Here is a 57,671-nt window from a genome sequence, read left to right on the forward strand (position 1 = left end):
TCAATCATTAATGTGGTTGTAATACATTCAAAACAAACACCAGCTTTTGTTAATGCATCAGTAACTCCTTTTTTTCTCTTGATTCCAATAGCTACATCATCTTCGTTTGCCCCAAAGTATAAAACTTTTTTATGATTTAAAGCAGCAATATAATTTCCTATTTGTGTTCCAGCTCCGTAGTCATCATGATAAACGCAATGAACATGTTCACTTTTTTGGGATATCATAACAATAGGACATGAAATTTGAGAAAAAGCTTTAATGTGTGAAGAAGTTATAATAGTACCAAATATAATAATTCCTGCAACTTTTTGCTTCTCAAAAGTATATAGTCCTTGAATTTCATTATTTATATCTTGATAAGTATTTGTAATAAGTGTTTGGTATCCACTCTTTTTCAATTCATTGTCAATTCCTTGAAGACTTTGCGTAACAGCATATGAATCTAATTTACTAACAACAATACCGATTAAATTTGTTTGGTGAGCTTTAAGACTTTGGGCAAAAGAGTTGGGTTTATAACCAGTTTCTTTAATTGCTTGCTCAATTCTCTCTTTCGCTAAAGGTTTAATATTTTTACCGTTTAAATAACGAGATACTGTACTTTTTGATACATTTGCCATTTTAGCTATATCATTAATTGTAATCATGTGTTTCCTCCTACATATTTAAAGATATTATAGCATATTATTTATCTTAAATCAATTTAAGACCGATTTCACTATATTATTTTTTGTTATTGACAAGCATGAAATTATGGTATAAAATCAAGTAAAACCGGTTTCAAAAAAGAGGAGGAGCGAGAGATATGTATAAAATATTTTACCAGCCAGAAGGGTATTGGTTTGGAGATTGTATGCCTTATTGTAAGGATGGAACTTTCTATTTGTATCATCAAAGGGATACTAGGAATCCTGGCCCAATGGGTGAACCATTTGGATGGTCTTTGGCAACAACAACAGATTTCTTAAATTACAAAGATTATGGAACAGTTATAGAACACGGAAGAAATGATGAACAAGATCAATATATTTATGCAGGAAGTATATACGAAACTTCTAAAAATAAATATACGGCTTTTTATACTGGTGCAAATAAAATTTTTAAAAGCAAGGGTATTCCATCACAAAAATTAATGAAAGCAACAAGTGATGATCTTGTGAATTGGGAAAAGAAAGGCATTACAGATCAAATTGCACCACAGGAAGGATATGATGTTTATGCTTGGAGAGATCCATATATTTTATGGAATGAAGATAAACAGGAATATCTATTAGTACTAGGCGCAAGAGAACCTGGAGATAACAGAAAAAAGACAGGACGCTTAGTATCGTTTACAAGCAAAGATTTGGAAAAATGGGATTTTAAAGGAGATTTTTGGTATCCGCATTTATTTACAATGTTGGAAATGCCTGATATTTTTAAAATTGGAGACTGGTGGTATTTAATTGTTTCTGAATTTAGTGAGAAAAATAAAATGATTTATCGCATGAGTAAAAGTCTTGATGGTCCTTGGCTTGCACCTGAAGATGATGCATTTGATGGTAGAGCTTATTATGCTGGAAGAACTTCAACTGATGGAAAAAAGAGAATCTTCTTTGGTTGGGTACCAACAAAGGAAAATGATAATGATTTAGGTAATTATGAATGGGGTGGAACTTTTGTTCCGCAAGAAGTTTATCAAAAAGAAGATAAAACACTAGGTTTGAAGCCATTAGAATCTATATGGGAAGTTTTTAACGATGAAGAAAAATTAAATGATATTGATTTAAATAAAGTGGATGGAAATGTAGAAAAGGTTATTGTTCAAAACACTGGGGAATGTTTTCGATTTGAAACTACATTTACCTTTAGTGATGAAACGAGATATATTTCGTTATATCTATATGAAAATGAATTAGAAGAAGCATATGAATATCGTATTTCTCTAGCAGAGAAAAAAATTTATTTTGATAAAACTCCTAATTGGCCATGGTACCAATATATGTCAAAGGGGTTGGAGCGTCCGATAAACTTAAAAGCAGGAATTGAATATGAATTAAAACTAATTGTAGATGATGATATAGCAGTTTTATATATTGATGGGATTGCTCTAACTGCAAGAATGTATAATAAGCCAGGTATGTTGTTAAGTTTAAGTGTTACAAATGGAAGCTTATATACGAAAAATATGAAAATCGGTAGAATTAGAGAGAAGGGTAAATATGGATTATAAATTTATAGCTTCAAAAATTATCGAATCTGTAGGTGGAAAAGAAAATGTTTTGTCAGTTGCACATTGTGCAACTAGACTTAGATTTGTTTTGAATGATTATAATAAAAGAAATGAGACTGAATTAGAAAATATAGAAACTGTAAAAGGAATGTTTATGACGGCAGATCAGTTTCAAATAATTATTGGATCTGGTACTGTTAATCTTGTTTGCCAAGAAATACAAAAACAATTAAATTTGACAACTGAAATATCAGTTGAAGAAAAAAATGAAGGGAATATATTTCAAAAGAGTGTAAAAATATTAAGTGATATATTTGTTCCGATTATTCCTGCTATTACAGCTTGTGGGCTTTTGATGGGATTAGGTAATATACTCGCTGCTAATTTTTTTCAAAATGGAACTCAATCAATTATCAGTTTATATCCACAAATTTCAGGATTAGCAAGTATGATAAATACGTTTTCAGGTGCAGCATTTTCATTTTTACCTGTGTTAATTGGATTTTCTGCTACTAAAAAGTTTGGAGGAAATTCATTCTTAGGAGCAACGATGGGAATGATTATGGTATCTACAGATTTACTTAATGCATATTCTGTTGGAACAGGGGTAAAAATTCCTTTTTGGAATTTATTTGGTTTACATATAGATGCAGTAGGATATCAAGGAACAGTATTGCCTGTATTAGCAATTTCTTGGATTCTTGCAAAATTAGAGATGAAATTGCATAAAGTGACACCATCTTGGTTGGATAATTTAACAACTCCACTTCTATCTATATTGATAACTGGCTTTTTGACATTTATTGGAGTAGGTCCTGTTTTACGAGGAGCAGGTAATATATTGACAACTGGAATAATGTGGATATATAATACTTTAGGTGTTTTAGGTGGAGGAATATTTGGTTTATTATATGCTCCTATTACATTAACTGGTATGCACCATAGTTTTATTGCTGTCGAAACACAGTTACTGGCTGCAAAAGAAATAACCGGTGGAAGTTTTATCTTTGCAACAGCGTCTATGAACAATGTGGCACAAGGGGCGGCTGTTTTAGCGGTTTTATTTATGACAAAAGACGAGAAGATGAAGTCAACATGTTCTGCTTCAGGGATTACTGCTTTATTAGGAATTACTGAACCTGCAATGTTTGGAGTTACTTTAAAGTTAAAATATCCATTCTATGCAGCAATAATTGCTTCTGCTTGTGGTAGCGCATATCTTGCATTAACAAAAACATTGGCACAGTCATTAGGCGCCGCAGGATTGATTGGAATCATATCGATGCGACCTGAATCTTATTTTAATTTTATAATAGGAATTATCATTTCAGTCGTTGTTGCGTTCATACTTACCATTATATTTTGGAAAAAATTCGGATTAGATGAAGAGAGTAAAAAAACAATTAATGAAAATGAAGTTAAAAACGATTTGGCTTTTTCATCATCAGTTACTACTTCATTAACATCTTGTATGGATGGAAAGGTACTTCCAATAGAGAAATCTAAAGATAAGGTATTTGCATCTAAGGCACTAGGATCGGGAATAGTCGTCGAACCCATCGATGGAAATGTATATGCGCCTTGTGATGGCACAATCGAATTCATCTATCCTACTAAACATGCCTTAGGTATTACAACACCTGATGGATTAGAAATTTTAATTCATATTGGTATCGATACAGTTAAATTAGAAGGAAATGGATTTGAAAGCTACATACAAGAAGGCGATATTGTTAAGGCACATGATAAACTTTTAAATGTAAATTTAGACATAATAAAAAACTCCGGATATAGTACTCAAACAATGATGGTATTAGCACAGAATGAAAATTTAAATATAGAAGTTTATCCAAATGAATATGCTAATAAATATAACGAAGTTATAAAAGTTAAAAAAAAATAATCGATATTAATGGAAATGTAAGAAGAGGTAGTAACAAACTTATTTTGTTATTACCTTTTTTGAGTATGAATTTATACACGATAAGTATATATTTTTCGTTTTTTCTAATTACATTTTATAATTTATTTATAAAATCAATTAAAAATTTTGTGCAAAGAAACGTTAAGTGATAGCTATACTCCTGGCTTATATACAGTTCTTTGTATTAAATATGCTTATTTTCTAAGTGATTTATATATTTTATTATAATTATAATGATAATTAATAAAATAAAAGCCTTAGAATCATATATATATTTATAAATATGAAATTTATTGAAATAAAAATAGATATACGTACCCTTTGAACATTCAACGACATTATTTCACAGTTAAATAAATTATATGTCATAAAATACAAAATCAAATCTGATCTTGTACTTTTTTATTTTTAGAGCAATCTGCTTCTAATAGTATCATTCATGTATATGCCATACTTACACATAAATATAGAGTTTTAAAATATACTATATACTGTCTATGTATCATCTATGTTAAATCCATTAGATTTTAAATCTCGAAACATTTCTTCTATAATAAATCTTTTTTTATATTTAATTACAGCATATTTACTATTCATATTAGTGGCTAAATACCATATATCATCTGAATCTTCAGCTGTACATACTGCAAGATCGTAATTGTATTTTTCAGCAGTTAGCAAGATTTAATTAAAGTTCTATACTAACACCAGTTTGTTTTTAGTTGATTATAGTGATAAGTAGTTACATTTTTGAAGTATGTTTATAATATAGGTTAAATGTTTATAATCACTACTTTTGTTTAGATAAAAACTATAAATGTCAATAGAAATGAGTGTGGTATCAGGATAAACTTTCATTAGTTTATCCTGGAATAATAATCTCAAACATTGACAGCAGATATTTTTATGAAATAGTTATTGAATTTTTTATGGATATAACAAACAAAATAACGAGCATTACTATGATACAAGAGAAAAACAACACAACGTAATTATAGCTAGAGAATACTTTTTAACACCTAACATACAGTGACTTTCATTTTTATAAGTTTATTAAGGGGAATTATAAAGTCAACTATTTTAATGATTAAGATTGATATATCTGATATAATAAAAAATAAATGTTTTAATAAGATAAGGTGGTATTTTAGTTATGAAACCAAGTATAAAAGATGTAGCCAAAGTAGCAGGTGTTTCGGCTACCACTGTTTCTAGAGTGCTAAATAATAGAGGATATATTAGTAAAGAAACAAAAAGGAAAGTTTATGCCGCAATAGAAGATGTCGAGTATTATCCAAATGATATAGCAAGAGCATTATTAAGTAATAAAACAAATCTTATAGGCCTTATATTTCCTATGATAAACAATCCATTTCATGTAGAGTTAATATCATACATAGAAACTATATTATCTGAAAAGGGATTCAAAGTATTATTATGTAATAGTATGAATAACCCTAAGAAAGAACAAGATTATCTAACTATGCTACGTAGAAACCAAGTTGATGGAATAATTGTAGGAACACATAATGACAACATACCAGATTATAATATATCTGGATTACCAGTAGTAGCTATAGATAGATATTTAGGTGAAAATGTAGTTACAGTATCTTGCGATAATTATGCAGGAGGAAGGTTGGCAGTAGAAAGCTTATTAGAAAAGGGATGTAAAAATATATTATGTATTAGAGGAAATAGTAAGCTAAAGTTACCTGCTAATAAAAGATCACAAGCATATATAGATATAATGAATGAGAATAATCTGAAAGTAAATATTGCAGAAGTAGAGTTTATAAAGTCTATTGAAGAAAAGTTTGAGTTAGTAAAAGAGATAATTCTTGCAAATAAAGATATTGATGGGGTATTTGCAGGAGATGACTTATTAGCATCTATGGTACTCAATATATGTGAAAATCAGGGTATAGACGTGCCAAATGATTTAAAAGTAATCGGATTTGACGGTGCTAGTCAAACTCTAGTTTACTTGCCAAAATTAACAACAATAAAACAACCAATCAAAAAGATAGCGGAAGTATCTGTAGATAAACTAATTAGGAAAATAAATGGTGAAGAAGTAGATAATGAAATAGGATTACCTGTAGTTCTACATAAAGGCAAAACTATATAAGTGATAAATAAGACAATAGTCTATTGCTTGTGTTAATGGCATAGAAGATTGTCTTATATTATTTATTTTTAAATAAACTCTAATAAGATAATAAATTTTATTTAATAATATATATGTTAACGATTGACATATGTTAACGTTTAGCATATAATCATTACATAAACATGTTAACGATTGACATATAAAAATTTGCAATCATATACATGAAAAAAATTTTATTTACTTGGGAGGAAAACACTATGCATAAACTATATTATCAACCCGAAGGTTATTGGTTTGGAGACTGTATGCCATTTTCTAAAGATGGAGTATTTTATGTTTACCACCAAAGAGACACTAGAAATCCAGCTCCATTTGGAGAGCCATTTGGATGGGCATTAGCCACTACTACAGATTTTGTTAACTACAAAAATTTTGGCGAATCTTTAAAAAGAGGAAGAGATGATGAACCAGATCAATTTATATATGCTGGAAGCGTATTTGAAGATAAAGATGGAAATCTTCATGCATTTTACACAGGATACAATAGAGAATTTTTAAAAGTAGGAAAAGTATCTCAAGTTTTAATGCATGCAACTAGTGATGACTTAGTTGATTGGAATAAATCAGAAGAAAAATTAAAATTAGTTCCACCTAAAGGATATAGTCAATATGACTTTAGAGATCCATACGTAATATGGGATGAAGAAAATCAAGAATATTTCTTAATATTAGGGGCTAGAGCTGAAGGTGATAAAAGAAAACAAACTGGAAGATTAGTTACATTTACATCTAAGAATTTAAAAGATTGGAATTTTCAAGGTGATTTCTGGAGTCCTGGTATATATACAATGTTTGAGATGCCGGAGATATTTAAAATAGGTGAATGGTGGTACTTAGTTTACTCAGAGTACTCTCAACAAAATAAAATATTATATAGAATGAGCAAAAGTTTAAAGGGACCATGGATTAGACCTAAAGATGATGCATTTGATGGAAGTGCATATTATGCAGGAAGAACTGCATTTGATGGAAATAGAAGAATATTATTTGGATGGGTTCCTACAAAATTAAATTGTGAAGATATGAACCAATATGAATGGGGCGGAACTTTAGTACCTCATGAAGTTTATCAAAGAGAAGATGGAACTCTAGGAACTAAGGTACCAGACTCAGTTTGGAATACATTTACAAATAGAGAAGAGTTAGAATCTTTGTCTTTAAAAACAATAGATACTAGAGAAGAAGCAATTATTTGTAAAGATGCTGGAAGATTATTCGCATTTGAAACAACAATAAAATTTGAAGAAGGGACAAGAGAGTTTTCTATACGATTTTATGAAGATGAAGAATTAAGGGAAGCGTATGAATATAAGTTCTCTTTAGTAGATAATAGATTCACTTTTGATAAAAATCCAAATTATAAGTGGTTCCAAATGATGAATAAAGGATTAGAAAGACCAATATATTTGGAAGTAAATAAAGAATACAACTTAAGATTAATAGTAGATGATACAATATCAACTTTATATATGGATGGAGTAGCATTAAATGCTAGAATTTATAAGAAATTTGGAGATGCAATAGCGCTTACGGTTACAGATGGTGCTATAACTACATCGAACACAACTATATCAAAAACTTTGAATAGATAATTTAATCGAATAAAAAATAAAGTATTTCTAGCAAGATAAAACTTGATAGAAATATAATGAATATACGGGAGGATAAAACTTATGGATTTTAAGCAAATAGCCCAAGAAGTCATTGAGAATGTTGGGGGAAAAGAAAATGTTAGTAGTGCTACTCATTGTATAACTAGACTGCGTTTAATATTAAAAGACAATTCTCTATATAATAGACAAGCCATTGAAAATATAAAAGGAGCTAAGGGAGTAATTTTCAACAGTGGTCAGTTACAAATTATATTTGGTTCAGGAACTGTAGAAAAAGTATATGCTGAGTTTGCTAGATTGACAGGTGCTAAAGAAGTGTCTGTTTCAGAGATGAAAAATGAAGGTATTAGTAAACAAGGAAAACTACAACAAGGATTTAAAGTATTTTCGGATATATTCATACCAATAATACCAGCTTTTATAGGAGCTGCGATGATACTTGGTATAAGATCTATTCTTACTACACAAGGTTTATTTGGAATGGAGGGTTCTCTAGCTGATAAGAGCACAACTATTGCCGATCTAGCTAAGTTCTTAAAAATAATAGCAACTACATTTGATTATTTACCAGTACTAGTAATGTACAGTGCAACAAAGCGTTTTGGTGGAAATCCTATATTAGGTCTTTTGGTTGGATTTGTTATGATACATCCAGGACTTGCAGATAGAAATCAATATGTATTAGGTACAGTAAAACCTGAATATTGGCATTTATTTGGACTTGCAATACCAGCTGTAGCATTCCAAGGAGGAGTATTTCCAGCAGTTCTTACAGCATGGTTCTTATCTAAAGTAGAAAAGATTACTGATAAGTACGCACCACAAGTTTTAGCTTATATATTAGTTCCAACCATAACTATACTATTTTCAAACTTAGCATTGTTTACTATATTTGGACCTTTAGGAAATGCGATAGGTACAGGATTAGGAGCAGTTATAGATTTATTATACAATAAAGGTGGAGCATTTGGAGCATTTGTATTTGCAGCATCACTTCAGCCACTTGTTGTCACAGGAACTCAACATGCTATACAAGGTATAGAGGCAAACTTAGTTGCTGTTACAGGATTTAACTATATACAACCAATATGGTCAGTATCTATAATAGCACAAGGTGGAGGTGCTATAGGTATGTATCTTCTATATAAGAAAAAGTCTAAGGATAGAGAGATAGCTATGTCAAGCTTTATTCCATCATTAGTTGGCATAACAGAGCCAGCAATTTTTGCAGTTAATTTAAAGTATTCAATAATACCTTTCATTTGTTCTTTTATAGGTGCAGGATTTGGTGGGGTAATAATGAAAATATTTGATGTTAAAGCAATAGGTCAAGGGTTAACTGTACTTCCAGGTCTTACAATAGTAACACCACAAACTCTTATACCTTATATTGTAGGAAACTTAGTTGCATTTACTTTACCAATTGTATTTTTATTTATATACGATAAGGTGAAGGGTGTACCTAAAGGTTATGAGGATGTAAGCAAAAAAAATAGTAAAGCTATTTAGATTAAGATTATATAGAATTGATGAAAGCTATTATCTAAGTTAATACTTAAATCATAGCTTTTGATATAAATACACTAACAGGAAGGCGAGAGGGAAAAATATATGAATTTAAATGAAAATATAACAGGGCTTCAACACATAGGGATACCAACATTAGTGATAGATAAAACTATAGAGTTTTATGAGAGCTTAGGATTTAAGGTGATTCAAAGAGAAAGCCTTGAAGATGGATCAAAAGTTGCGTTTCTTGAATTGAATAAGTTAATAATAGAAACATGGGAGAATAAATCTAATTTCAATGAAATTGGAGTTATAGATCATATAGCCTTAGATGTATGTGATATTGAAGCTGCTTTTAAGGATTGTAAAGAAAATAAATTAACTATATTAAATAAAAATATTGAATTTCTACCATTTTGGAGCAATGGAATAAAGCACTTTGAAATTCAAGGAGTAAATAATGAAAAAATAGAATTTTGTCAGAAGTTATAGAGTTATAAGTCAATTTATATATACTCAATTTATTCAGAATAAAGCAAATTAAAATATCTTAGCACAAATATAAAATGTTTGAATTTGCTTTCCATTAGGCCATGTTTCACTAACATGTTTTTTAAAACAATAAAATGTTTAATAAAGAGATATTGAAATTATTCTATAATGATGATAATATTCTAATGTATGTAAAATTAAATAGGCAAATTTAGAGAAATCTAGAGACGCAAAGCTATAGGGACTAAGGTTTATAACTATGTCAGCCAGTTGCCAAAGAGTACATTATACTTTTTGTTTTTTAGATTAATTTAGTAATATTACATTCTTTGAATATGTAAAATACTAAATTTATAAAGATAATATGAGGCTACTCTTTTTTTGAGTAGCCTTTTTTTAATGTACATCTTAGGGGGAATAATAATTATGGGGGTAAAAAATGAATAAAAGAAAAATAGCAGCCATAGTGGCAGCCGCAGTAACTATTAATTTCTCAGTATCATCAATAGAGGCATTAGCAAGTAGAATGTCAAAAGCTAAGGAAGAATTGGCCTCAACAGCAGAACCTATATTGGATAAAGAAGATATAGAAAATGCTAGTGAATTAGTAAGTGAGCAAGGAGTACAAGCTACAACTGAAGCTGCAGCAACTATAACAGAAATTGAGACAGAGCCTATAATGGAAACTACAGGTGCTGCTGTAACAGCAACTATAAGTAAATTTGATTTATTAAATAGCAGTAATATAGGTGCTTATAATGAAGTATTCAAAATGGATAATTCAAATATTGAATCTATAACTAGCAATGGAGGTAACTATAATAAGGATTCATCTATTGAGAATGCTATAGATGGCAATTTTAAGACACATTGGGAAACAGGAAAGAAAAATCAACCTGAATTTACAAATGAAGTAGTAATTAAATTAAATGAAGAAACAACTTTAAATAGAATAGTATATGCAGCTAGACAATCATCAGCTAAGGGAAAAGGTTTTGCTAAAGAATTTGAAATCTATGGATCTCTTACTGATGGAGAAGATGATTTTACATTAGTAAGTAGCGGGGAATATAAAGGTTCTACTGGTGATGTGGTAGAAATTAAATTTAATCCAACAAAGTTTAAAAGAATAAAGTTTGTATTTAAAAAAGCTGATAATTACTGGGCTTCAGCATCAGAATTTATGTTTTATAAAGAAGATAAATTAAGTGATAAAATGGATAGACTATTTACTGATGATACAATGAGTGAAATTAGTGATGAGTTTAATAGTATAGAAGATATAAATGCTTTAGAGGAAGAAGTAAAGAATCATCCACTATACAGCGATTTTAAAGAATATATAGAAAATGCTAGAGAATTATTAAATGATCAAAATGTAGAAGCTACAACAGCAACTACAAAGCAATTTGAACATTATTCTAATGAAGAATATTCAAATTTATTTAAAATGGATAATAATAATATAAAGAGTATTAGCAATAATGGAGGTTATTATTCTGGACAAGTAATAACAAATGCTATCGATGGTAATGTGGATACATATTGGGAAACTAATACATCAAATAAAGGTGATTTTACAAATGAAGTAGAGGTAGAATTTAAAGACGCTGTAGAATTAAATAGAATAGTATATGGAGCAAGAAAATCTGATAGAAAAGGATTTGCACAGGAATTTGAGATATATGGTTCTACAACATCTAAAGGAGATACATATAAACTTGTAGCAACTGGTAGTCATAATAAAGTATCTGGATTAGTTGAGGCAAAATTTAATCCTACTAAATTTAAACGAGTTAAATTTAGATTTAAAAATTCAGATCAAAACTGGGCTACATTATCAGAAATAGCATTTTATAAACAAGATGTTGTAAGCGATAAAATTGATAATTTATTTACAAATGGACTAAGAAATGAGTTATCAGAAGACTTTAATACTAAAGAAAAATTACAGGCTTTAGAAAATGAAACTAAAGGACATCCTTTAGAAAGTTCATTTAAGGAACCATTAGAGTTAGCAAAAGAAATACTTAATGGTGAATTGTCTACTGTAAAAGTTATTACAGCAGAACAACATGGAAATATGGTAGAGCATGCTAATAAAAATTTAAAGTTTGGATTTGGTAATAACAATCAACCAACAGGTATATCTGCAAAGCCAGGTGATGTAATAACGGTTTATGTTGATGCAGATCCAAGCAAGCCTCTACCAAGCTTAGCATTTTCTCAACAAGAGGGAAGCTTTGGTAATTGGATGAGAACAGTGAGTTTGAAGGTAGGTAAGAATGTAATAACTGTTCCTGAGATACCACAAGATGGTTGGTATAAGCATGAGGTAACTAAAGGTGGCCCAATATATATAGTAAATCCATACACTAAAGAAGAGCAACCTAAAACTCCAGTTATAAGATTTGCTTCGGGAGATAAATTCCCATTCCTTACAAAAGATACAAATGAAGAAGAATTCAAAAAATTCTTAATAGAATATAAAAAAGCAATGGATGAAGATATAGCTAAAAATCCTAATGTTTTAGACAGAAAGGTATTAGATATTTTCGAGTTTGTAAGTGATCATCTAGTATGGACAGGTACTGCAACTGGAGCATATAAGACTTATATTGAACAAGGAGTAAATCCTTTAGATACAATAAAATCTTACAATACTCATATGGAAGAAATTTTTAAATACTACGGTTTAGATGGAAGTAGTGAGCAAAATGACCCTAAATATATAAGGGAAAATGTTAGATTAGCACAACCATTTGCATATATGTATTCATATACTAATCATATAGGAGTATTAAGTGACGTAATGGCAAATCACTTAATTCCATTTGAAGACAGAGGACCATCTTGGGGATTAACTCATGAAATAGGTCACAGAATGGATGTAAATGCAAGATTATATGGTGAAATTACAAATAATATGTTACCTATGCATATGTCTGTATATTACAATAAAATAGATAATAGAATACCATATGAATCTAAAATTTATAAAAATGTAATAAGTGAAAATTCTAATAAATATGCAGATGGTGAAGCATTTGAGAGATTAGCTGTATATTGGCAATTAGAAATGTATAAGCCAGGTTATTGGGCTAGTTTAAATAAGTTATATAGAGAGAGAAATGTTAGCTTAGGAGATGAAAATCCTAATAACGTAAAAATGCAATATTTAATTAAATTTTCATCAGAAGTAATAGGGGAAGATTTAAGTGAATACTTTGCTAGACATGGATTTGAGGTTAATGACGAAACTAGAGATGAAACTAGTAAATATCCAAAACCAGATAAGAAGATATGGTATTTAAATAATAGTAAGGCTAAGTATGAAGGAACTGGATTCACTCAAGATACAAATTTAGAAGTTTCTTTAAACAGAGTAGAAAATGGAATTAAGTTAACATTTGATGTAGATGATAAAGTTAAACCAGATTTATTAGGATATGAAATATTAAGAGATGGTGAGGTAATAGGATTTACTGGAACTAATACTTTCACAGATACTAATGCAGATAAAGCTAAGAATTCTAAGTATGAAGTAGTACCTTATGATCTTAACTTAGGGACAGGTAAGTCTGTTTCAATATATCAATTTACACCAAATATAAATATTCAACAAAATAAGATAACTTTAAAATTAAAAGAAGAGTTTAATCCTATGGATTATATAAAAGTATTAGACTATGAAGGAAATGACATAACTTCTAAGGTTGAAGCTGTCCACAATGTAGATACGAGTAAGAAAGGTGTATATCAAGTTAAGTATACAGTAAATGATGAAGACGTAGTGGCAGAAAAGATTGTAGAAGTTGAAGTAGTAAGTGATTATGATTATTTATCAGATGAAGAGTGGACATCTGTAAAAACGGATTGGGGGACTCCAAGAAGAAACTCTAGTATAAAAGGTAGAGTAAATGGAGAGTTAAAAGAATTTGAAAAAGGTTTTGGAATACATGCAAATGGTACAATAACTTATGATTTATCAGATAAAGATTATGATAACTTCGAAGCTTTACTTGGAGTTGATTTAGGAATAGAAGCACAAAATAACTCTAGTATAAAATTTGAAATAATAGGTGATGATAAAGTTCTAGCTACAACTGATGTTTTAAAGCATGCAGATAATATGGTATATATAAATGTACCAGTTAAGGGAGTAAAAGAATTAGTAATAAAAGTTACTGATGCTGGAAATAAAAATACTTCAGACCATTCAGTAATAGCTAATCCTAAATTAACTACCAATAATGCAAAACCAAAATTAACTATACCAAAATCAGTATCTACTAAAGTTGGAGAAGTAATAGATTTAAACGAAAAATATAGTGCAATAGATGCTGAAGATGGAGATATAACTGACAAGGTTCAAGTAACTGGTAAAGTAAACTTTAATAAAACAGGAAAGTATCCAATAACTTATACAGTAATTGATAATGATGGTAATGAGGTAGTTAAAACTAGAACTATAGCAGTAGTTAATATGAATGATTATAGATACTTAACAGATTATGATTGGACATCTACTAAAAATAGCTATGCTACCCCTAAAAAAGATATATCAAATGGTAATAATACTTTAAGATTAACTAATGAAAATGGTAAGGAAGTATCATTTGAAAGAGGTATAGGAGCTCATTCAAATTCAACTATAACATATGATTTAACAGGTAAAGATTATGCATACTTCAGCTCATATGTTGGTGTGGATAGGGAAATGTTTGGTACAGTAGGATCAGTTACATTTGAAGTATATGTAGATGGAGAAAAGAAATTTGATAGTAAATTAATGAAGTCAAAAGATCCTATGAAGTATTTAGAAGTTGATATAAATGGAGCTAAAGAATTAAAACTTGTAGTAACTGACGGTGGAAATGGAAATGGATCAGATCACGCTACATGGGGAGATGCTAAACTTCATTTTGCAAATGAGATACAAGTAAATTATGAAGAATTAGAGGCACTAGTTGAGACAGCAAAGACTTACGAGAAAGATAAATATATTGAAGAATCATTTGGAGTATTAGAAGAAGCTTTAAATAAAGCTGAAGCTATGCTATTAGATAAGGTGAGTACTCAAGATGAGATAAATTCTATGATTGCAGAATTAAATGGAGCAATATCTAATTTAGAGGAAAATGTAGACTTAAATGAGGTTATAACTATAAAAGATGAAGCTCTTAAAGGCAGTATAAAAGAGGCACTTAATTTATCAGGTGATGATATAACTATAGGTGATATGCATAAATTAACAGAGTTATCATGTTCAGATAAATGGATTTCAAGCTTAGAAGGTTTAGAATATGCTAAAAACTTAGAGTTATTAGATGTATCACATAATGAAATAAAAGATTTATCACCACTTAAGAATCTTAAAAAATTAACTAAATTAAATGCAAATCCTCAAATAATAACAGAGGGTATGCTTTATGCAAAAGATAATAAAATAACTTTAGATTATAAAGTATTAAATAGAAATGGTGAGAAATTAAAACCAAAAGAAATAATTATAAGAAGTAATAGAAATAATGAAGCTATTGATTTATCTTTAGATGAATTAGTAGATGAAAATGGGGTTATTTCTTTTGATATTTCAGACTTTGATAAATATTTCCATAGTATGTATGTAATATATGAGGATAAAGAAGATAACTTCTTAACTCAATCACTTTATATGTTTAATGTAAAATAATAGAATAAAATCCCCCTTAGATTATGAAGACTTAATCTAAGGGGGATTTTGTTTATGATTTTAAGTTAGAAAAATTAATTTACTTGTAATTTGGATTAGATTTTATAAAATTATCAGAAGCAGTATATAATATTAAAATTATTAATATACAGTATTTAGTTAAGAGTAAATAATAGAGAGTAATCCTAAAGATTGATAACATTTAGATGTTTGTATATTATGTTTAACAATATCAAAAATTAACGTTGAGATAACTTTATAATATATAGTATTATAATAGCATTGATGTTTTTAGAATTTATAACAATAAATGCTTCAGGGGTGGAAAATGATAGAAGTAAGTTTAAAGAACATTTTAATGATAATACAAAAAACTCTAGATTCAGTAGATAATAGAATGGTAGGGCATGGAGAAGAGGTAGCATATGATATAGAATATTAAGTGATTTAGGTTTAGATGACATAAGAGATATATCTGCATTACATCATGAAAAATTAGATGGGACAGGATATCCATTTAAATTAAAAGATAGTGAGATTTCACTCGAAGTAAGAATAGTTGCAATAGCAGATATAATAAGTGCTCTTGTTGGTAAAAGAAGTTATAAAGGGGAATTCCCTAAAGAAACAGTAATATCAATATTATATGATATGGCATTAAATAATAAGATTGATAGTGATATTTGTAACATAGTAATAGATAAATATGATTTCATATTGGGTAGAGTAAGAGCAAATACAAAGGAAACGTTAACTATATATAATAATATAATGAAAGAATATGAAGATCTTTTAAGTAACTTTGAAAAAAAGAGGCTTATTTAATAGACGTTTAACTTTATAATATAAGATTTACAGTTATGAATAAAGTAGCCTCATATAGGCATATAGCAGGGAACCGTATCACAAGTAGATGATACGGTCCTTCTTCTTTAAATAGCTATATTAAGCTAAAATTTATAATAGAAAATCTTTGAAAGGAGTATTTAGATTAGCATGTTATTTACCAGCACAAATAACTTGAGGTGATTTTTGGAATATCTACAGCAACTATGCCAGCATGGCTTGCAAAAAAACATCCAGATGTATTAGAAGAATTTGAAGATAATACTACAGGGGCTATTTTGATAAAAGTTTTGACTTTTCAAAGATTGCAAGACATATTGATATCGTAGCATATAATAATTATCCAGTATGGGGAGGGCAAAGAGAGCCAATACCAGCTCATGAAATTGCTTGCGGATTAGATTTCATGAGAGGTACTAAAAGAGAAAATTTTTGGATGATTACAGAAGCTATAATGGGAGCACAAGGCCATGATGTTATTGGATATCTCCCAAGACCAAACCAAGCTAAGATGTGATCATATCAAGCTATGCACATGGCTGTAATTCTCTTATGTATTTTAGATATAGAGGTGAAACTAAGGGAGCAGAGCAATATTGTTATGGAATAATAGATCAAGATAACAAGAAAAGAAGAAAATTTCATGAAGTTCAAGAAAGAATTAGAGAATTTGTTAAAAATGACGGTAAAGTAGTATTTAGTTTTAGAACAGCTATTAAAGATTACTATAATAATCTAACATTAGGTCAATACAATCCAAGTTTTTATACAGATTTAATAGGTGGATTTGTTGAAGAAATAGAATCACTTCAAGAAGGACAAAATGTTACAATCAAAGATATAAATGAATTTTAAGGTATAGAAGGTAGTGGCACAGTATTTAGAGATATGCTTAAAACAACTACTGCAGAAAGCTTATTTATGTATGATGATGAATTTTATAATGAATTATCAGCAGTAACTTTAAATAGCTTTGAAAAAGGAGAAGCTTATTATATAGGCACTGGTGTAGATAATGATATTATGGACATGTTAGCAAAAAAGATAATAAATGAAGCTAATATTGAGTATATAGAATCAGAAAATAGTGTTGAAGTTGTTAAGAGAGTGGTTAATGATGATGAAGAATATTATTTTGTCATGAATCATACTCAAGAGGTTAAAGTCTTTGATGGAATTACTTTTAAGGCATATGAAAGTAAGATAATAAAGAAATAATAAGGAATAGAGTCTATTAACTGAAAGCCTTATAGAAAATAAAATTTAAACAATAATGTTGAACTAATCTAAGAAAGGATTAAATAAGACTCTAGATAGTTTTGTGTTATTAAGACATTTATCATTAAAATATTACTGGGAATTTTGTTTTCCAGTAATATTTTTTTATATTATATATATATGTTGTATAATATCTATATAAACAGGGATAAAAGTATAAATATAATAGTAAAAACATTACCTGTTAAGAACATTAGTATATAGTAAAATTATATTACTAGGAAAGCTGGGGAGAAAATGAGTAATATTGTATTTCTTAATTCAAGCAAAATAAACTTTGATAATAAGTTAGATTTTTCAAAAATGGATGATTTGGGTAAAGTTACTAAATATGAAGATAGTAGTACTGAGGAGATTTTAGAAAGAGTTAAAGATCAAGAAATAGTAATTACCAAGGAGATGACAATTGGCAGAGAGTTAATTGAAAAATTTCCGTCTAGTGTTAAATTAATCTGTGAAGCTGGCACAGGCTATAATAACATTGATATTGAAGCTGCAAAAGAAAAAGGTATATATGTAGCTAATGTTCCAGGCTATAGCAGTGAGGCAGTAGCTCAATTGGTTATTACATTTATACTGAATTTAACATCATCATTATCAGAACAGCAAAGGATGATTGAAAATAAAAATTACGATAACTTTACTAAGTATCTTCAAGTACCTCATTTTGAAATACAAAATAAAACTCTTGGAGTTATTGGAGCTGGAGCTATTGGTCAGCAAGTAATAAAAGTGGCTAAGGCTTTAGGAATGAACATACTTGTGTATAGTAGAACTCCAAAAGATTTAGGGGATTCAACTATTAAATTTGTGAGTCTTGAAGAACTTCTTAAAAAATGTGATTTTGTTACTTTGCATTGCCCTCTAACTATTGATACAAAACATCTTATTAATAAATCTAAATTAGAACTTATGAAGCCAGGAGCTTGTATTATAAATACTGCAAGAGGTGCAATTATAAATGAAATTGATTTAATTGAAGCCCTTAAAAATAAAAAAATTGCAGGAGCAGCACTTGATGTTCAAGAACAAGAGCCTCCTGAATTAAATAATCCACTTTTTAATATGAAGAATGTTATTCTTACTCCACATATAGGATGGAGATGTCTTGAATCAAGACAAAGACTTATAAACCTATTAGCTGAAAATGCTGAAGCATTTATTAAAGGAAATCCTATTAATATTGTTAAATAATATTAAAGTATGTTTAAATATAAATTAATATGTGTTTTTTTATATGACGAATTGTCAAGCTAAGTGCAACACTTAGCTTGACAATTCGTTAAATACTTCTAATGGAGTCTTGAATCCAAGACATTTCCGTGGCCTATTATTTAAAATATTTTCAACAATATCAACATCTTCTTGTGTTATAGTAGAAAAATCGAATTTCTTAGGAAAAAATTCTCTAATTAGTCCGTTTGTATTTTCGTTTGTTCCTCTTTGCTATGAACTATATGGATCTGCAAAATACACATTAACTTTCAAAGTACTCTCTAAATCTAAATAACCTGCAAATTCTTTGCCACGGTCTACAGTTAGTGTCTTTACAGTAGTATTATTGAAGCTATTGAAAGCTTTAATGCAATATTCATTAAAAGTATTAGCTTTTCTATTAGGTATTAATTTAATTTTGGTTAATCGTGTTTTCCTTTCAACGAATGTTGAAAGACATGCTTTTGATTTACCTCTACTATAAACTACAGTATCAAGTTCTCAATGACCAATTTCTTCTCTTTTCTTTATTTCCTTTGGCCTTTCTTTAATTGTTTTTCCTGTATTGAATTTACCACGAGTTTCTTTAGGCTTTAAAGATTTTCCTTTCCTGCGTAGCAGTTCAACGGAACATTTTTCTAATAATCTTTTGTAAATCCAGTTATATATGCTACTGAATGAAATTTTCTTATTAATAAGATCAATCTTCATTTGTTCTGAAATTTGTTCTGGAGACCAATGTGCACTCAATTTTTCTTGAACATAATCAACTATCCAAGCGTCAGCAATTTTACCACAAGGTCTGCATTTCATTCTTCTTTTTTCATAACTTTCTTGAGCTATATGTGCACTATAATTTCCATTAAGATTGTTTCTTTTAATTTCTCTTGATATAGTTCCTTTATTTGTTCCAAGCTCTTTAGCAATTTTAGATAAACTCCATCTTAAATTTAAATATTCTACTATACAATAACGTTCATTTATAGTAATATGTTTATAACTCATATAGTCACGTCCTTTAAAGTGGTTTTCTCGTAATTATTACTTTAACATGAACGTGCCCATATGGGTTATTTTTTGTAATTAATTAGTGTTGCACTTGATATTGTAATTTATCGCAAAAATAAAAATATGAAGTTCGAAAGATTCACATTGGTTGTATAATTAAATTATGCTACTAACAATTAGAGGGGGATTACAAAATGGCTCGTTTAGGAGCTTCTGTTTATCCAGAACAAGAAAAAATTGAGGAAATAGATGCTATTTTAATTAACAACAAAGATGGAATTCATATTGAAATGTCTGCAGCATTTGTTGATCTCATTGAAAAAGCTATAGCTAATAGCGCTAATATTGAGAATTTATCAATTGATCTTCAATTAAGACATTTTACAATTAGTTTTAATATCACTACAATAAGTAGTGATGTTTTATATAAGAAAGAAAAGGAGATTTGCTATGCATAAGGAAAAAATATTGGTAGTAGATGATGATGAAGATATTATAAGAATTCTTAAAATATACTTAATAAATGCTGGGTATGAAGTAGTACTTGCTAGCAATGGGAAAGAAGCATTAGAACTTATAGAGGATAGCATTAAGTTAATACTCCTTGATGTGATGATGCCAGAAATGAATGGAATAGATGTTTGTGTAAAAATTCGTGAAAAGTATAATATGCCTATAATATTCTTAACAGCTAAATCAGAGGTAATTGATAAGGTAGCAGGACTTGCAGCTGGAGGAGATGATTATATTACAAAACCATTTCAAGGTGTTGAGCTGATTGCTAGAGTGCAAGCAAATTTAAGAAGATACACACAAATGGAGAATAAAAATTTTACTGAAGATGATATGGTCAACATTTGTATTAATGATTTGAATATTAATTTAAGTTCCCATACTGTAGAGAAAAATGGTAGGGAAATAAATTTAACTAGGACTGAATTTTCAATATTGAAGCTATTGGCTCAAAATAGAGGCAAAGTATTTAGTATTGAGCAGATATATGAAAATGTATGGGGGCATGAAAGTATATTAAATGCAGAAAATACGGTTTCGGTTCATATAAAAAGATTAAGGGAGAAAATTGAGGATGATAATAAAAAGCCAAATTATATCAAAACGGTTTGGGGCGTGGGTTATAAGATTGATCAATAAAACTAGAAATCATCAATACAATATCTGCAAGATTCCAAAAACCAATGCTGCCAATTATTATGAAATTTAATGAAGGATAGGTTGATATTAAAAATATAGTTGAAAAAAGCATGACTAAAGTTGTGCTTTTTTATTTAAAGTAATTAATTTTTATATGGCTAACTTTTTCATAAATAGGTTATAACATAGTCGCCTTGGCGATTTTTTTATTTCTTAAAAAATTCTTAAAGAAGTCTTAAAGAATTTATCAAAGAGCTTTAAAAATAATAATTTATAATATAAGTAATGAGGGGATAGGTTAAAGGGATTAGGATATATTAATTTTCATGGAATGTAATACATCTATTGCCTTGAATTTAAAATATCCAAATATGTTTGCTGCATTACTGCTTATTGTTAGACCATGGGATACTAAGACAATATCTGAACTGACTAAAGTTAATATGTAGATTATTAATTCAGAAGGGGATGATAAATAATATGCTGGCATAGCTAACAGGGACTTGATAGTTACGTAGGTAAAATCCTAATCATAATAAGATAAGTATAGCTTGGGTTAGTGAATTTTTGTCTAAAAGTTCATATTACTTGATATACAAAATTATAAACTATTAAAAAAGAGAGTATAGTGTACTTGCTTGTACGCTAGATATTTAAGAAAGAAGGAAGTAAAGAATGAGAAATAAAAAAATAATATCGACTATAGCAGTAGCCTTAATTATCTTTACATCAACAAGTTTATCAGCATGTTCATCCAATGGAGGAAGTGCTAAAACAACACCTGCAAGTGATCATATAAAAAGCGTCACAGCAATTAATGAAGTATTTGGGGATGGACAAAAGGTAAGTGCTGTAGCATTGGAATACGATAGTGAGATAGATACCTCTAAGCTGGATACATCAGATTTTACAGTTGAAGGAAAGACTGTTACAAAGGTATATGCTAATACTGCAGCAGAAAAATCTGATGAAGGTGCAAATGGTAAATATGTAATTGCTGAACTTGATACGACTATTACATCTGAGTCAGAAAATGGTGGAAACGGAGGCGATGGCGGCGGTGGTAAGGACCAAAATGGAAATGATCAGCAAGGCGATTCTCAAGGCGCTTCTAAGGGGGGCGATAAGGCCACTGGTGATGAAGGTGGCCCAAAGTTAGGAGATCCAGCCACTGATTCAGCTGAAAGCAAACCATTGACAGTTAACATAACGCAAAGTGATGATATCTCAACTGTAGATGGTCAAATATATAAGGCAGATTCAAAAGTCATGACAAATACTAATGCCGTTAATTTAGTAGTAGATGACTTCCAACAGCTTGTTTATACAGATCCAAACTATAATGATGCAAAACTTATGTATAATTTATATGTACCAAAAAATTATGATCCATCTAAAAAGTATCCATTAGTGTTATTTATGCATGATGCTGGTGTTGTAAGTAACAACCCTACAAATACATTAACTCAGGGCTTAGGAGCTGTTGTATGGGCAGAACCATCTGAACAGGCAAAGAATGAATGCTTTGTACTTGCACCACAATATAATAGTATTATTGCTGATGATACTTCTCAAACTACTGAAGCAATGGATATGACAGTAGACCTTATAAAAAATTTGGAAACTCAGTACAGCATAGATTCTAACCGTTTATATAACACTGGACAATCAATGGGAGGAATGACTTCTATTGCTATGAACATCAAGTATCCTGATATGTTTGCAGCATCACTATTGGTTGCTTGTCAGTGGGATCCGACAAAGGTAGATCCTATGGCAAATAAAAACTTATGGATAGTTGTATCTGAGGGTGATAACAAGGCTAATCCAGGTCAGGATGCCATTACTGAGGAATTAAAGACACAAGGAGCTACTGTAAGCAAGGCAACTTGGAATGCAGAAGCTAGTAAAGAGGAATTAGCAACTGATGTAAGTCAAATGCTTGCTTCAAATAGCAGTATCAATTATACAGTCTTCAAGGGAGGCAGCCATAGATATACTTGGCAATATGCTTATTCAATTGAAGGTATACGTGATTGGCTATTTCAACAGGTGAAGAAGTAATCTCTATGAAAATGGTTTGGGAGTAGCAAAGGATACAAATAAGGCTATGGAATGGTATCAAAAAGCAGTAGATGTAGGTTATGCTGATGCCAAAGCATCACTTGATAGAGTGAAACAGAAATAAAGAATGATAAATATTAAAGATAGAAGTTTTAGGCAGTAGTAGTATAAGAATTACTACTGCTTTTTGAAGTTTAAATAAATTAATTATTTATAATACTTATTCATTTTACAATTAGTTCTAATTTTAATACAATAAATGCGGATATTTTATATAATAAAGAAAAGGAGGTTTGCTATGGATAACGAAAAAATATTGGTAGTAGATGACGAATTACAAGACCATTTCAAAGTATTTAGTATTGAGCAGATATATGAAAATGTATGGGGCGTGAAAGCATATTAAATGCAGAAAATACGTTTCAATTCATATAAAAAAATTAAGAGAGGAAATTGAGTATGACAATAAAAAACCAAAGTATATCAAAACGGTTTGAGGCGTGGGTTATAAGATTAATCAATAAACCTAGAAATCATCTTTATACTTATATTTTATTTGCAACTATAATTGCAGGTATTTTAAGTATAGCAACATGGTTAATATTGAATAATGCTTCGAATATGCTGTATTTAAGGAATTACGGCAAACGTGCTGAAGCTATTTCTAGAGAGATTACAACAATGGTAGAAAGTAAAAATCTCACATATTATCAGGCTATTGAAACTATAGATTTAACACAATATTATGAAGAAAATATTCGTCTTGTATCAAACAATGGAGAAAAGCACTCGAATGATAATAAAAGAATGAATTTCCATTCTAATGATATTCTATATATGTTTCCAATTAACTATTCTGACTCTAGTGGACAAATTTTAATTAGGCCTATGCTTAGAATGTTGGTGCCGCAGTATTATGAGTTTATAATTGTATTAATTTCAGCCTTTATATTTATGTTAACATTATTCCTTTTCATCAGAAAATCTATTAGGTATATTGAAGAAATAGATAGAAGTATTGATATTATCGCTGGAGGTAAATTGGAATATGAAATACCAATAAGGGGAAATAATGAGTTATCTCGTTTGGCAGCCAATATAAATGAAATGAGCAATTCATTAAAAGAAAGAATGGACATTGAAAAAGAGAGTGACATTAAACAACGTCAGTTAATTACTGATATTTCACATGATTTAAGGACACCACTTACAGCATTAATAGGTTATTTGGATTTATTAGAAAATCATATTTATGAAAATCAAGAAGAGGCAGATGACTTTATTCATTGTGCATCTCAAAAATGTTTTAAGCTGCAAACGCTTATTGAAGAATTATTTACTTATAACAAGCTGATAAATAAGGATATTCCTATTTCTATTGAAAAGGATGATATAATTGAGATTGTAAAGGAATTTATAAGTGAGCAAGGGCTTAAGATAAATCTTGAGTCAAAGGAGAGAAAAGCAATTATATCAATAGATAGGAACCTAATAAATAGGATTTTTGATAATCTGTTTGATAATATTAGAAAATATGGTATCAGAAGCGAAGACGCAACTATTTATATTAAGAAGATAGATCATAAGGTTATAATTATTGTTGAAAATAGCACAGACCAGGATTTAAGCAATAAAGTAGACAATATTTTTGAACGTATGTATGTAGGTAATGAAAGTCGAACTGATAATTCCTCTGGATTAGGATTATCCATTGTTGCAGAATGTGTTAATTTAATGAATGGTTTAATATCTGCGAAATTTCAAAAACCAAGGCTGCAAATTATTATGGAATTCAATGAAGGGTAAGTTTATCCTAAATTCAGGTGGAGTATAAAACTCCACATAAAAAGTTTCACTTCATATGAAGAATTGTAGAAAAAAGCATGATAAAAATAGATTATATACAACTGGTCAATCTATGGGATGTATGACTTCTATGTATTTAAATCTTAAATATCCTAATTTATTTGCAGCATCATTATACGTTGGAGGACAATGGGATACAAGTAAAATGGGAGTGCTTGCAGATGATAAATTCTTCTACATTGTAGGAGAAGGAGACACAAAAGCATCTGTAGGAATGAAATATCTTAAAACAGTTTTTGAAAGTGAAAGAGCAAAATTTAGTACAGCTACATGGGATGGCACATGGTCACAAGAAGAATTTACTGTAGCTGATTTTCTAGAGAAAAATTTAAACTTAATCTAAATTTTCGGTATATTTCAACAAAATAGTTGTATTATATTAAAAACTATGTTATTTTAAATAAATAGCGGAAAGCTAACAAAATAATTAAGATAATTTAAGTTTCGTTTGGATAAATAATTTCTCATAAATTTAGAAAGTATTATCAAATCAGGATCTTTAAATTTAGGAGGAATATTTATGACAGATAAGACATTAACATGCAGAGATTGCGGAAGTGAATTCATATTTTCAGTAGGAGAACAAGAATTCTACAAAGAAAAAGGATTTGAAAATGAACCTACAAGATGTGTATCTTGTAGAAGAGCTAAGAAAGAATAAAATAGAAGATAATTTTAGATTATTACAAGGCTGTAGTTTATACTATAGTCTTTTTTGTTGTTTAAATAATGAAGGCTAATGATTATACAGAATGAGAATTTCAATTTATAATGAAAAAAAGATATTAAATTACTTATTAAGTATTAATTTAAACAATTCTTTAACATTTTAGTTATAAAATAAGATGATTTATTTTGAAGGATGGAGGATTTTATGATTAATATACTTGTAGTCGAGGATGATGTAAAATTAAATCAAATAGTATGCACATACTTAGATGACAATGGATATAAATCTAATGGATGTTTAAATCCTTTAGAGGCTTATGATTTAATGTACAATAATATATATGATTTAATTATTTCAGATATTATGATGCCTAAGGTCGATGGGTATGAATTTGCACAATCTGTAAGAGAAATAAATAGAATTATTCCAATTTTATTTATGACTGCACGTGATGATATCGCGTCAAAGAAAAAGGGATTTAGATTGGGAATAGATGACTATATGGTAAAGCTAGTACTTAGAGTAGATGCATTACTTAGAAGAGCTAATATAGCTAATGAAAAGAAAATAATTGTTGGCAGGCTTACAATGGACGCTGATGAAATGACGGCTACTATAAATGATGAAGAAATCCCAGTTACAGTTAGGGAATTTAATATTTTATATAAGTTGCTCTCCTACCCAAAACATACCTTTTCTAGACAGCAGCTTATGAATGAATTTTGGGGGCTAGAAAGTAATACAAGTTTAAGAGCTGTTGATGTGTACATTACAAAGCTAAGAGATAAATTCTCTATGTGTGAAGAGTTTAAAATCATAACAGTTCATGGACTTGGATATAAGGCGATACTCACATGAAGATAATAGAAGAAAAAAATAAAAAGAAGGATAAAAGAGTAAATGCCAAACATGTGGTTTGGAAAGAGTATATAGCTGTTTATTTCACCCTATTAGTATTAAGTACAGCTCAATCTCTTATTTATAACGCTCATTTGGAGAAAGAAAATCGTTTTGTTACAGAAGTTCCTTCTGGATATATAATTTCCTATGTAAGCTATTGGGCTTTGGTATCATTAATATTTTGTGTAATAACGGTTGTTAAGAGGGATAAGTCATTTAAAGCATCAACAGTAGCATATATAGTGGGAGTGATTGGCACAGCTTTTATGGCTTTATCAGTATTTGCTTATGATGGAAATAAGATTTTTCTTTCTATATTATTTTCAATACAGGGAATATTAGGTTGGATTATACCATATATTTGTTATGTCTATATTAAAAAGAAGAAGACTATAAAAATAAATCCATTAATAGATAAGCAATATGAAATTATCTATAAAACTTGTGAAAATGGAAATAGCTTATTATAAAGGATTATCTAGAGTAGTATGAAAAAGGACATTAGTAAAATAATACATAATGATAAGCCCTGTAATATTGAAATTACAGGGCTTTATATTTAAAAAGTTTTTTATATTGTGAAAGATAACTACGAAAAGATATCAGTATCTATTTTATGTGAATATCTAAGAAAGAAAACCGATGAATCCATAGATAATTCCAATGTTTATAAAGTCTATAAATAATGACCCTACTATTGGTACTACGAAGAATGCAGTTCTTGAATATACATATTTTTCAGTAACTGAATTCATATTTGCCATTGCATTTGATGTAGATCCCATTGCAAATCCAGTTAAACCTGCCACCATTACGGCTGAATCATAATTCTTGCCCATTAATGGATAAGATACAAAGATACCATAAAGGTACATCATTATACATTGAGCTAAAAGTAAAATTAGCATTGGAAGTGCCAAGTCTATTAAATGCCAAAGCTTTAATGTTATAAGTGCCATACCAAGGAATAAATTTAATGACACTTCTCCAACTACTTCAATTTCTTCTAATGGAGTTTTAAAAAGAGTTGAGTTGTCTGAAATATTCCTTATAACAGCTGCCACAAGCATTGCTCCTATATATGCAGGAAAAGTTACTCCATTAAATAGATGCCCAACGAATGTATTTAAAGCATCAGTTAAATAAGTTCCAAGAGCCATAGCTATTAATATTTGGAAGAAAGCCATTTTAATTTTATTAGTATCCAGTGTAGTTTTCTTAGTTTCTATAATTGATAAATCAAACTCAACCTCATCAGATGGTTGAAGCCTTTTTTTATTTACGAGATCATCTTTAATGATAAGACGATTGGCCATAGGACTACCTAGTAACGAACCTGCAATAAGTCCAAATGTTGCAGCTGTTAAAGCTACTGTTAGAGCCTCAGGATATCCAAGGACTTCAATACTAGGCGCTACAGCTGCTGATGTACCGTGTCCACCAGTTAGAGAAGGGGATGCGGTAAGTAGTGCTAGAAGTGGGCTAATTCCGACAACTTCAGCAAGACCAACAGCCAATACATTTTGAAGTATGGCAAAAACCGTTGCTATAAGTAGAAACATGAGTATTTTTTTACCACCGATTCTAAGCATCTTCAAACTGGCATTAAATCCAACAGTACAGAAAAACATAATCTGGAAAAAGTTTTGTAGTGTTGTATCGAATTCAAATAAAACAATATTACTCTGTCTGAGAATCATATGTATAATTGAAAACATAAGTCCTCCAATTACGGGTGAAGGTATTGCGTATCTTGAAAATAAAGGTACAGCATTTTTAACTGCCTTTCCAAGTAAAAGGAAAATGACAGCTAGTCCTATAGATTGAATCATGTTAAGTTGAATTGTCATTTAAAATCCTCCTAAAAGCTACAAAAAAATATTTTTGCATTTATCATTAGTAACTTGAAATTTTAACCTAGTAGTTAAAACTAAGTAGGCATTTCATTTTCAGAATTATATTATTAATATGAATAATATAATTCTATCGTATCATCTTAGATATACTTAGATTGTTAATTCATAAAATAGATATTATGTATGATAATTTATTTTGAATGCAAAGTCAATTAAATTTAGCTTTTAGTACATTTGCTCTTGTATTTTCATTCTAAAGATTTTTCGTAATTCGTAAATTGTAGAGAAGAGAATTAATAGCAAATAATCTAATTTTTCGGTATATTTCAACAAAAGTGGTTGCATTATATTAAAAATTATGTTATTATAAATGAGTAGCAAAAAGCTAACAAAATAAAAAGATAATTTAAGTTTCGTTTGGATAAATAATTTCTCATAAATTTAGAAAGTATTATCAAATCAGGATCTTTAAATTTAGGAGGAATATTTATGACAGATAAGACATTAACATGTAGAGATTGCGGAAGTGAATTCATATTTTCAGTAGGAGAACAAGAGTTCTACAAAGAAAAAGGATTCGAAAATGAGCCAACAAGATGTGTATCTTGTAGAAGAGCTAAGAAAGAACAAAATAGAAGATAATTTTAGAATGTTATAAGGCTGTAGTTTAAACTATAGCTTTTTTGTTTTATAAAAAATTATCTATAGAATTGGATATAAAAAGAGAGGGCAACCTTAATGTTGTTCTCTATGAATCTCTGCTCGCAAATTGAAATTTAATGAATAAATTTTCCTAAAAAATTTATAATTTCTTTTTTACCAATTGGATTACTATATTTAGGCCTTTTGAATCCGTTTTTCTCCAATGCATAATTATAATCTTTAACATGATTTTCTGAATTTCCAGCATCAATCATGACTGAGCATTTATCACCTAAAATATATCCTAATACTGGACAATCAGATTTTGAATCACTTTCTGTATAATAAATACGTTCTGTTAATTTTTTTAGTTCCATAAGTTTTCCTTTCAAATTTCCATATTTGGACCAGTCTTCTGAATAGAAAACTGGAATTTTATTGATTAAATATTTAACCATTATAACAAATATATGTCCTACAATCCTTTTTAGGAAAGTTAATGATTGCTCTGCTTCATTTAGATTTAAGCAGTATTATGGATTTATTTAGTTTACCATTTGTTTTATAAAATTGAAATATACTCCTAGATATTTCAATTGCTATTTTTTTTATGAATGTTCTGCATATAAAAACAATATAAAATTGGAATTAAGCACAAAGGAATATTTAATTTTGTAGTTAGAATTCAGTAAGCGAATTAGCTAATATTATGAGTATTAGACTTGATAAAATAGTTTTTTTTATTACTTAAAAGATTTAATGCCTAGAAGGTTTTTATTATTAAATTGCATATAATAAAAAATTTATGGTAATATAAATTAAAGTTATACAAATGTAAAGATATAGGTGTTAAAGGAGAAGAGCATGGATAAAGTGAAGATTTTTAAAGCGCTAGGAAATGAAACTAGATTAAATATATTATTATGGTTAAAAGAACCTCAAAAAAATTTTGAGCCTCAGATACATTTATCAATAATGGATGATTTTCAAGAAGGTGTATGTGTAGGAACCATAAGAAAAAAAGCCGGATTAAGTCAATCAACTATATCAGGTTTTTTATCAATACTAGAAGAGGCAGAGCTTGTAGAATCAAGAAATATTGGGCAATATACTTATTTTAGAAGAAATGAGAAAACAATTAAGGAAATTGCAGAATGGATGAAAATTGAATTATAGAGATTAAAAAGATAGTAATAAATAATTAGCTCAATTTATTTATTACTATCTTTTTATATTTATATTGCAATTATAATATAAATATGTTAATCTGTTAAAAACGATTTAGTTAATAGGTAAATATAGATTAATTAAATCGATAATTATAGATTTAAATTTTGTGATTTGGTATATTAGTTAATTAATGGCAATAAGATGTTGTATTATGCTTAATAAACTTTTGAACCAATTAAAATAGAAAAACTTGAAATTGATAATGTAGGTTAATTAGAAAATTAGGAGTGTGGAGTTATGAAAAAATTATTTAATGAATTTACTATTAAAAATGTAAAAATGAAGAATCGTATTTGTATACCTCCAATGGTAATTGGATTCAGCAATGATGGATCTGTAGCACCTGAAAATGTTGAACGTTATAAGAAGCTAGCCCAAGGGGGAGCTGGACTAATAATTCAAGAAGCTACATGTGTAAATAGTGATGGGAAATTATCAGAACATCAGCTTGGAATATGGGCAGATGACCAAATTGAAGGATTAAAGAGCATAGTTGATGTAGTTCATGAAGAAAACTGTCCAATATTTATTCAAATTCATCATGCAGGAGTTGTTGGAATATCAGAAAATCCAATATGTCCAAGTTCCTATGAATATAAAAACCATGTAAGAACTGTTGTTGGTCGAGAAATGACTATAGAAGATATAAAATCTATACAAAATGATTATGTTGAAGCTGCAAGAAGAGCTTATGAAGCAGGATATGACGGAATTGAACTTCATGGATGCCACGGTTATTTAATAAGTCAGTTTTTAGATAAGAAGGTAAATAAAAGAACTGACGAATATGGAACTAACCCTGAAAAATTTGTAATAGAAATATTAGAAGGTATTAGAAAAATAACTCCAAAAGAATTTGTTGTTGGAATACGCCTTGGAGGATTTGAACCAACTATAGAAGATGGATTACATTATGCCAAAATATTAGATAAAAATGGAATAGACTTCCTTGATATTTCTTATGGATTCGGTAGTGAGCAAGAAATTCATGTAGATGAAGGCTATAAATTCTCTAATGCTGTTTATGCAGCTGAAAAAATTAAGAAAGAAGTTTCTGCTCCAGTATTTGCAGTTAATGGAATTTATTCAGCTGAAACTGCTGAAAACATATTAAATGAAACAAATGTGGACATGGTGGATATTGCTAAGGGAGCTCTTATTAATCCTAATTGGGCAAATGACGCTAAAGAAGGTAAAGATACTGGTAAATGCTTAAGCTGTGCAAAATGTATGTGGTTTGGTCAATCTAAGGTTTGCGCAGGAAAAGTTATATTTGAAAGAAATAAGGCAGTGTAATTTAACACTATTATTGATAGAAAGCTTCAAAATATGCACCTAATACTTTAATTACAGGTATTAGGTGCATATTTGAAGCAGTACAGTGACAATATAGATGTAATTTAGTTCTGGGATTAACATAAGGTTCAATGTTACAATCTTTTTTTATTTTTAATATTTAGAAAGGTGTACAAATTTTCAGCTGGAGTTGAAATTCATGAAGCTAATGGATATATTGTGGCACAATTTTTATCAAAATCAACTAATAAACTGAGATTTTCTATTGTACTAGATGTATGCAAAAGTGTATAGGAGGTACTAAATGTGAAACAGCTAATACTGGTGTATCGTGCATGATTAATCCTTTTAACGAAAAGAAAGATTCTGGAAAATTAAATAATACACTGTATATAATTAAACTACAAAAGGCAGATGTTATAGTTATTGAATAAGAGTAGCTATTGTAATATAATAAAAGACCATAAACAAATGAGGAGGAATTTTACATGGTAAATAAAATCGGTAAGATAACAATATATGTTAATAATCAAGATGAGGCTAAGAAGTTTTGGATTGAAAAGATGGGCTTTGTAGTTAAATTTGAACAAGAAATGGGACCAGGAATTAAGTGGATAGAAGTAGGACCAAGTGAAAGTGAATTTACTACTTTTGTATTATATAATAAGAGTATGATGGAATCACAAAACCCAGCTGCAAATGTTGGTCATCCGTCAATATTATTAAGTACTACTGATATAGATAAGACTTATTCTGAACTAAAAGATAATGGTGTTGAATTAGGAAAATTAATGGAAATGCCATATGGAAGGATGTTTTCATTTAACGATAATGAAGGAAATGCATACTTAATAAGAGAAGATAAATAATTAAATATAAAACTTTAGGGGAGAACTTAGGCAAGTTGTCCTCTTTGCATCTAAGGTATTATAAATTAATAAAGTAAGCAGAAGAGGATAGTGGAATGAAAAGAAAAATAATATTAAATTTAGCTATGAGTATAGATGGATATATTGCAAATGAAGATGGTGGATTTGACTGGATAGTTGGAGATGGTGATGAAAGTTTAGATACACAAAACAAATGGAATTATGAGAAATTTCTTGAAGGCATAGATACTGTTGTTATGGGAAAGAAATGTTATGATCAAGGTTTTGTTGATGATTTTAAGGATAAAAAGGTGTATATAGCAACATCAAAAGAATTAGAAGATTATGATAATTTTCATTTTATAAATGGAAATATATGCACAATCATAGAAGAAGAAAGAAAGAAAGAAGGAAAGGATATATTTCTATTTGGTGGAGGAGTACTTGTAGACAGTTTTCTTAAGGCTGATATTATTGATGAGTATATTATTGGAATAATTCCAACAATATTAGGAAGAGGAAGACCATTGTTTTTGGGGGGAACTCCTAAAATAGACCTACATTTACAAGAGTATGTATCAGATAAGGGTATTATAATACTTAGATATTCAAAAAGATAATATTAAAAATAGAGTATTTTCCCAGATTATGTTTTTAGGTAAATACTCTTAATTTATATTATTTAATAAAAACTAATAAGTTTATAGGCTTCTTAAAAAATCAGCAACTATAGTTTTTGATTTTAAATTTTCTGGTGCACATAAAAATTGATGTTCAAGTAAATTACAAACAGAATTTGTAAATGAAGCATCACTACACATTTTAACTTGAGATATATAATTGTCATCAAAAATAATAAGACGTTCATTTTTTTTGCACCAGCAATGAACAGATGGCGCAGAAGGGATTAAAGTAGTTGGGCACAGACATATATTGAATTTTTCATTTGATAATAAATAATCTGCTAACTCTTTCATATGTCTTTTAAATTGACTATTTGAAACAACTAATTTAGGAAATTGATTAAGTGCTTCTCTATAAACTATAGTATCCATATCAGCCATTTTAATTAGTGAATCAATTGGATAAAAATGTTTTCTTTCATTTTTGTAATAGTGATCTTTAATATACTGGTTAATTTTTTTAAATAGATCAAATTCCTTTTTTATAGTATCTTTAGATTGGATAGAATTGCAAAGTATTTCATAAAATAAATCCTCACTAATAGTTGGATAAATTGTAGGTATTTTATCGTAGTAGTATATTGTATGATGGTTAGCAAATATTTCATTAGCTTGGACATTTATTTGACGAAATAAAGTATCATACAAAGTATCAGCATTCAATTTATATAATGTTGGTTTTGCTTTTGATATAATGCCCTCTGCAATTTTAGTATAAAAATCAATGCTGACCGGATCAAAAAATATTGCCCCATAAGAATATAAATTTCGTTCATCACAGTGATAGATAGATAAAAATATTTTCCTATCTTCTATAATATGGAAAGAAATTTTTTTAGAGTCATAATTAGATGAATTCATATATGATAAAATACTACAGTTTTTATGAAAAATCAGTGATGATAAATATATAAATAATTTTGAACTATTGCCTATAGTATAAGCAAGTCTTAATTTACATCCCATATTCAAAAGAGTTAACACTTTTTCAAGCCACTTATTTCTAAAATTATCATAATCCATTAATAAGTCCAATGTATCATTAAATATAAATATAAGTTTTTGAGGTATTCCATCGTTAATTACTGAATCTAACATATTTAGTATTCCAAGAAGCATATTTTCTTCGCTAGAATATATTGGTACAGAAGCGCTATAAATAGAATTGGGAGCTATAGTTTCATTTGTTTTTGAGATTTTATTATCATTATTATCATTTAAAATATAATTTTTTAAATGATTCATTAAATAAAGGTTATGATTAACTTCATTATTTAGATCAGGATAAATTGATGATAATAAATTCTCAAGTAATTTTGCATTTAATGTTTCATTTTTAAGAATTAAAAACTCTAGAGCTTTATCAAAATAATCACTATTAATTGATATTGTTCTTGTCCCGTTTTTCCATTTACTTACTAATGTTCGATCAACATTTAAATATTCAGCCATTTGCGAAGGCGATATTTTTAGAAGATTTAATAAATAACTGAATTTATTATTACTCATATATTAGTCCTCCATTTATAAAATGTCACTGTGACAAAAAGTGAAATGTTTACATTAAATCTTTTAAAATTCAATTTATTTTATTATAATAATCCAGGTAAGTCAAAGGTTTTATAGCGCTATATAAATAAAATTAAAAAAGAGTTTAAAAATGTGAAAAATGAAAATGCAATTCGACAATATTTGACTTTAGTGAGGAGTGGAGATAATATAATTTGGCTTAAATTAAGATATAGCATAAATATTTGAATTTTATTAATGGCTAAGATTACTAATGAAATATTTAAAGCTATATAATAGGGAGAATCTATAAAAATAAGAATAGAAAATATATAGAAGAAAATCATGACAGTATTACTTCTATATACTGAATAAGGTAATCTTTCAACTAAGAGAATTGAGAAGTAAAATGGGAAAATAATATCAATATCAATAAATATTTGTAATATGATTTTATTTAAAAGATGATTATTAAAATATTATATTAAGTAAACCTAAGTAAGAACTAGACTTTGAAATAACTGAAGGGGATATATAAATTAATGAAATAGATAAAAAGCAAATGTAGTATTAAACCTAAAGAAATAGGGTTTTATGAAAAAATAGATAACTAATATGGGAAGATAAAGTTTACTAGTACTTATTAATCTTAATATAGATATAATAAAGATATACATTATTAATAAATTATCTTAAAGAGAGTCTAAAAACTCAAAATATCATGGTATGTTATTTATGTATATGAAAAGAAAATATGAATTTAATTCATAGATGGCTTAGGGAATAAAGAAGAGCTTAGTATATTAAATAATTTGGGGATTAAGTTCTTCAAGGGGATTATTTTTTGAAGCCAGTAAATAGTTATGATGTAAAGTATTCATATGATATTGTATTATGGACAAATAATAATTATAAATTATTTGTAGGGGAAATATGGGGGATTGGAATTTTTATAATATAAAATAAGAAGTTAAAAGGATACTTATTAATGTAAAATTCCTTTTTAACTTCTTATTTTATTTTAGTAAAAAGTGTAGAACCTAAGGTGATACGATATGTATCTTACATACTAAATAAGTATGATTACGACTTTAAAATATATTAAAAGTTGTTACTCTTATCAGTTAGAAAGTACAAAGTAACTCATAAAAATGTTTTTTAAAAATTTGATAATAGAGTATTTAATTCAAAGAAGACCGTATTATTCAAAAAGAATATGCGGTGTTTTTTATTTAAGAATATGTAAATCTGTAAAGCCATTAATAAAAATAATATTCTTAGAAAATTGAATAGTGTGGTACTTATGCAAATGTTATACTTTACTAAGTTATAAACTTCAGATTTAATAGACTAGTAAATTTGAAATTTATGGAGGATAATAAAATAGCAGATTTTTTATTGGAAGCTTTACCTTGGATGAAAATGGAAAATTAAGTTGATCTTATTGTAGTCAATTTTAGCAAAAAAAGAGTAAATCGAATAAAAAACGATGGTGATGGCTTAATTAAATCGTAAATAGTATTTTTAGTATCATTACCTAATATAATTATTGGAAAAGTCTGCTATAAATAATAAGAATATTTAAGATAAGAGAATTGAAATAATTATATATTTAAAAGATAAATTAATTAAGAACGAAAATATGAGGTAAATATAGTGCATAAAGGGACGCGATTAGAAAAAAGAAACCGAATAAAGATTAGCAATATTCATGACTTTAAATCTTCGTTAAGAAAAGAAGGTTATAAAATAAGTGAATATGATGAAGAAGATATTACAGAAAAAATTGTAAAAACTTTTAACCTTGATAAAAGTGTGGCTGAAAGATTAAAGGTATGTATTAATGATAATGAAATCACATATAAAGCAAATGACATAGATGATTTTATTGATTATATAGAAAAAATAGTATTGTTTGAAGAGGAACACAATAAATTATGTGAAAAAATGAATGAAGTTAAAAAACTTCATATAGATAGAGTTGAATATGAAAGAGAGCCAGGCGTTCAAGACAACGTTAAACATATGCTGGAAGTTATAGAAAAAACAAAAAATAATATATGTAGAGCAATAAATACAGAAGAAAAAGCAAGGTTAAAAGAGCTAGAAATAGAAATTGATAAGAATTATATTTATGCAAAAGATATTGAACTTTTGAAAAAGATGATTTTTCTTAAAAAAGAAGATGTAAAAGAAGAATATAATGATAAAACAAGAACAAAAACAATATCCATAGAAATACCTGAAAACATAAAGTGTGAATATATTAAAGCAAAAGAAGGTAGTGTAGAATATCATGATCATTTAAATAACAATATTCCAAGAATAAAGCGTTTAAGAAAAAACATAAATAAGTATATGAAAAATGATGAAAATGAAAAGAAATCATTTAAAATAGATCAAAGTAAAGCACTTCAGGATTCTATAAATATAGCAGTAGCAATGTATGATAATAAAGAGTTTAAGGCAATAAGCGGAAGTAATGATATAGAGGATTATTGCAAAGCGCCACCATTTAAAGAAGCAATATTTAAAAGCAGTAAAGTCAATAAATTAGGCAAGTTAGGCATTGGATATAATAGGGTTAATGATAGTGAAAAGAAGATATTAGAGGAAATACATAAGCAGATAGAAGAAAAAGAGTTGAATGATTATGGAAAACTTACTTTGTATAGCAAGTGGGAACCATGTCCAAGTTGCTATTTTGTAATCAGTCAGTTTTGTGAAAAGCATCCAAAGATAAGTGTTGAAGTTAAGTATAACAAAAAGTATGGGGAAGGAGTTAGCAGAGATTAGATTATAGTTAGTAAATTAAAATTAATCACTTGGAAATTTTATGTCTACTGTAGAAGTCAAATTGAATTACTCAATATTAATTTGCTTCTTATTATATGGGTATAGAATACTAAGTATTTACAAATTATTAGTGGTATAATAAAGTATAGAAAAAATAAACTGTGAGAAAATATTTATTATTTAAAATAAATATAAGGGATTGAAATATAGATATTTAATGTTATAAGAAAAAATATTCACTTATGTATATGCAGGCTTATTATATTAAAAATTATATATAAATTTAAATATAATAAATTAGTAAAAATAATCAATTTGATGAAAGTGAGGAGAAGACGTTTGAGTAGAAAGAAACAATTAAAAATGAAAAAAGTTGGACTTGAGCATCTTGAGCAATATAATCAGCTTCTAAGATATGTTTTTCAGGTTACTGATCAAGAACTACAACAAGTTGGATGGGAAGAAAAAGAAATCATTAGAGCAAAGTCTCCTACATTAGAGAAGGCTGATGTTTTAGGATGGTTTGATGGAGATAAATTAATATCCCAAGTGGCAGTTTACCCTATGAAGGTTCGTATATTTAATAAAACATACGATATGGGAGGTCTTACTGGTGTAGGGACTTATCCAGAGTATGCTAATCAGGGATTAATGCATAAATTATTAGATCAAGCATTAAAAAATATGAGGGATAAAAATCAGTCTATATCATATTTATATCCTTATTCTATCCCATATTATCGTAGAAAAGGATGGGAGATTATATCTGATAAGATTACATATGAAATTAATGATTACCAACTGCCAAAGAATAAACAAGTATCTGGTGAAGTAGAAAGAGTTGATGTAGGCGGTGAAGAAGTTAAAAAGGCATATGAACGATTTGCTATGCAGACTCATGGAGCTCTAGTTCGTGATGATTTAGCATGGAATGAATATCAACTTTGGGATTCTGATGATTTAATGGCAGCTGTGTATTATAATGAAGACAATGAACCAGATGGGTATGTCATATATTGGATTAAAGATGAGATATTTCATATTAAAGATATGATTTCTGTTAATGAAGAAGCACGTAGTGGATTGTGGAATTTCATAAGTGCGCATTTTTCAATGATTACAAAAGTTATAGGCAACACATATACAGATGAACCTTTAGCATTTTTATTAGAAGATGCAGATATTAAAGAAACAATTTCGCCTTATTATATGGCTAGAATTGTTGATTTGGAGAAGTTTATTGATCAGTATCCATTTAAGCCTGATACAATAAATAGAGAGTGGACTTTCACAATGGATGATCCAGTATTAGCCTGCAATCAAGGAACCTTCAAACTTACTATTTCAAATGACGGAAAAGGTCAGGTTGTTCGTGTACAAAATAGGGTAAATGATAGAATTGATATAAAGACAATGACAACAATGCTTCTTGGATATAAGCGCCCAGATTATCTTCATAAAATAGGTCGTATTACTTGTAGTCCTGAAACAGTTGATATGCTTGAAGATTCAATAGAACAACAAACGGCATATTTTTCTGATTACTTTTAGAAGAAACAAAGCTTATAAAAAGCTAGGATAAGAGTTTTATAATATAAAGTCCGCGATGTAATGTCGTGGACTTTGCTAATATATAGTTTAAATGGTATTACATACTTTTTAGCACTAAGATATAATTCAGATTATAGTAGTATCTTTATTCATGTAAATTCCTTCTTTCCAAATGGTAAGTATCTGAGCAAAAAGTGCGTACTAGATTAAATATCTAGATATAACTATAATTGATTATATAATATATAGATATTTATTACTAGTAATGAATAAACAGCTAAGTAATATTTAAAATTTATTAGAATTAGGAGATGTTTAAATGAATTCAATTTTTAATAGAGTGAGCATAAGAAACTATAATGATAAGAAGGTTGAAAAAGAAAAAATAGAAATGTTATTTTCACAAGAGAATAGATATGATGTAGCTTGTGTTCACTATTAAAGGTAACTTATATTATCAGCTAGGTATATTGTAATTATTAATAGAATATTTTAGGAGAATGATACATGGTTAGAAAATACAATTTATATCAGATAGATTCATTTACTAAAGAAAAATTTACAGGAAATCCAGCAGGAGTTATAACAAATGCAGATGGACTTAATGATGAAGAAATGCAGAAAATAGCTAGAGAGCTTAATAATTCTGAGACAGCATTTATATTTTCTTCAGACAGTAGTGAGTATGATGCTCATATACGATTTTTTACACCAAGAAATGAAGTGCCAATCTGTGGACATGCTACTATTGCTGCTCATTATGCGCGTGCCATTGAAAATAATTTAGATACTTCAAGGGTTTTTCATAAAACAGGAGCTGGAATTCTACCAGTTGATGTAATAAAAGAAAATAATGATTATAAAATTGTAATGACACAAGGAAAAATTGAGTTTGGAAATATTATTGATGGAATAAATAAAGAAAAACTTTTAAAAGCACTTAATATAAAAGAGAGTGATTTGATAGAAAATTATAAAATACAGATTGTTTCAACAGGTCACTCTAAGGTTATTATTGGTATAAAAAGAATTGAGACTTTACATTCGCTGAAGCCTAACTATGATGATCTTTCTAAACTAAGTAAGACTATTAATTGCAATGGATATTATGTATTTACAATGGATTCAGAGGATGCTGATATTTTAGTACATGGAAGAATGTTTGCTCCTGCAATAGGAATTAATGAAGATCCTGTTACTGGAAATGCAAATGGTCCTTTAGGTGCATATCTTGTTCATTATAATTTTGTTAAGCATAATAACTCTTCATTAAAATTTAAAGCCAAGCAGGGAGAAGCAATAAATCGATCAGGTATTATTGAAGTTGAGGTGAAAATAGAAGATAATGAACCAAAAGAGGTTAAAATTTTGGGGAATGCTGTGGTGATATTTAAATCTGAATTGGTGTTAGAAAATAAATGATCCAGTTGCCATAGGCTTTAGATTTTACTATTTGTTGTAGTATTATTTAAAGCCTTATTTTATTAGATTTTATAAATTTAAATCAAAGAAGAAAAAAATATTTGAGGATATGGGAAAAAAAACAGTAAAAATTTACAATTAATTAATATGAACTAGAAAGATAACTATTTGCTATGTTAATAAAGTTTTTAAGCAAAGGATTTATTCGTAAATTTTTATTTATTATAAACTTAACCTCTAATTTACTAAATTTATCATTTAAATCATAAATAAAAAAGTTATTGTTTTTAGGTAAAATACTTTTTGGTAGAAGTGATATTCCTAGACCTTCGGAGATACCCTTAAGAATAGATTCTAATGAATCAAATTCAATAATGGCAGTAGGCTTGGAGTTGCTATAAATCAACCATTTTTGTAATGTTTTACGATAAGGACAAATTGGAATACCACTAATCGATAGGACAACATATAAAATTAAAGATAGCAGATATGTATTTGAAATAACAGGAGAAATACAGCCGCAAGAAAGCCTTAATAATTTAAAAGATAAGATAGAAGAAAATATGATTACCATTAAAGGTGCAGAATATATAGTAATTTATAATCCTGATAAATGGAAATATAATGTGTTTTACTTTATTGATGATTTAAGCAAAGTAAAATTAGAAGAAGGAACAATTTATAATATACGTCACATATCACAAGAAAAAATATAAGCCAAGTATATAGTAGAAATGATTTTTATGGTAAGTATAAATATGGAATAGATAATTAAATCCTAGGGCAGAAAAAACTCCAGGATTTTTTTCTTTTGAAAGAGAAAATATAAGGTGCTCAAGTCTTGGAATATCAATTGCAAAGCTGATAAATGAATAAAATTACTCAACTTGCTTAAAATATAGCTATATTTTAGATAAGGAGAGTAATTTTGTATGTATAGTAGTATATTATTTAGCACAATAATTAAAGGTATTTTAATATATATTTTAGCATTAATTCTAAGTAAATTAATTGGTATTAAAATCATTTCACAAATGAATTTTTTTGATTTCATAGTGGGTGTTTCTATAGGCTCAATGATTGCTAAAATTATAATTGATAAAGATCATGTGGTTTTTTCGGGAATTGTAGCATTGATAACTTTTGCATTGTTGACCATATCAACTAGTTATTTAAATTTAAAAAGTTATTCAGCTAGAAGAATAATAAATGCCAAGACTTTGATATTAGTAGAAAATGGACGTATTATCGATAAAAATCTAAAAAGACTTAGGATTACAATAAATGAGCTTATGATGAAGTTAAGAGAAAAAGATGTTTTTAATTTAGAGGATGTACAATTTGCAATAATGGAGAGCAATGGTCAATTATCAGTTTTAATAAAAGCCAATAAAAAGCCAATAACTCCATATGATATGGACTTAAAGGTAAAGAGCTCTTCTTTGGTAAATGATATTATAATTGATGGAAAAATAGTAGATAAGAATCTTAAAATAGCTGGTATAGATAAAAAGTGGCTACAATCTGAACTTAAAAAGAAAAGTATAAATAATATTGAAGAGGTTTTTTATGCAGGTGTAGACCAAAATAAAAAACTTATTATTTCAAAAAAGTATCCATATGATTTTAATCCAGAAAATAAATTTGGGATACAATAGGCATTAAATAATAAAAGAAATAAACTTATATAGAATGAAAAAATAAATTGTATTGATGTTTTTACGGTTACTCCAGTAATATTACTCACTTGGAGTAGTCGCGAGGAGAACCAAGCTCAGAGGGGTGAGGTTCTCTTTTTTCTTTTGTTTCAAAAAGGAGATTGATGCTAAATTTTGTAAATATAAGAATGTTTAGATGAGTAAAAATAGTGCACAAATAATTGAATAATATTGAAAAAATACAAAAATAATGCTATATTGATTGTATAGTATTTGAAAGGTGGTGTTTGTTTGTTAATTGTTCTGTAATAAGCATTAATTAATTTTATACTGTATAATAAATTGGTTAGTTTTCTAACTTTATTTGTTATGCTAATAATGCCTTACAGAAAATACAAAACGAACACTTAATTGATTATATGTTGCAGGTATAGTATTTTTTCTATACCTGCTTTCTTTTTCTGTAAGGTAAAAATTTTCAAATACTGTTTTAATTTATGATGATAATATAGGTAAAGGATGGAGGAAAAAATAAATGATTAAATTTGAAAAGGCAATAATGAATGATTTTATGGAAATGGTTAATTCTTATATAGGAACACTTACAGGAGTAGTAGATGAGTTTTGGGAACAGCATGTTATTGATGGTGATTTTTACATTATCAAATGTGATAATAGTATAATTGGATTTTATACTTTATTCGTTGAGTGGGATAAAAAAATTTATATTACTTCATTTTATGTATCAGAAAAATATACTGGTTTAGCACAGGAAGCCATGAAGAGAATAATTAGTGATTTTACTGTAGAAAAAGCATATGTTGCAACATGCGATGAAATGTTTTTATCAGTTTGTTTAGATTTTCATAAAGAAGTATGTTTGCAGGCATATTTTTTTGATGGAACAATACCCCATGATGTACAACCTGCTGAATATGCCTTTGAGTGTATGAAAAAGGTGAATGTTGATGAAATGCCTAAAATACGAGAATTGACAGGTGATTTTTATGATGATTTAAGTGATGAAGGGATATCTTTAGGTGAGTTTGAATTATATCGCCTCGTAAAAGATGGAGAAACATTGGGCGTTGGCGTAATGGTTCCAAATAAACTGCAAAAAGGATATGCTGCATGTGGTGAAATTGTACTTGAACAGCATAGACGAAAAGGTGTAGCAAGAAGTTTACAATTAAATATGGCTGAAATTTGCCGAAGAAATGGATTAATTCCCATTGGTGGTTGCTGGTATGGAAATATAGCAAGTAAGCGTACATTTGATAGTTGTGGCAGATATTCAAGAACTAGATTGTTAAATGTAACTTTTATGTAGAGGTGAACAATTTAAAAAATCACTTATTTAAAGTTTTTTAATATTTATTGTATAATTATCAAAGAACAAATATTTAATGAGGTGAAATTATGTTTGAAATATCATTTCCGGTAAAACATTCAGAAATAGATTCAGTATTAAACAAGCTTATAAGCATAGGATTGGATTCTACTTATTATGATGCTCCATATGAAGTGACAGTAGATTCTAATGGATATGGATTTTTTGAAAAAGAAAATGAAGTTTCCGATTTAAAGGTATATCCTATAGAAAATGATAAAGAAAGCTGTTTAAGACATATTGAAGAAATTAAGAAAGTTTTAAATATACAAGATAATATAAAATTATCTGAGATTAAGGAAGATAACTGGCAGCAGCCTTTTGAACCTGTTGATTTAAAGAATGGATGGGTTATTGCAGAGCCATATGATGAAATATCTTATGAAAAAGGAAAGATTAATTTTGAGTCTCAGGGATCATTTGGTACCGGGCTTCATGAAACTACTCAGGATTTACTAAGATATATATTAGAAGAAGATTTTACAGGATTAAACGTACTTGATTTAGGAACAGGTTCTGGAATATTAAGTATAGCAGCAGCCTTAAGAAATGCAAAACACATAATTGCATTAGATATAAGGGATGTAACTAGTGAAGTTTTATACAATGCAAGTCTTAATAATATACAGAATATAGATGTACTTGTTAATGATGTTACTTCAAAAAACTTAGCTGTGGATGAAAAATTTGATGTAGTATTCATAAATATAGGTGGAGAAGAAACCTTATCATCTATGGAGCTTATTAACAATGTAATAAAGGATAATGGAATACTTTTTGTATCAGGCCTTGTTGAGTGGAGCAATAATGAAATTTATAATGAGCTAAATAACCAGGGCTATAATTTAGTAAAGAAAACAAAAACTAATGAATGGGTTACAATGGTTCTTAAAAAATAAACTTAAAAATAAAATAACAAAATTGGTAAATTTTAAAGTTTATAATATTGTATTGACACTTTTCGACAAAGAACATATAATTTGTTTCAGAGAAAACTAGTCCTTTAAGTTGCGTCCAGAGAGACGAGCAAGGTCATATAATATATAGACATAGAACGTAATTAAATATCATAACGTACTGAATTTAATTATGCATATATTATGGCCTTTCTATAAAGTATAGAAGGGTCATTTTTGTATAAAAGTACTGGTTTTCCTAAATAATATAATTTAGGAGTGATATTAATGGAACAAATGAAGAAAAATAATAATGATCATGATTACTCATTAACACATGTACATGCAAAGGAAAAGAAGGGATTTTTCTCAATGTTTGTAGTAATGCTGGGATTTACCTTCTTTTCAGGAAGTATGCTTACAGGAGGAAACCTTGGAACGGGATTACCGCTTAAGGATTTCTTTATAGCTGTACTTATAGGTAACTTTATACTTGCATGTTATACAGGAGCACTAGCTTATATGGGAGCTGAAAGTGGACTTTCAATGCACTTACTTGCTAGATATTCATTTGGAGAAAAGGGATCTTATATTGCATCTTTTGTAACTAGTATTACACAAATTGGTTGGTTTGGTGTTGGTATAGCAATGTTTGCAATACCTATAGCACATAGATTTAATGTAAACTTATATTTATTAGTTGCTATAACAGGATTTTTAATGACTGCAACTGCTTACTTTGGAATGAAGTCTCTAACGATTTTAAGTGCAATAGCAGTTCCTGCCATAGCTATTCTTGGAAGTACATCAGCATTTATGGCAGCAAATTCAGTTGGCGGAGTACAGGGATTAATGAATATTGAGCCAGCAAGCAAGATGACTTTAGTTACAGGTGTTACATTATGTGTAGGTTCATTTATTAGTGGAGGTACTGCAACACCAGATTTTGCAAGATTTGCAAAGACTAAAAAGACAGCAGTATGGACTACTGTAATAGCGTTCTTTATCGGAAATTCATTAATGTTCTTATTTGGTGCAATAGGTGCAATGGTTACTGGAGACTCAGATATAGCCGATGTTATGTTTTCACAAGGCTTAGTTATTCCTGCAATAGTAGTTTTAGGATTAAATATTTGGACTACAAATGATAACGCAATATACACAGCAGGCTTAGGTCTTTCAAATATCACAAAGCTTCCTAAAAATAAGCTGGTTATAGCAAGCGGGCTTTTAGGTACTGTAGGTGCAATTTGGTTAAACAATAATTTTACTGGATTCTTGACTTTCTTAAATTCAATGCTTCCACCGGTTGGAGGAATTTTAATAGCTGATTACTTCTTCATAAGAAAAAGAAAGTATGAAAACATTGAAAAGGTAAAATTTATGGATATAAACTATGTTGCTATAGGTGCATTTATAGCAGGATTTGTAGCGGCTAATGTTATTAAAGTTGGTGTAATAGCAATAAATGCAATTGCTATCACAATGGTTGTTTATATAGTAGGAACAAAATTTACTAAGAAATAATATTAAAAAATATGATTATAATTTATAATAAGAAATAAGCATATATGAAATAAACATATATAATTTGAGTAACTACATATAAAAGTAAATATATAATTTTAACATGTGATTATTGCAAAAATATGCGATAATCACAAATTTTTTAGAATAAAGGATGAGATACAATGTTAATAAAGAGTGTAAGACTTTTAGACAAAGATGAATTAGTAGATATAAGAATAGAGAATGGAATATTCACTGAAATAAAATCTGACTTAGAAGCTAAACAAGATGAGGAAATTATAGATGGAAAAGGAGCTTTAGCTTCTACGCCTTTTGTTGAACCACATGTCCATTTAGATACTACTTTAACTGCAGGTGAGCCAGAGTGGAATAAAAGTGGCACTCTTTTTGAAGGTATAGAAAGATGGGCGCAAAGAAAAGAATTCTTAACTAAAGAAGATGTTAAGACTAGAGCAAAAAAGGCAATAGAATGGCAGGTAGCTAATGGGATTCAATATATAAGAACTCATGTTGATGTTACTGATGCAAACTTAACAGCTTTAAAAGCTATGGTTGAAGTAAGAGAAGAAGTTAAGGATTATGCAGCAATTCAAATAGTAGCATTCCCACAAGAAGGAATACTTTCATATCCTAATGGATTAGAATTACTTGAAGAAGCATTAAAAATAGGTGCAGACGTAATTGGTGCTATTCCTCACTTTGAATTTACAAGAGAGTATGGTGTTGAATCTATTAATAAGATGTTTGAACTTGCTAAAAAATATGATGTTTTAGTAGATGTTCATTGTGATGAAATTGACGATGAACAATCAAGATTCTTAGAAACTGTAGCTGCAAGAGCACTTGAAAGTGGATTGAAAAACAAGGTTACAGTAAGCCATACTACTGCTATGGGATCTTATAATAATGCTTATACATATAAATTATTCAGATTACTTAAAATGTCTGGAATAAACTTTGTATCAAACCCACTTGTTAATACTCATCTTCAAGGAAGATTTGACACATATCCAAAGAGAAGAGGAGTTACAAGAGTTAAGGAATTAAATGAAGCAGGAATAAACGTATGCTTTGGTCATGATGATATTTTTGATCCATGGTATCCGATGGGAACAGGAAATATGCTTGAAGTTGTAAACTTTGGATTACATGTGTGCCAGATGATGGGCTATGATGATATAAATGAATCTTTAAAATTTATATCTACAAATAGTGCAAAGACTTTAAATTTAGAAGATGTATATGGAATTGAAGTAGGGAAGCCAGGGAATTTAATATTACTTAATGCAGAAAGTGGATATGATGCAGTAAGAAGAAGAGCTGAAGTATTATATTCAATAAGAAATGGCAGAGTTATTGCAAAGACTATACCAAGTAAGACATGCGTATATTTTAATGATGAACAAGAAGTAACATTTAGAAAGTAAAATAAGGGGATGTAATTAGATTTGCTTAAATAAATCTAATTACATCCCTATTTCATAGCAACTTTTTTATTAAATTTATATGCATCTTTATATAATTTACACATTTTTTTTATATAATAAAAGAAAATCAAATTAAGTAGACAAACAGTATTTATTTTAGATAAACTAATTTATAGGCTTACAAGGTGTTATTAGTTTATATTTATAATTAAAAATATGAATAGAGGTGTTAACAATGATGAACCCAATTGCATTTAGTGTGGGAAATTATGAAATAAGATGGTACGGAATATTAATAGCTATAGGAACAATTTTAGGAATACTATTAGCTGATTATAATGCGAAAAAATTAAATTTAGATTTTGAAAAAATACTGGATGGATTTATAATAGCATTCCCATGTGCAATTATAGGTGCACGTGCATATTATGTAATTTTTGAATTTGAAAATTATAAAAATGATTTGCTTAGTATATTTAATTTAAGGTTAGGGGGATTAGCTATACATGGAGGTCTTATAGGCGGACTTATTGCTACAATTATATATTGTAAAATAAAAAAGATAAAAATGGCTAAATATCTTGATGTTGTAGCACCATCATTGATACTTGCTCAGTCAATAGGAAGATGGGGAAATTTTATGAATGGTGAAGCTCATGGTGATTTAGTAACATATGAGTTTATAAGTAAATTTCCACAATTCATACAAAAAGGAATGTATATAAATGGCGAGTACTATAATCCTACATTTTTATATGAATCACTATGGAATTTCTTTGTGTTTTTTATATTAATATTTATTTTATATAAGAAGAATAGAAATGAAGATGGAGTAGTTATGGCAAGTTATGTGACATTATATTCTACGGGAAGATTTTTTATAGAAGCATTGAGAACAGATAGTTTGATGATTGGAAATATAAAAATGGCCCAGTTGATAAGCATAGTAGGTATTATTTCAGGGATTTTATACATTATATATATAAAAAAAGTATTGAAAAGTAGAGCTTTTGAACAATAATTTTAGATTACATTATAAATAAGTATAAAAAGATTGATAATTTTGTATTTCTTCATATTATCTTCATTTGTATTAGATAAAATATATTTAAATAATTAAGTATTTGAATAAACGATTTTATTGAGGAGTGAGAAATATGAAAAGAAATAATGAGACAAATAAGAATAATAAAGGTATATTTAAATTCTTTGGAATGATGGGAGTATGCTGTTTGCTTCCTATAATATTAGCAATTGTTTTACCATTCATAGGGGGAAGTCTTGGTGGCTCAAGATTAATACCATTGATTACACAATTATTATGCCCAATTATGATGATACTTATGATGATCTTTATGTTTAAAGGAAATAATCATAGTTGCTGCTCTGAAAAAAAGGAAAAAGAAATCAAAGAATAGTTTATAACTATTGAAATAGATGCTTGTATTATGATAAAGTAGTGGTTGCAATAAATCATATAAGTACTTATGAATGCTAAGTTTTAACAATGAAGTTAGTATGAAAATTTACTATAATCAATATGATGGTGCCTAGAGGGGTAAATATATATAAATATATTTTAATCAATAGGGATGAGGGAAACAAAAGATGAAAAAAATTTTAATAATGATGATTAGCGCTATTGTTACATTAACAACGTTGTTCTCCACAATGGAGGCTGGTGCTAAGACAGAATCAGAATTAAAAGGAGAGCAAAAAAATATTGAAAGCAGCATAGAAGAAAAGAAAAAGAATATAGATGCAGCAAAACAAGAGCTTAGTGAAACAGAAGGAAAGCGAAAAGAGCTGGAAGTTGAATTAGCAAATTTAAATGAACAAGTTAATAAGTTAAAAAGTAATATTAATACGATTCAAGCTGAAGTAAATAAGATTTTAGAACAAAGCCAAAAGACAAAAGATGAAATTGAAAAAGCTGAATTAAAAATTGAAGAAAATTATAAACTAATAGGCGATGTAATGAAAATATCTTATGAACAGCAAGCTGGTGGATATTTACAATTACTGTTAGAAGCAAGTAGCTTTCCGAATTTTATCAGAAGATTAGAAATGATAACAAGTATTACAAAGCAAAATGATAAAATAATTAAAGATACAACTGAGCTTCAAATTGAATTAGAAGAAAAAGAAAAACAGTTAGATGAAGAAAGAACTGTCATGGAAGAAAAGCAAGATATTCTTTTTGAAGAAAAGGCAAAGGTAGATGAATTAGTTATAGACCAGCAAGCAAAGGTAGACGAACTTATAGCTATTCAAAATAGTTTAAAAGAAGAAATAGAATTAAATAATGAACAAATTGCAGCACTTGAAAAAGAAAGTAAAAATATTGAAAATCAAATCAATAATTTAACAGCAGGTTCAACTGGTTCATATGAAGGTGGAGCATTTGGATGGCCTGTACCAGGGTATAGTACAATATCTTCATATTTTGGATATAGAATTCATCCAATAACTGGAGTAAGTAAATTACATGCAGGAATAGATATACCAGCACCAGCTGGAGTGACAGTTGCAGCAGCAAATTCAGGTACTGTTATAGTAGCTACATATAGTGAATCCTATGGTAATTATGTGATTATTGATCATGGTGGTGGATTAACAACATTATATGCACATAATACAAGTTTATCTGTTTCAGCAGGACAGACAGTTAAAAAGGGAGATAAGATTGCAGCAGTTGGAACAACAGGTTATTCAACAGGGAACCACCTTCATTTTGAAGTAAGAAAAAATGGTACACCTGTAGATCCTATGAGCTATTTAAAATAATAATTATTAATAATAAAAACTGTAGAATTTAAATCTACAGTTTTTGTGCTTTAATTTACCTTATGGAATATGTTGGGGAAATAAGAAAAACATATGAAGACGGAAGGAAAAGAACAAATGATAAAACTTACAGATGTTAACAAGATTTATGATAACAATGTATATGCCATAAAAAACATTAATGTTTCTATTAATAAAGGTGAATTTGTATTTTTAGTTGGAAGTTCAGGTTCAGGTAAATCATCATTTATAAAAATGCTATTAAAAGAAGTAGAGCCAACAAATGGTGAAATAATAGTAGATGGAACAAAACTTAATGATTTAAAAGAAAAAGAGATTCCTTATTTCAGAAGAAAGCTTGGAGTAGTTTTTCAAGATTTTAGATTATTATCAGATAAGACAGTATATGAAAATGTAGCTTATGCAATGAAAGTTATTGAGCAAAGTCCCAAAAGAATAAGACAAAGAGTGCCCAAGGTATTGTCAGCAGTTGGTCTTGCACATAAATATAATATGTATCCAAATGAATTATCAGGTGGAGAGCAGCAAAGAGTAGCTATAGCTAGAGCTATAGTTAATGAGCCAATGCTTCTTATTGCAGATGAGCCAACAGGAAATTTAGATCCAAGTACTGCTGGAGAAATAATGATGATATTAGAAGAAATAAATGATAATGGAACTACTGTAGTAATGGCAACACATGATAGTAATATTGTTGATACTATGAGAAGAAGAGTAATCTCTATGAGCAGTGGTGAGATTATAAGTGACAATAAAAAAGGAGGTTATTCTCTTGAAGCTTAGAACAGTAAGACAGCTTAGTGGTGAAGGGATAAGCAATATATTTAAAAACAGACTAGTTTCTTTTGTGGCTTTTACAACAGTGTTAATTTCATTAACAATATTTGGTGCGTTTTTTTCAATAATAGAAGTAAGTAAAATCAATATAGAAAATTTACAAGATAAGATTGAATTAATAGCTTTTATTGAAAATGATACAAAAGAAGAAAGAATAGAAACTATGAAAAATGAAATATCTAAATTACCTAATGTTGAAAAGGTAACTTTTGTTTCGCAAGAAGAGGGATTAACTAAATATAAAGATAGCTTTGAAGAAGAAGGTGATTCTGAAATGGAGAGAATCATCAATGAAGTAAGTAAAAATGGTGAAAATCCAATACCAGCCAGCTTTGAAATTAAATTAATAGATACTACTCAAAATAAAGAAATAAAAGCAGAATTAGAACAATATTCTGAAATTTATAAGGTTAATGACGATGATGTTATAACTAGATTTTTATCTGGCTTAAATGAGACAGTAAAAACTGCAAGCTTAATATCTACAGTAGTGCTAGGGTTTGCATCGATTTTACTAATTGTAAATACCATAAAGATTTCTGTTTATACTAGAAGAAGAGAAATTGGAATAATGAAATATATTGGAGCAACAAATAATTTTATAAGGCTTCCATTTTTAATTGAAGGCGGTGCTATAGGTGCTATTGGAGGAACTGTGAGTATTATTATAGTAAGTACTGTATATAGTATTGTTTGTAAGAATATAATGAGTAATCCTATAATGGATAGTTTGATTTATCCAAGTACATGGGAGTTGTTAAGCACATTAATTCCAATAGTTCTTGGTATAGGAATAATTATGGGTGTAATAGGAAGTTTCATATCAATTAGAAAATATTTAGAAGTATAAATTAAGAAAGATGTTTGAAAAAATAATTATTTCAAACATCTTTTTTGTTTAAAGTAAAATATTTATCTATGTAAATATGGTCTTATTCATATTAGTATAATAAAAACAAGGATAGGTTAAAAAATAGTAGAATAAGCCTATTACGAATATGTTTTTTAAGTCTATTATTAAATTCTCTTATAATATTATAATAAGCATACAACTATAGATAATGAGTTAAAATATATGAGACTTAACAAAAGAAAAGAGGTATACAAATGAAAAAAATAATAGGAGAAATGTTAGTAGTAGTAATAGCATTTGGAATGTTTTCAGGGTGCTCATGGTCAACTAACATAAACAATGATCAGCCAAGACATGCTTCTATACCAAGTATTATAGAAAAGATAAAAAATGAATTAGAATTAAGAACTATGGAAGTAGTGGAAGGAGATCTTGTTTCAGAAAAATATCATTTAAATATGGATGATATTGAAGAACAGAGAATAGAAAGTGGTGTTATAAATACAGGACTTGAAACAATAGCTATTGTAAAAGCAAAAGATCAAAAAATAGATTCAGTTAAAGAAGCATTTGAAAAAGTTATAGAAGATAAAAGAGCAAGTGCATTTTATCCAGGAGAAAGTGAAGCTGTAGATGAGGCAGAAATACGAGTTGTTGGTAATTATGTTGGATTATTCATAATTCCAGATTATGAAGAAGGTAGTGAAAATAATGCGCAAAAAGCAGTAGATATTTTCGAAAAGGCCTTGAGATAAGTGGTTTTTAGCAGTATTTTATTTTTATTTAGATTTCTGCCAATGGGACTTATTTGTTACTACTTAACTCCGAGAAAATATAAGAACTTAGTTTTAACCATTTTAAGTTTAATATTTTATTCTTGGGGAGAAGGAAAGTATTTCCTAATAATGATAACCTCAATATTAGTTGATTATAGTGCAGGAATTGCTATTTATAGATATAAAGAACATAAGAAAAAGGGCATAAGTATATTATGCCTTTCTATTGTATTCAATTTAGGAATATTATTTATATTTAAATATGTAAACTTCTTCATTAATAATATAAACATTATTTTTAGCTTAGCATTAAGTAAAGTTAATATAACACTTCCACTTGGAATAAGCTTTTACACATTTCAAACAATGTCGTACAGCATAGATGTATATAAAGGAAGAATTAAGCCAGAAATAAATATAATAAACTTTGCTACATTTGTTACTTTATTTCCACAGCTTATTGCAGGTCCAATAGTGAAATATACAGATATACAAAATGAAATAAAAGCGAGAAATATTGAAAAAGATAAGGTCCAGGAAGGAATAGAAAAGTTTATATTAGGCCTTGGAAGGAAGGTTCTTATAGCAAACAATATAGGAATGCTTTGGAGTGAAGTGGAAAATACAGGCTTTAATAACATATCGACTCCTTTTGCATATGTTGGGATTCTTGCCTTTTCGCTTCAAATTTACTTTGATTTTAGTGGATATTCTCTTATGGCAAGAGGTCTTGGGCAGATCCTTGGATTTAATTTCCCAAGAAATTTTAATTATCCTTATGCATCTAGAAGTATATCAGAGTTTTGGAGAAGATGGCATATTACATTGGGATCATGGTTTAAGGAATATGTTTATATACCTTTAGGTGGAAACAGAAATGGCAAATTTAGAACAATAATAAATTTATTTGTAGTATGGGCATTAACAGGCTTGTGGCATGGTGCAAGTTTTAATTTTATAATATGGGGACTTTTATTTTTCAGTTTAATATGCATAGAAAAGCTTGGATTAATACGTGTTTTAAATAAGTATAAAGTATTCTCTCACATATATACAATATTTTTTCTACTGATAGGCTGGACAGTATTTGCAATTACAGACTTTGAAAGTATGAAGGTATTTTTTAGTAAGCTGTTTATATATAATAATGGAACAGAGTATATTTATTATCTTAGAAACTATGGAATTTCTTTATGCATAGGCATATTTTTTTCAATGCCAATGTCTTCAAAGTTTTATTTAAAGATTGGAAATATGATTACAATGAAGTCTGAAATAGCTATGGAGATAATTAAGACAATAATATTAATGTCCATATTTATTATAAGTGTGGCATATTTGGTTGATGCTACATATAATCCATTTTTATATTTTAGATTCTAGGAGGATATTATGAAGAAAAATTTATTATTATATTGTTTTTTTATTGTACTTCTAGGATTTACAGGTTTAGATATATTTAAATCTGATAAGAATTTTTCAGAGCTTGAAAATAGATATTTAAAAAGCAGACCCCAATTTACTTTAAAAAGATATATTGAAGGAAGCTTTCCAGAAAAGTATGAAAATTATATGAGTGATCAGTTTATAGGAAGAGATATGTGGATTAATTTGAAATCTAGAAGTGAATATGCATTAGGGAAAATAGAAAACAATAATATCATTTATGGAAATGAGAATTTTTTATTTGAAAAATTAACATCTATGGATAAAAAGAGAGTGGATTCTAATATAAATTCAATTAACATATTTGTAGAAAATAGTGATTTTAAAGTGAGTATAATGATAGTTCCAAACTCATATACAATTTATAAGGAAAAATTGCCGCTCTTTGCTCCAGTTTTAAATGGTAAAGAAGAAATATCTAATATTTATAGTAGATTAAAAGGTACATATAATATTAATCTATTTGAAAGCATGAATAATAAAAAAGATAATGAACTTTTGTACTATAAAAATGATCATCATTGGACAACAGAAGGTGCTTATTTAGGTTACTTAGAATATGCAAAAAGCATGGGGAAGGAACCCATTAAATTAAATCAATATGAAAAAAATATGTGCGAAGATTTTCTTGGTACATATTACTCTAAAGCAAAACCTTTTAAGTACGAATTCGACACGTTAACTTATTATAATTTCCCGGGAATTAAAATGAATATTAATGAAAAAACTTATAATAGCTTATATGATCATACTAAATTAAATATAAGAGATAAGTATTCTTTATTTTTGTATGGAAATAATCCTTTAACTATTATTAAAAATGATAATAGTATTAATAAAGATAAATTACTTATAGTTAAAGATTCATATGCAAATTGTATGATTCCATTTTTAACTCAAAGCTTTGAAGAAATACATGTCGTTGATTTAAGATCATTTTCTAAAAGTGTAAATGAATATGCAAAAGAAAATAAGTTATATAATGTCTTGATAATTTATAATTTCAATAATTTTATTAAAGATGCTGATATTACTAGAATAAAAAAATAATTTTAAAAAATCAGAAAATTTAATAACTATCTATTGATAATTATTATTAATTAATGTATAATACATTTATAGATAAAGTTATTAATTTTTGGAGGTAAAGGAAATGAACGAAAAGTTTTATATATTAAATGATAATAAAAATAATGCAATAGTAGTTAGTGGAAGTGAGGAAATAGCACTTGAAGGCGCTAAATTACAAGAACTTGTTTCAAGATCAGTAGAAGCCGCTACAGAAAAACATATCCCAGTTATAAGTGTTAATAATAATAAAGTAAGTGTTGTTGTTGGAGAAGTTGAACATCCAATGGTTGAAGAACATTTTATTGAATGGATTTTATTAAAAACAAAAGAAGGAATTCAATTAAAGAAATTAGAAGTTGGGCAAAGACCAGCAGCAGAGTTTGCTCTTTCTGAAGGAGATGAAGTTGTTGAAGCATATGCTTACTGTAACTTACATGGATTATGGGACAAAGCTGTAAAATAAATTTTAAAATATTAAAATCACTAGGTAGTTTGTATCTAGTGATTTTTTGTTTCTAATTGTTAATGATTATGTATTTTTCTAATATATGTGATATTTTAATGATTGTTTTTTCTGCAACTTATAAATGGAAAATTATTTTTAAATTCTTTGATGGTGGTAGTATCTATTTTAGGCTTTAAAGAGTTATAATTATGCGTATTATATATAATTTATTTGGGGCTATATGCGTTGGGTATTTTGATACATTATTTTATAAGGCTAGTAATAAGTTTGCTTCGTGAATGAAATAGATGAAATGACATAATTGGTTTATTATAGTTGAATTTAATTTCTATGTATGTTAGAATTCAATTATTATTATTAATATATATAAATTATATATTTTAGTTTTCTAGGGTTCCGCAGTTTTATCTGGCAGGTCCGAGGGAAAACCCACAGTAAAAAGTGGACACGGAAGGATAAAAGCCTAGGAGAAATTTAACAATATTTCTCTAGGCTTTTTTATTTTGCACAATTTTAATAAGTAGGATAGCTATTAAATATTTTAATAATAAAGCTTCATTATTAGTATTATGATTAATTAAATTAGATACTTTAATCAGTTCTATATAATTCTTAAGAAATAATAATTTATAGGAGGTAAAATTATGAAATGGATTTATTTAATTATTGCAGGTCTTTTTGAGGTATGGTGGGCAGTAGAATTGAAATTTTCTGAAGGCTTTACAAGAATATTGCCTAGTATTTTAACTATTGTAGGTATGATTTTAAGTTTCTATTTTTTATCAGTATCTTTAAAAAGCTTGCCATTAGGCACTGCATATGCAATTTGGACAGGTATAGGAACTATTGGAACAGTAATATTGGGTATTGTTCTATTTAAAGAACCATTGGATATTATAAGGATAATTTGTATCATATTAATAGTTAGTGGAATTATTGGTTTAAAATTAACATCAAATTAACTATAATAATTTGTGTGAAAAAAATTTTACAAAAATAAATTGAACATGTATTCTAATCATATTTTGAGAGTACATGTTCAATTTATTTTTGTAGGGAATTTTTTAAACATCCGAAACTTTCAATATAATTTGCATTAATATTATCAATGAAACTTAATAAACATGATATAATTAAGAAAAGCATTTAATGATTGGAGAGAATGAATGAAATTATTTATAAAGCAAAGAGTATTTACTTTTGCAGATACTTTTGTTGTAAAAGATGATTATGGAAATGATAGATATTTTGTTCAGGGAGAATTTTTTTCATGGGGACATAAGCTTCATATTTATGATTTAGACAACAATGAAGTAGCTTTTATAAAAGAAAAGGTGTTAACTTTTGTACCAAGGTTTGAAATAAGTATAAATGGAGCCTTTACAGGTGAACTTGTAAAAAAGGTTACATTTTTTAAACCTAGATATTATATTGAAGGAACTTCTTTAGAACTTGAAGGAAAAATAATGGAACATGATTATGTTCTAAAAAATAGAGGAATGCCAATAATGAGAATATATAAAGAATGGATGACCTGGGGAGATAGTTACGTTCTTGATATAGACAGAGAAGAAGATGAACTTTTAAGTTTAGCTATTGTATTAGCTGTAGATTGTGAAATATGTTCTAGAAATAATTAGACACTAAAAAAAGCACTAAACATTAAATTTTGTTTAGTGTCTTTTTAGTTTAATCAGCCTTTTCAAAAAAATCATCTCCATTAAGATATAGCTATACATTTACTTTCAAAAAGTGTGAGTGAAGCTTTCTTAAAATATTATCCCGCCTGTAAATGACAGTTGTATAAGGTATATTTTTAAGTCTGGAATAATCTTTAGCAGAATTGCCATTATAGAAAATAAAAGATATAAGCTCTTTTTCATCTTCACTTAGATTATTAATGAGTTTGGATAAAAAATCATAATCAGATTGATTACAAATAGATTCTTCAGCGGTGATATCATCACATATTAATGAATCTTCATCATTATCTAATAAAGAAAATACTTTTTTGCCTTCAAATATACTTCTGTAATTGT

56 protein-coding genes, 3 pseudogenes and 2 riboswitches (2 of these 61 cut by a window edge) are annotated in these 57,671 nt (G+C 28.3%); of the genes and pseudogenes, 51 read left to right on the forward strand and 8 right to left on the reverse strand.

Annotated elements, in window-relative coordinates:
• Positions 1–668, reverse strand: the 5' portion of a protein-coding gene (locus tag BN2920_RS07590) for a LacI family DNA-binding transcriptional regulator (RefSeq protein WP_326998572.1). The gene continues 328 nt to the left of window position 1, outside the view; the window shows 668 of its 996 coding nt (coding positions 1–668); the start codon lies at positions 666–668; its stop codon lies off the left edge, out of view.
• Positions 669–808: 140 nt separating this feature from the next.
• Between BN2920_RS07590 and BN2920_RS07595 the strand changes: the two genes are divergently transcribed.
• Together BN2920_RS07595 and BN2920_RS07600 are read left to right on the forward strand one after the other, a co-directional pair.
• Positions 809–2,215: a glycoside hydrolase family protein gene (locus BN2920_RS07595; protein WP_058294426.1), complete on the forward strand. Its 1,407-nt coding sequence runs from the start codon at positions 809–811 to the stop codon at positions 2,213–2,215.
• A complete protein-coding gene (locus BN2920_RS07600; RefSeq protein WP_058294427.1) occupies positions 2,205–4,118 on the forward strand; it encodes a sucrose-specific PTS transporter subunit IIBC in 1,914 nt (637 codons plus the stop codon). The genes BN2920_RS07595 and BN2920_RS07600 overlap by 11 nt, the downstream gene beginning before the upstream one ends.
• A gap of 516 nt (positions 4,119–4,634) precedes the next feature.
• On the opposite strand, the gene BN2920_RS07605 is transcribed toward BN2920_RS07600, so the two are convergent.
• Positions 4,635–4,820 (reverse strand): hypothetical protein, encoded by a 186-nt coding sequence (locus tag BN2920_RS07605; protein ID WP_058294428.1) that lies wholly within the window; start codon positions 4,818–4,820, stop codon positions 4,635–4,637.
• 472 nt (positions 4,821–5,292) lie between these two features.
• Here BN2920_RS07605 and BN2920_RS07610 point away from each other — a divergent pair, with 472 nt between their 5' ends.
• From BN2920_RS07610 to BN2920_RS07645, 11 genes and pseudogenes are all read left to right on the forward strand, one after another.
• Positions 5,293–6,270 carry a LacI family DNA-binding transcriptional regulator gene (locus BN2920_RS07610; RefSeq protein WP_058294429.1) on the forward strand — a complete coding sequence of 326 codons (978 nt, stop codon included), beginning with the start codon at positions 5,293–5,295 and terminating at the stop codon, positions 6,268–6,270.
• Positions 6,271–6,509: 239 nt separating this feature from the next.
• Positions 6,510–7,904, forward strand: coding sequence for a glycoside hydrolase family protein (locus tag BN2920_RS07615; protein ID WP_058294430.1), 1,395 nt, complete (start codon positions 6,510–6,512; stop codon positions 7,902–7,904).
• 81 nt (positions 7,905–7,985) lie between these two features.
• On the forward strand, positions 7,986–9,434 hold the full coding sequence (locus BN2920_RS07620) for a PTS transporter subunit EIIC (protein ID WP_058294431.1): 1,449 nt from the start codon (positions 7,986–7,988) through the stop codon (positions 9,432–9,434).
• Between the two features lie 102 nt (positions 9,435–9,536).
• Entirely contained in the window at positions 9,537–9,926 is a 390-nt protein-coding gene (locus tag BN2920_RS07625; RefSeq protein ID WP_058294432.1) for a VOC family protein, read from the forward strand.
• A gap of 194 nt (positions 9,927–10,120) precedes the next feature.
• A riboswitch (cyclic di-GMP riboswitch) is annotated at positions 10,121–10,204 on the forward strand.
• Positions 10,205–10,365: 161 nt separating this feature from the next.
• Entirely contained in the window at positions 10,366–15,621 is a 5,256-nt protein-coding gene (locus BN2920_RS07630; RefSeq protein WP_058294433.1) for an NPCBM/NEW2 domain-containing protein, read from the forward strand.
• 462 nt (positions 15,622–16,083) lie between these two features.
• Positions 16,084–16,446 carry an HD-GYP domain-containing protein gene (locus BN2920_RS22480; RefSeq protein WP_276328055.1) on the forward strand — a complete coding sequence of 121 codons (363 nt, stop codon included), beginning with the start codon at positions 16,084–16,086 and terminating at the stop codon, positions 16,444–16,446.
• A 200-nt stretch (positions 16,447–16,646) separates the two neighbouring features.
• Positions 16,647–16,796: a beta-galactosidase gene (locus BN2920_RS21290; protein WP_141443177.1), complete on the forward strand. Its 150-nt coding sequence runs from the start codon at positions 16,647–16,649 to the stop codon at positions 16,794–16,796.
• Positions 16,790–16,984, forward strand: a complete 195-nt coding sequence (locus BN2920_RS22320) for a hypothetical protein (RefSeq protein ID WP_268259401.1) — start codon at positions 16,790–16,792, stop codon at positions 16,982–16,984. Before BN2920_RS21290 ends, BN2920_RS22320 begins: the two co-directional genes overlap by 7 nt.
• A pseudogene (locus BN2920_RS22030) lies at positions 16,981–17,523 on the forward strand (beta-galactosidase trimerization domain-containing protein); the annotation flags it as partial. The gene BN2920_RS22320 and the pseudogene BN2920_RS22030, both read left to right, overlap by 4 nt.
• Positions 17,497–17,685, forward strand: a complete 189-nt coding sequence (locus BN2920_RS22325; RefSeq protein WP_268259402.1) for a Beta-galactosidase C-terminal domain — start codon at positions 17,497–17,499, stop codon at positions 17,683–17,685. The pseudogene BN2920_RS22030 and the gene BN2920_RS22325, both read left to right, overlap by 27 nt.
• Before the next feature lie 297 nt (positions 17,686–17,982).
• Complete coding sequence (locus tag BN2920_RS07645) at positions 17,983–18,939, forward strand: NAD(P)-dependent oxidoreductase (RefSeq protein WP_058294436.1); 957 nt, start codon at positions 17,983–17,985, stop codon at positions 18,937–18,939.
• 252 nt (positions 18,940–19,191) lie between these two features.
• On the opposite strand, the pseudogene BN2920_RS21690 reads toward BN2920_RS07645, so the two are convergent.
• Positions 19,192–19,965, reverse strand: a pseudogene (locus tag BN2920_RS21690) (IS30 family transposase).
• Between the two features lie 197 nt (positions 19,966–20,162).
• Here BN2920_RS21690 and BN2920_RS07655 point away from each other — a divergent pair.
• The 10 genes and pseudogenes from BN2920_RS07655 to BN2920_RS07690 all read left to right on the forward strand — a co-directional run bounded on the left by BN2920_RS07655 (position 20,163) and on the right by BN2920_RS07690 (position 27,090).
• Positions 20,163–20,426: a hypothetical protein gene (locus BN2920_RS07655; protein ID WP_058294437.1), complete on the forward strand. Its 264-nt coding sequence runs from the start codon at positions 20,163–20,165 to the stop codon at positions 20,424–20,426.
• Positions 20,419–21,120 (forward strand): response regulator transcription factor, encoded by a 702-nt coding sequence (locus tag BN2920_RS07660; RefSeq protein ID WP_058294438.1) that lies wholly within the window; start codon positions 20,419–20,421, stop codon positions 21,118–21,120. Before BN2920_RS07655 ends, BN2920_RS07660 begins: the two co-directional genes overlap by 8 nt.
• 326 nt (positions 21,121–21,446) lie before the next feature.
• On the forward strand, positions 21,447–21,569 hold the full coding sequence (locus BN2920_RS22330; protein WP_268259084.1) for a hypothetical protein: 123 nt from the start codon (positions 21,447–21,449) through the stop codon (positions 21,567–21,569).
• 226 nt (positions 21,570–21,795) lie between these two features.
• Positions 21,796–23,184 (forward strand): alpha/beta hydrolase-fold protein, encoded by a 1,389-nt coding sequence (locus BN2920_RS07665; protein ID WP_058294439.1) that lies wholly within the window; start codon positions 21,796–21,798, stop codon positions 23,182–23,184.
• A gap of 13 nt (positions 23,185–23,197) precedes the next feature.
• A pseudogene (locus tag BN2920_RS22485) lies at positions 23,198–23,308 on the forward strand (hypothetical protein); the annotation flags it as partial.
• Between the two features lie 335 nt (positions 23,309–23,643).
• Entirely contained in the window at positions 23,644–24,990 is a 1,347-nt protein-coding gene (locus tag BN2920_RS07670; protein WP_058294440.1) for a HAMP domain-containing sensor histidine kinase, read from the forward strand.
• 55 nt (positions 24,991–25,045) lie between these two features.
• Entirely contained in the window at positions 25,046–25,393 is a 348-nt protein-coding gene (locus tag BN2920_RS07675) for a hypothetical protein (protein ID WP_058294441.1), read from the forward strand.
• Positions 25,394–25,570: 177 nt separating this feature from the next.
• Entirely contained in the window at positions 25,571–25,711 is a 141-nt protein-coding gene (locus BN2920_RS07680) for a zinc-ribbon domain-containing protein (RefSeq protein ID WP_058294442.1), read from the forward strand.
• A gap of 213 nt (positions 25,712–25,924) precedes the next feature.
• A complete protein-coding gene (locus tag BN2920_RS07685) occupies positions 25,925–26,578 on the forward strand; it encodes a response regulator transcription factor (RefSeq protein ID WP_058294443.1) in 654 nt (217 codons plus the stop codon).
• Positions 26,575–27,090, forward strand: coding sequence for a hypothetical protein (locus tag BN2920_RS07690; RefSeq protein WP_058294444.1), 516 nt, complete (start codon positions 26,575–26,577; stop codon positions 27,088–27,090). Before BN2920_RS07685 ends, BN2920_RS07690 begins: the two co-directional genes overlap by 4 nt.
• A 156-nt stretch (positions 27,091–27,246) precedes the next feature.
• On the opposite strand, the gene gltS is transcribed toward BN2920_RS07690, so the two are convergent.
• The gene (gene gltS, locus BN2920_RS07695) at positions 27,247–28,470 is read right to left on the reverse strand and encodes a sodium/glutamate symporter (RefSeq protein ID WP_058294445.1); all 1,224 of its coding nucleotides are present in this window, start codon (positions 28,468–28,470) and stop codon (positions 27,247–27,249) included.
• A gap of 495 nt (positions 28,471–28,965) precedes the next feature.
• Between gltS and BN2920_RS07700 the strand changes: the two genes are divergently transcribed.
• Positions 28,966–29,118, forward strand: coding sequence for a zinc-ribbon domain-containing protein (locus BN2920_RS07700; RefSeq protein WP_058293307.1), 153 nt, complete (start codon positions 28,966–28,968; stop codon positions 29,116–29,118).
• Between the two features lie 134 nt (positions 29,119–29,252).
• Here the strand turns inward: BN2920_RS07700 and BN2920_RS07705 are convergent, their stop codons facing one another.
• Entirely contained in the window at positions 29,253–29,576 is a 324-nt protein-coding gene (locus BN2920_RS07705) for a hypothetical protein (RefSeq protein WP_058294446.1), read from the reverse strand.
• A gap of 406 nt (positions 29,577–29,982) precedes the next feature.
• Between BN2920_RS07705 and BN2920_RS07710 the strand changes: the two genes are divergently transcribed.
• From BN2920_RS07710 to BN2920_RS07725, 6 genes are all read left to right on the forward strand, one after another.
• Positions 29,983–30,294, forward strand: coding sequence for an ArsR/SmtB family transcription factor (locus tag BN2920_RS07710; RefSeq protein WP_058294447.1), 312 nt, complete (start codon positions 29,983–29,985; stop codon positions 30,292–30,294).
• A gap of 291 nt (positions 30,295–30,585) precedes the next feature.
• Entirely contained in the window at positions 30,586–31,644 is a 1,059-nt protein-coding gene (locus BN2920_RS07715) for an oxidoreductase (RefSeq protein ID WP_058294448.1), read from the forward strand.
• 168 nt (positions 31,645–31,812) lie between these two features.
• The gene (locus BN2920_RS22335; protein ID WP_276325917.1) at positions 31,813–31,938 is read left to right on the forward strand and encodes a hypothetical protein; all 126 of its coding nucleotides are present in this window, start codon (positions 31,813–31,815) and stop codon (positions 31,936–31,938) included.
• Positions 31,923–32,078 carry a hypothetical protein gene (locus BN2920_RS21695; RefSeq protein WP_159115881.1) on the forward strand — a complete coding sequence of 52 codons (156 nt, stop codon included), beginning with the start codon at positions 31,923–31,925 and terminating at the stop codon, positions 32,076–32,078. The genes BN2920_RS22335 and BN2920_RS21695 overlap by 16 nt, the downstream gene beginning before the upstream one ends.
• A gap of 54 nt (positions 32,079–32,132) precedes the next feature.
• Positions 32,133–32,513 (forward strand): VOC family protein, encoded by a 381-nt coding sequence (locus BN2920_RS07720; RefSeq protein ID WP_058294449.1) that lies wholly within the window; start codon positions 32,133–32,135, stop codon positions 32,511–32,513.
• A gap of 95 nt (positions 32,514–32,608) precedes the next feature.
• Positions 32,609–33,133, forward strand: coding sequence for a dihydrofolate reductase family protein (locus tag BN2920_RS07725; RefSeq protein ID WP_058294450.1), 525 nt, complete (start codon positions 32,609–32,611; stop codon positions 33,131–33,133).
• 81 nt (positions 33,134–33,214) lie between these two features.
• Here the strand turns inward: BN2920_RS07725 and BN2920_RS07730 are convergent, their stop codons facing one another.
• Positions 33,215–34,705 carry a helix-turn-helix domain-containing protein gene (locus BN2920_RS07730; protein WP_058294451.1) on the reverse strand — a complete coding sequence of 497 codons (1,491 nt, stop codon included), beginning with the start codon at positions 34,703–34,705 and terminating at the stop codon, positions 33,215–33,217.
• 1,656 nt (positions 34,706–36,361) lie between these two features.
• On the opposite strand from BN2920_RS07730, the gene BN2920_RS07735 reads away from it, so the two are divergent.
• The 4 genes from BN2920_RS07735 to BN2920_RS07745 all read left to right on the forward strand — a co-directional run bounded on the left by BN2920_RS07735 (position 36,362) and on the right by BN2920_RS07745 (position 40,474).
• Entirely contained in the window at positions 36,362–37,501 is a 1,140-nt protein-coding gene (locus BN2920_RS07735; RefSeq protein WP_374116899.1) for a deaminase domain-containing protein, read from the forward strand.
• Positions 37,502–37,840: 339 nt separating this feature from the next.
• On the forward strand, positions 37,841–39,052 hold the full coding sequence (locus tag BN2920_RS07740) for a GNAT family N-acetyltransferase (RefSeq protein WP_058294453.1): 1,212 nt from the start codon (positions 37,841–37,843) through the stop codon (positions 39,050–39,052).
• Positions 39,053–39,371: 319 nt separating this feature from the next.
• Positions 39,372–39,494: a hypothetical protein gene (locus BN2920_RS22340; protein WP_276325918.1), complete on the forward strand. Its 123-nt coding sequence runs from the start codon at positions 39,372–39,374 to the stop codon at positions 39,492–39,494.
• Positions 39,495–39,559: 65 nt separating this feature from the next.
• Positions 39,560–40,474 (forward strand): PhzF family isomerase, encoded by a 915-nt coding sequence (locus BN2920_RS07745; RefSeq protein WP_058294454.1) that lies wholly within the window; start codon positions 39,560–39,562, stop codon positions 40,472–40,474.
• A 142-nt stretch (positions 40,475–40,616) separates the two neighbouring features.
• Here BN2920_RS07745 and BN2920_RS20950 read toward each other — a convergent pair whose 3' ends face one another.
• Entirely contained in the window at positions 40,617–41,048 is a 432-nt protein-coding gene (locus BN2920_RS20950; protein ID WP_083498748.1) for a LysR substrate-binding domain-containing protein, read from the reverse strand.
• On the opposite strand from BN2920_RS20950, the gene BN2920_RS21310 reads away from it, so the two are divergent.
• The 17 genes from BN2920_RS21310 to BN2920_RS07830 all read left to right on the forward strand — a co-directional run bounded on the left by BN2920_RS21310 (position 40,948) and on the right by BN2920_RS07830 (position 57,272).
• The gene (locus BN2920_RS21310; RefSeq protein WP_141443181.1) at positions 40,948–41,190 is read left to right on the forward strand and encodes a DUF4865 family protein; all 243 of its coding nucleotides are present in this window, start codon (positions 40,948–40,950) and stop codon (positions 41,188–41,190) included. The genes BN2920_RS20950 and BN2920_RS21310 overlap by 101 nt on opposite strands.
• Before the next feature lie 216 nt (positions 41,191–41,406).
• Positions 41,407–42,132 (forward strand): DUF421 domain-containing protein, encoded by a 726-nt coding sequence (locus BN2920_RS07755; protein WP_058294455.1) that lies wholly within the window; start codon positions 41,407–41,409, stop codon positions 42,130–42,132.
• Between the two features lie 535 nt (positions 42,133–42,667).
• Positions 42,668–43,462, forward strand: coding sequence for a GNAT family N-acetyltransferase (locus BN2920_RS07760; RefSeq protein WP_058294456.1), 795 nt, complete (start codon positions 42,668–42,670; stop codon positions 43,460–43,462).
• A gap of 89 nt (positions 43,463–43,551) precedes the next feature.
• Positions 43,552–44,421: a 50S ribosomal protein L11 methyltransferase gene (locus tag BN2920_RS07765; RefSeq protein ID WP_058294457.1), complete on the forward strand. Its 870-nt coding sequence runs from the start codon at positions 43,552–43,554 to the stop codon at positions 44,419–44,421.
• A gap of 294 nt (positions 44,422–44,715) precedes the next feature.
• The gene (gene codB / locus BN2920_RS07770; RefSeq protein WP_058296873.1) at positions 44,716–45,945 is read left to right on the forward strand and encodes a cytosine permease; all 1,230 of its coding nucleotides are present in this window, start codon (positions 44,716–44,718) and stop codon (positions 45,943–45,945) included.
• Between the two features lie 164 nt (positions 45,946–46,109).
• A complete protein-coding gene (codA, locus tag BN2920_RS07775; RefSeq protein ID WP_058294458.1) occupies positions 46,110–47,375 on the forward strand; it encodes a cytosine deaminase in 1,266 nt (421 codons plus the stop codon).
• A gap of 238 nt (positions 47,376–47,613) precedes the next feature.
• Positions 47,614–48,396 (forward strand): prolipoprotein diacylglyceryl transferase, encoded by a 783-nt coding sequence (gene lgt / locus BN2920_RS07780; protein WP_058296874.1) that lies wholly within the window; start codon positions 47,614–47,616, stop codon positions 48,394–48,396.
• Between the two features lie 136 nt (positions 48,397–48,532).
• Positions 48,533–48,793: a hypothetical protein gene (locus tag BN2920_RS07785; protein ID WP_058294459.1), complete on the forward strand. Its 261-nt coding sequence runs from the start codon at positions 48,533–48,535 to the stop codon at positions 48,791–48,793.
• Positions 48,794–48,983: 190 nt separating this feature from the next.
• The gene (locus BN2920_RS07790) at positions 48,984–50,162 is read left to right on the forward strand and encodes a murein hydrolase activator EnvC family protein (RefSeq protein WP_058294460.1); all 1,179 of its coding nucleotides are present in this window, start codon (positions 48,984–48,986) and stop codon (positions 50,160–50,162) included.
• Between the two features lie 117 nt (positions 50,163–50,279).
• Positions 50,280–50,966, forward strand: a complete 687-nt coding sequence (ftsE, locus tag BN2920_RS07795; protein WP_058296875.1) for a cell division ATP-binding protein FtsE — start codon at positions 50,280–50,282, stop codon at positions 50,964–50,966.
• Positions 50,956–51,870, forward strand: coding sequence for a permease-like cell division protein FtsX (gene ftsX, locus BN2920_RS07800; protein ID WP_058294461.1), 915 nt, complete (start codon positions 50,956–50,958; stop codon positions 51,868–51,870). The genes ftsE and ftsX overlap by 11 nt, the downstream gene beginning before the upstream one ends.
• A gap of 257 nt (positions 51,871–52,127) precedes the next feature.
• Positions 52,128–52,628, forward strand: a complete 501-nt coding sequence (locus BN2920_RS07805) for a DUF4358 domain-containing protein (protein ID WP_058294462.1) — start codon at positions 52,128–52,130, stop codon at positions 52,626–52,628.
• On the forward strand, positions 52,629–54,032 hold the full coding sequence (locus tag BN2920_RS07810) for an MBOAT family O-acyltransferase (RefSeq protein ID WP_058294463.1): 1,404 nt from the start codon (positions 52,629–52,631) through the stop codon (positions 54,030–54,032).
• 9 nt (positions 54,033–54,041) lie between these two features.
• A complete protein-coding gene (locus BN2920_RS07815; protein WP_058294464.1) occupies positions 54,042–55,145 on the forward strand; it encodes a DHHW family protein in 1,104 nt (367 codons plus the stop codon).
• Positions 55,146–55,248: 103 nt separating this feature from the next.
• Positions 55,249–55,629 (forward strand): desulfoferrodoxin family protein, encoded by a 381-nt coding sequence (locus BN2920_RS07820; protein ID WP_058294465.1) that lies wholly within the window; start codon positions 55,249–55,251, stop codon positions 55,627–55,629.
• Between the two features lie 380 nt (positions 55,630–56,009).
• Positions 56,010–56,104, forward strand: a riboswitch (guanidine-I (ykkC/yxkD leader).
• 172 nt (positions 56,105–56,276) lie between these two features.
• Complete coding sequence (sugE, locus tag BN2920_RS07825; RefSeq protein ID WP_058294466.1) at positions 56,277–56,594, forward strand: quaternary ammonium compound efflux SMR transporter SugE; 318 nt, start codon at positions 56,277–56,279, stop codon at positions 56,592–56,594.
• 204 nt (positions 56,595–56,798) lie between these two features.
• Complete coding sequence (locus BN2920_RS07830; RefSeq protein ID WP_058294467.1) at positions 56,799–57,272, forward strand: LURP-one-related/scramblase family protein; 474 nt, start codon at positions 56,799–56,801, stop codon at positions 57,270–57,272.
• 91 nt (positions 57,273–57,363) lie between these two features.
• On the opposite strand, the gene BN2920_RS07835 is transcribed toward BN2920_RS07830, so the two are convergent.
• Positions 57,364–57,671: the 3' portion of a helix-turn-helix domain-containing protein gene (locus BN2920_RS07835; protein WP_058294468.1), read on the reverse strand. It continues 268 nt past the right edge of the window; 308 of the gene's 576 nt are visible here — the last part of the coding sequence; its start codon lies beyond the right edge, outside the window; the stop codon is at positions 57,364–57,366.

Source organism: Clostridium neonatale, from assembly GCF_001458595.1.
GTDB lineage: Bacteria > Bacillota > Clostridia > Clostridiales > Clostridiaceae > Clostridium > Clostridium neonatale.

Coding starts and splice junctions, on each gene's coding strand:
- BN2920_RS07700 (WP_058293307.1), top strand. CDS start 28,966: ATGACAGATAAGACATTAACATGTAGAGATTGCGGAAGTGAATTCATA.
- BN2920_RS07760 (WP_058294456.1), top strand. CDS start 42,668: ATGATTAAATTTGAAAAGGCAATAATGAATGATTTTATGGAAATGGTT.
- BN2920_RS07685 (WP_058294443.1), top strand. CDS start 25,925: ATGATTAATATACTTGTAGTCGAGGATGATGTAAAATTAAATCAAATA.
- BN2920_RS07820 (WP_058294465.1), top strand. CDS start 55,249: ATGAACGAAAAGTTTTATATATTAAATGATAATAAAAATAATGCAATA.
- gltS (WP_058294445.1), bottom strand. CDS start 28,470: ATGACAATTCAACTTAACATGATTCAATCTATAGGACTAGCTGTCATT.
- BN2920_RS21695 (WP_159115881.1), top strand. CDS start 31,923: ATGCAAAAGTGTATAGGAGGTACTAAATGTGAAACAGCTAATACTGGT.
- BN2920_RS07785 (WP_058294459.1), top strand. CDS start 48,533: ATGAAAAGAAATAATGAGACAAATAAGAATAATAAAGGTATATTTAAA.
- BN2920_RS20950 (WP_083498748.1), bottom strand. CDS start 41,048: ATGGTAATCATATTTTCTTCTATCTTATCTTTTAAATTATTAAGGCTT.
- BN2920_RS07630 (WP_058294433.1), top strand. CDS start 10,366: ATGAATAAAAGAAAAATAGCAGCCATAGTGGCAGCCGCAGTAACTATT.
- sugE (WP_058294466.1), top strand. CDS start 56,277: ATGAAATGGATTTATTTAATTATTGCAGGTCTTTTTGAGGTATGGTGG.
- BN2920_RS07720 (WP_058294449.1), top strand. CDS start 32,133: ATGGTAAATAAAATCGGTAAGATAACAATATATGTTAATAATCAAGAT.
- BN2920_RS07620 (WP_058294431.1), top strand. CDS start 7,986: ATGGATTTTAAGCAAATAGCCCAAGAAGTCATTGAGAATGTTGGGGGA.
- BN2920_RS07805 (WP_058294462.1), top strand. CDS start 52,128: ATGAAAAAAATAATAGGAGAAATGTTAGTAGTAGTAATAGCATTTGGA.
- BN2920_RS07615 (WP_058294430.1), top strand. CDS start 6,510: ATGCATAAACTATATTATCAACCCGAAGGTTATTGGTTTGGAGACTGT.
- BN2920_RS07645 (WP_058294436.1), top strand. CDS start 17,983: ATGAGTAATATTGTATTTCTTAATTCAAGCAAAATAAACTTTGATAAT.
- ftsE (WP_058296875.1), top strand. CDS start 50,280: ATGATAAAACTTACAGATGTTAACAAGATTTATGATAACAATGTATAT.
- BN2920_RS07595 (WP_058294426.1), top strand. CDS start 809: ATGTATAAAATATTTTACCAGCCAGAAGGGTATTGGTTTGGAGATTGT.
- BN2920_RS07610 (WP_058294429.1), top strand. CDS start 5,293: ATGAAACCAAGTATAAAAGATGTAGCCAAAGTAGCAGGTGTTTCGGCT.
- BN2920_RS07675 (WP_058294441.1), top strand. CDS start 25,046: ATGAAGAATTGTAGAAAAAAGCATGATAAAAATAGATTATATACAACT.
- BN2920_RS22325 (WP_268259402.1), top strand. CDS start 17,497: ATGTTAGCAAAAAAGATAATAAATGAAGCTAATATTGAGTATATAGAA.
- BN2920_RS07705 (WP_058294446.1), bottom strand. CDS start 29,576: ATGGTTAAATATTTAATCAATAAAATTCCAGTTTTCTATTCAGAAGAC.
- BN2920_RS07730 (WP_058294451.1), bottom strand. CDS start 34,705: ATGAGTAATAATAAATTCAGTTATTTATTAAATCTTCTAAAAATATCG.
- codB (WP_058296873.1), top strand. CDS start 44,716: ATGAAGAAAAATAATAATGATCATGATTACTCATTAACACATGTACAT.
- codA (WP_058294458.1), top strand. CDS start 46,110: ATGTTAATAAAGAGTGTAAGACTTTTAGACAAAGATGAATTAGTAGAT.
- BN2920_RS07655 (WP_058294437.1), top strand. CDS start 20,163: ATGGCTCGTTTAGGAGCTTCTGTTTATCCAGAACAAGAAAAAATTGAG.
- BN2920_RS07765 (WP_058294457.1), top strand. CDS start 43,552: ATGTTTGAAATATCATTTCCGGTAAAACATTCAGAAATAGATTCAGTA.
- BN2920_RS07710 (WP_058294447.1), top strand. CDS start 29,983: ATGGATAAAGTGAAGATTTTTAAAGCGCTAGGAAATGAAACTAGATTA.
- BN2920_RS07830 (WP_058294467.1), top strand. CDS start 56,799: ATGAAATTATTTATAAAGCAAAGAGTATTTACTTTTGCAGATACTTTT.
- BN2920_RS07790 (WP_058294460.1), top strand. CDS start 48,984: ATGAAAAAAATTTTAATAATGATGATTAGCGCTATTGTTACATTAACA.
- BN2920_RS07815 (WP_058294464.1), top strand. CDS start 54,042: ATGAAGAAAAATTTATTATTATATTGTTTTTTTATTGTACTTCTAGGA.
- BN2920_RS22330 (WP_268259084.1), top strand. CDS start 21,447: ATGGAATGTAATACATCTATTGCCTTGAATTTAAAATATCCAAATATG.
- BN2920_RS07660 (WP_058294438.1), top strand. CDS start 20,419: ATGCATAAGGAAAAAATATTGGTAGTAGATGATGATGAAGATATTATA.
- BN2920_RS07670 (WP_058294440.1), top strand. CDS start 23,644: ATGACAATAAAAAACCAAAGTATATCAAAACGGTTTGAGGCGTGGGTT.
- BN2920_RS07600 (WP_058294427.1), top strand. CDS start 2,205: ATGGATTATAAATTTATAGCTTCAAAAATTATCGAATCTGTAGGTGGA.
- lgt (WP_058296874.1), top strand. CDS start 47,614: ATGAACCCAATTGCATTTAGTGTGGGAAATTATGAAATAAGATGGTAC.
- BN2920_RS07680 (WP_058294442.1), top strand. CDS start 25,571: ATGACAGATAAGACATTAACATGCAGAGATTGCGGAAGTGAATTCATA.
- BN2920_RS22340 (WP_276325918.1), top strand. CDS start 39,372: ATGAATTCAATTTTTAATAGAGTGAGCATAAGAAACTATAATGATAAG.
- BN2920_RS07665 (WP_058294439.1), top strand. CDS start 21,796: ATGAGAAATAAAAAAATAATATCGACTATAGCAGTAGCCTTAATTATC.
- BN2920_RS07625 (WP_058294432.1), top strand. CDS start 9,537: ATGAATTTAAATGAAAATATAACAGGGCTTCAACACATAGGGATACCA.
- BN2920_RS07725 (WP_058294450.1), top strand. CDS start 32,609: ATGAAAAGAAAAATAATATTAAATTTAGCTATGAGTATAGATGGATAT.
- BN2920_RS07690 (WP_058294444.1), top strand. CDS start 26,575: ATGAAGATAATAGAAGAAAAAAATAAAAAGAAGGATAAAAGAGTAAAT.
- BN2920_RS07745 (WP_058294454.1), top strand. CDS start 39,560: ATGGTTAGAAAATACAATTTATATCAGATAGATTCATTTACTAAAGAA.
- BN2920_RS07755 (WP_058294455.1), top strand. CDS start 41,407: ATGTATAGTAGTATATTATTTAGCACAATAATTAAAGGTATTTTAATA.
- BN2920_RS07715 (WP_058294448.1), top strand. CDS start 30,586: ATGAAAAAATTATTTAATGAATTTACTATTAAAAATGTAAAAATGAAG.